This is a genomic window from Roseivivax sp. CAU 1761 (assembly GCF_054482755.1).
In genome coordinates this window covers 1-43383 of sequence record NZ_JBTLRM010000033.1, presented here as the reverse complement: position 1 = coordinate 43383, position 43383 = coordinate 1, and the positions used below count along the sequence as shown (strand labels likewise).

Below are 43383 nucleotides of genomic sequence, written 5' to 3'. Positions count from 1 at the left end.
GCGTGGCCGGCCCCGGCCAGCAACGGGCCGTGACCGGCCCCGGCCAGCAACGGGCCGAGGCGCGCCGCCCAGCGATGCAGGGCGCGGCGCCGCGCGGCGTCCGACGCCAGCGCCTGTACGAAGGCGCGGCGGTCGGGCTCGGGCAACAGGTCGAGAAGGTATTCCGCCGCCTCGATGTCGGCACCTGCCAGGACATCGTGGGAAGCGCCGGGTCGCGCGGCGATTGTCATGCTCCTGTCCCTCCCTGCCTGCGTTTGACAGAGAAACACGGAAAGCCTGCCGGAAGGTTTCACGCCGGCATTGACGGTCGGCAAGACTGTGCGGAGAAGGGCGAGCGACGGGACCGCCACAACCGTGAGGTTATCTCATTCCCGAGGACCTGTATGTACAGGTGGGCGTCAGGTAACCGGGCCAGGACCCGATCAGAGCCAACTCCCTCGGAATTGCTTAAGGCCACCGGAATGCAACCGTTTCACGGGAAGGGCAGTGCCCGTCTCGAACGGAGCTAAGACGCCGGGCGGGCGCTGACAAGGGGGCGGGCACGGAAATGCGCCACCGGCGCCGCGGCGGGGCCCGCCGATGCCGGCGCCGCCGTCACTCCGCCGCCGTCCGCAGGGCGTATTCGTCGAGCTCGCCGGGCAGCATCAGGTAGATCTCGTCGGGCGGCGTGGCCATGGCGTGGCGCGTCATGGCGGGATCGACGCCCATCTCGGCGAGGTAGACCATGACCTCGGCCTGGCCGCGCTGGATGTCCTCGATGGCGAAGCGGGCGGGCAGCAGGGTGCTCTCGCCGAAATAATGCTGATGGACGCCCACCGCGGCGGCGTCGGGCACCCTGCGCGCGGTTCCCGCGGCCAGCAGGTAGGGGCAGGCGGAATAGCAGAACTCCCCCGGCAGCATGCGCGTGACGAGCCCGAGGCGGCGGATCTCGCGCCCGAGCGTCAGGGCGTCGGTCACCGAGCCGCCGGGCGATTGCAGAACCAGGGTCTCCGGCAAGGGCTTCAGATCGCCGAGCCGGGCCGCGATGCGCTCGGCATCGCCTTCGCCGATGCCGCCCTCGAGCCGCCAGGTCTCCGCGTCGATGCGGCTCAGCACCAGCCGGTCGGGCAGGGCGCCGGGATCGCGGCCGGGCCGGGTGGCGGGGCGCGGCGCGGCGGGATCGAAGCGCCGGCGCTGGTCGCCGGGGCGCACCGGCTCGGTCAGGGCGGGCGGCCGCGGCGCCGCCCCCGGGAGCCGCAGCCCGCCGGTGGGGGTGGCCGTCATGTCGCCCCAGACCAGCGCCGCCCCGAGCGCGATCTGCAGGCCGAGCGCCGCCTTGAGCGCGCGCCGGACCGGCGTCCCAGTCACGGGCGCCGCCCAGTCAGCGGGGTGATGCCCGGCGCCGGCCCGGCCTGGTTGTCGCCCGCCTCGTGGACCGGCGCGTCCTCGGCCGCGGCCGGGCCGCCGCGCGCCGGCGCGGGGGATTCGGCGGGCGCTGCCGCGGGACCGCGGACTGCCTCGAGCCCGCCCTCCATCTCGCGCAGCGCCGCCAGCGCGCCGCGCAGTTCGGCCAGGGTCAGCGTGTCGGCCAGCTCGGCGCCGTCGCGGCCGCGCCGGATTGCCGCCTGGGTCACCGCGACGATGAAGACCAGCACCGCCGGCAGCAGGTCGATGGCGATGGCGCCGGCCCAGGAGGGCACGAAATTGCCGGCATAGAGGATCACCGCATCGGCCGAGGAGAGCGGCGTGTAGGTCACGTCCTGGGCCGGGCGCAGCGCCTGCACGGCCTGCGCGGCCTGGGCCAGCGTGGTGGCGCGCTGCGACAGCACGTCGAGCACCGAGGCGATGGTGGCCTGCTGCGATCCGCGCGTCTCCTCGGTGGCGCCGTCGAGCTCGGGCAGCACCACCGAGGCCGCGAGATCCTGCGCCGCGCGTTCCACCAGGGGCGCCACCGACAACTGGCGCAGCCGCGTCACCAGGCCCTGCAGCTCGACCGCGGCCTCGGAGAACTCCACCGAACGCGGCTCCACCGGGCCGGGCTCCACGGTCAGCGCGCGCATCCGCGACAGGATGGCGTTGCCCTGCGCGAAGGTCTGGTCGACCAGCGGCGTCTGGTCGGCGATCTGCGCCTCCAGCGCCGCCAGCTCGTCGGCCTTCTGGTTCAGCACCCGGAACACCGCGCCGCGCCCGGCAAAGCCCGACAGCGACCCCGCGGCCTCGCGCTCCGACAGGTCCTCGAAGCTCTGCCGGACCCGCGCCACGTCGCGCTCCAGCGCCTGCGCCGAAAGCGCCACCTCGTGCGCCCGCTCGAGGCTCGCCTGGTAATCCTGCACGGTCTTGGCCAGGTGCTGCTCGACCGCCGCCGAGCCGGCCAGGGCCGCGGCGTTGAGCCAGGAGGACATGGCGATGATGGCCAGCGATCCGAGCCCCATCGCCGCCAGCAGGCCGATCCGGGCGCCGGCGCTGCGCACCGCCGGGAAGAGCCGCATCAGGTAGGACCAGAAGACGAAGATGCCGACCGAGACCGCCACCGAATAGGCGATCGCGGCAAAGACCGACATGGCGCCGTCATCCTCGAGCAGCGAGGAGACGCCGAGATAGGTGTAGATGCCCGAGGCCGTGGCCAGCACCCCCAGCGCGGTGCCGGTGAAGGTGTCGAGCCAGGCCAGGTGGCCGCTCAGTTCGCGGGCATGGGCGATGCCGCGCGGTTCGGGACGGGAATCGGAAATGTCGGGCATGGCGGGTCCGGAATGACGGCGGGGCGGGCGGCACGGGCCGAGCCTAGGGCCTTGCCCGCCGGCCGGGAAGAGGCACGCGCAAACGTGAGGACGGAGCGGGGTTGCGGGTGTTCGGGCAATGTTCTTTACTTGGCCGCATGACCGACAAGACCCAGATCCTCGACCGGCCCGAGCGCACGCTGATGCCCGGTCAGCTTCTCGCCCGGGGCGTGGCCCGGCATCTCTCGGGCGCGCTGGGCTTCGCCACGGTGGAGGAATTCGTGCCCAAGCGCGGCCGCCGCGTCGACGTGCTGGGGCTCGGACCCAAGGGCGAGATCTGGGTCGTCGAATGCAAGTCGTGCCGCGCCGACTTCCTGTCGGACGACAAGTGGCAGGGCTATGTCGATTGGTGCGACCGCTATTTCTGGGCCGTCGACGAGGCGTTCCCGACCGAGCTCCTGCCCGAGGGGACCGGTCTGATCCTCGCCGATGCCTACGACGCCGAGATCGTGCGCATGGCCCCCGAGCACAAGCTCGCCGGGGCCCGGCGCAACGCCCTGATCCGGCGCATCGCCTTCCATGCCGCGCGCCGCCTGCACGGCCTGCGCGACCCGGAGGGTGTCAGCGTCTGGACTTCGGCTTGACGCCGCGCGCGGCCTCGGCGGCGGCGCGGATTTCCTCGGCGATCTCCAGCGCCTCGTGGGGCTCGAAATCCATCGGCACCTCCATGTCGCCGGCCGCCACGAAGATCCGCACCATGCCGTGATCGGTCGGGCCGATCTGAAGATTCGCCTCGATGTCGCGTTCGTCGTTGATTCCCATGGCCTCGGTCCTTGGATGGGCGGCGTCGCGGCGCCGCGGGGTCTGGCGCGGCAATAGGCGGGGCGGCGCGCGAAAGCAATCTTTGCCCGCGCGCATGGCGGGGCGCCAAACGGGGTTGCATCGCTCCCCCACCGGCGCTATTCCCCCGCTCACCGGGCCGCCTTAGCTCAGTTGGTTAGAGCGCTGGATTGTGGATCCAGAGGTCCCCCGTTCAAGCCGGGGAGGCGGTACCACCTTATTTCACATCGCTGACGTGGGCGCGCCGCGGGCCGCATGGCGGCCGCGCGCTATTGCCCGGGGGCGATTCGCAGGGTCTGGCGCAGCGCGCCGGTGAAGCCGTCGAAGATCAGGATCTCCTGCGCCTCGGTGACCACCGCCACCCAGCCTTCGCCCTGGGTATAGGCCGAGGCCCGCGCACCCTCCGGCAGGGCGAGGTCCTCGGGCAGAGTGAGCCCCGGATCGCGCAGGCGGATGACAAGCAGGATCACGATCAGTAGAACCCCGGCGATCATCGTGCCCGCCAGCACCGTCACCAGCCATTTGATGAAACGGATCTCCGGCGGGGGGGCCGGATCTTCGGGAGACTCGTCCATGAGCGCCACGCTCCTTTCGGTGACCATCGGCAGCGCACCGCCGGCGCGTCTTGATAAGGCGCTGGCCCGCGATGTGCCAGAGCAGGCGGCGCTGTCGCGGACCCGCCTCGCCCGGCTGATCGCCGGGGGCGCGGTGAGCCGCAATGGCGAGGTGCTCCTCGACGCCAAGGCCACGGTGGCCGAGGGCGACGTGATCGAGATCCGCGTCCCCGAAGCCGGCGAGGTGGCGACCCGGGCGCAGGCGATCCCGCTCGACATCCTGCACGAGGACGACGATCTCTGCGTCGTCAACAAGCCCGCGGGGCTGGTGGTGCACCCGGCGCCGGGCAGCCCGGACGGCACGCTGGTCAACGCGCTCCTGCACCATTTCGGCGACCGCCTCTCCGGGGTCGGCGGCGAAAGGCGGCCGGGCATCGTGCACCGCATCGACAAGGACACGTCGGGCCTTCTGGTGGTGGCCAAGACCGACCGCGCCCATCACGCCCTATCGGAGCAATTCGCCGCCCACAGCGCCGAGCGGGCCTATCTGGCGCTCTGCCACGGCGCCCCCGATGCCGGCGATCCGCGGCTCCGCGGCGTGCGCGGCGTGTCCTTCGAATCGAGCGGGGTGATGAAGATCACCACCGGGCTCGCCCGGCACCGCACCGACCGCCAGCGCCAGGCGGTCTATTTCGGCCAGGGGCGTCACGCCATCACCCGCGCGCGGCTGCTCGAGAGTTTCGGCCGGCCGGCGGCGCTGGCGCTGGTGGAATGCCGGCTCGAAACCGGGCGCACGCACCAGATCCGGGTGCATATGGCGCATGCCGGCCACGGGCTGGTGGGGGATCCGGTCTATGGCGGCAACCGCAAGCCGTCGCCCAAGGCGCTGCCGGCCAATGCCATCGAGGCGGTGCGCGGCTTCCCCCGCCAGGCGCTGCACGCGGCCGAGCTGGGCTTCGAGCATCCCGCCGGCGGGCGGCTGCATTTCCGCGCGCCGCTGCCCGCCGACATGGCGGCGCTGATCGACCTGCTGGGGGGCGGGGCCGGGACTGAAACACACAGCACTAGTGCTTGAACGCACGGAGTTCTCGGATCCGTCCCCGCCCTTAACCCGTTATACAGACAAGGACGCTAACGCCACGTTGGCGATTGAAACCCGTGGGGCGGCATCCCAGATGGTATGTTAAGCCCATAAACATTGGAGGGATGGGAATGAGCAACTACGGCAATCTTCCCGCTCCGTCGCCGGAAGCCGGGCTGAGCCGGTATCTTCAGGAGATCCGGAAGTTCCCGCTTCTGGAACCGGAAGAGGAATTCATGCTGGCCAAGCGCTGGGTCGAGGATCAGGACACCGAGGCGGCGCACAAGCTGGTGACCAGCCACCTACGGCTCGCCGCCAAGATCGCCATGGGCTATCGCGGCTACGGCCTGCCGCAGGCCGAGGTCATCTCGGAGGCCAATGTCGGCCTGATGCAGGCGGTCAAGCGCTTCGACCCGGACAAGGGCTTCCGCCTCGCAACCTACGCGATGTGGTGGATCCGGGCGGCGATCCAGGAATACATCCTGCGCTCCTGGAGCCTGGTGAAGCTCGGCACGACCTCGGCGCAGAAGAAGCTGTTCTTCAACCTGCGCAAGGCCAAGAGCCGCATCGGCGCGCTTGAGGACGGCGACCTGCGGCCCGAACACGTGGAGAAGATCGCCACCGATCTCGGCGTGACCGAGGACGAGGTGATCTCGATGAACCGCCGCATGGCGGGCTCCGACGCGTCGCTGAACGCCACGGTGGGGCAGGACGACGACAGCTCCATGCAGTGGCAGGACTGGCTCGAGGACGAGGGCGCGGACCAGGCTGGCGATTACGAGGCTCGCGACGAGCTTGAGGCGCGGCGCGCCATGCTGGAAAGCGCCATGGACGTGCTCAACGACCGCGAGCGCGACATCCTGGTCAAGCGCCGGCTGGCCGACCAGCCGCTGACGCTGGAGGATCTGAGCGGCGAATACGACGTCAGCCGCGAACGCATCCGCCAGATCGAGGTCCGGGCCTTCGAGAAGCTGCAGAAGCGGATGCAGGATCTGGCCCGGGAGCGGGGCATGCTGCCGGCGGCGTGAGCCCCTGCAGTTCGCGACGAAGGCATGCCGGTCCCGGACGCGGGGCCGGCATTCTTTTATCAACATAGGGTGCTCAGAGGGCGAGCAGAAGCAGGGAATACCCGGCGGTGCCCTTGAGGAAGGGCAGGAAGCTGCTCTCGCGCTCTTCCGGGAGTTCCTCCTTCAGCACGTTGAGCACCATGCCGCCGGCGAGGAAGGCGAAAAGGACCGCCACGCCCGATTCTGGCACCTCGATGGCTGTTCCGAGCGCCCAGCCCCCCAGCACGGCGCCGGCGAGGATCCAGCGCGCCACCGAATCGTAACGGTGCCGGTGGTCGTGGCGCAGGCCAAAATCGGCGGTGACGAAGTGCAGCGACATGACCGCACCGAAGATCAGCAGCGATCCCAGCCCGGTCTCCTCGCGGTGCAGCAGCAGGTAGCCGACGATCAGGTTGTAGACCGCGAAGGAGCCGAGATGCAGCCAGAACGCGCCCTCGGTCTCGCTGTCGGGGTCCTCGGCGCGCCGCCGCCAATGCGCGGCAAGCTTGCTGAGCCCGTAGAACGCCACGAGACCGGCCAGCGCCACCAGGAACACCATCGGCTCGGCGAGGAATCCCGGCAGCGCCTCGGTTTCGGCCAGGACCTCGCGGTGCTCCGCCAGTTCCGGCAGGATGTGCAGGAAGACATAGGCCACCGCGACGCCCCCGGCGGCCGAGAGCCAGCGGCTGCGCGGGGTGCGGTCGAGGAGGTGAAGCCGGCCGATGAAGATGTGGACGAGCGCGAAGAGCAGGGCGAACGCGAGGGCGATCCAGGTCATTGCGAGCCAACGCCCGGTGCCGGTCCGGGTTCCGGACGCCGGTCCCCGGGGCTGTCACCCGCGAGCTGATTGCGCTAACAGGGTGGGATGGCGCGGATCTGGCGGAAAGGGACCGGAAGATGAGCGACGACCTGCGTTGGGGCATTCTCGGGGCCTCTCATTTCGCCCTGACCCGCATGGGGCCGGCTTTGCATGCGGCGCGGCGCAGCCGGGTCGCGGCGCTGGCGACCTCGCATCCCGAAAAGGCCGCGCCCTTCGCGGCCCGGTTCGGCGCGCTCCGGGTGCATCACGACTACGACGCGCTGCTGGCCGATCCGGAGATCGACGCGGTCTACATCCCGCTGCCCAACCACCTGCACGTCGCCTATACCCGGCGCGCGCTCGAGGCCGGCAAACACGTCCTCTGCGAGAAGCCGGTGGCGATGTCGGCGCCCGAGATCGACGACCTGATCGCGGCGCGCGACCACAGCAGGCTGGTCGCCGCCGAGGCCTTCATGATCGTGCACCATCCGCAATGGCAGCGCGCCCGCGCACTCTTGCAGGACGGCGCGGTGGGCGAGCTTATCGCGGTCAACGCGGCGTTTTCCTACAACAATCCCGACCCGGCCAACATTCGCAACCGCGTCGATGCCGGCGGCGGCGGGCTCGCCGATATCGGCGTCTACACCCACGGCGCGGTGCGCTTCGCCACCGGGGCGGAGCCCGAGACGGTGCTGGCGGTGGACATTGCCCGCGAGAACGGCGTCGATGTCCGCGCCCACGCCACTGTGCGCTTTCCGTCCTTCCTCTATACCGGCTACGTCGCCACCCGCATGGCGCCCTACCAGGAGATGGTGTTCCACGGCAGCGACGGCGTGCTGCGCCTGACCGCGCCGTTCAACGCGCAGGTTTACGGGCAGGCCGAGATACGGCTGCACGAGGCCGGCAATCGGGTGGTGGTGGAACGCTTCCCCGCCGACAACCACTACGTGCTGCAGGTGGAAGCCTTCGTGGCCGCGGCGCTGGACGGTGCCGCATATCCGTGCCCGCTGGAATTCTCCCGCGGCACGCAGGCCATGACCGACATGCTGCTGGCGGCGGAGGCGGCCGGCTGAGGCGGGGCGGGGGCCCGGGCGCGCGACGTCCGGGTCAGCGCACCACGGAGAGGTTCTTGGTCGATCCGTTGGCGCCGTGCGCCGGCTCCGGCGCATGCGAATTCTGGTCGATGAAGTCGAGCACCAGCGGCCGGATGTTGTTGCGCCAGCTGCGGCCCGCGAAGATGCCGTAATGGCCGGCATTGGGCTCCACGTGGCTGGCCTTCTTGTGCTCGGGCACGCCGGTCAAGAGGTCGAGCGCGGCGACGCACTGGCCCGGGGCCGAGATGTCGTCATTGGCGCCTTCCACGGTCTTCACCGCCACCGTGGTGATCTTGCCGATATCGACCGGCTTGCCCTTCACGGTGAACGCGTTCCGGGCGATCTCGCGGTGCTTGAAGACCCGCTCCACCGTGGAGAGGTAGAACTCCGCCGGCATGTCCATGACCGCCAGGTATTCGTCGTAGAAGCGGTTGTGCGGGTCGTGGTCGGAGGCCTCGCCGCGCGCCACCCGCAGGATCTGCTCGTTGAAGGCGGAGGCGTGGCGGTCCATGTTCATCGACATGAAGGAGGTCAGCTGCAGCAGGCCCGGATAGACCTTGCGGCCGACGCCGGCATACTTGAAGCCGACGCGCTGGATCATCGTCTCCTCGAGCTGGTTCATGTGCACGCGGGAGCCGAAATCGGTGACGTCGGTCGGGGTGGCGTCGGGGTCGATCGGGCCGCCGATCAGGGTCATCGAGCGCGGCTGCGCGGCGGGATCGGCCTCGGCCAGGTAGGCCGTCGCGGCGAGCGTCAGGGGCGCCGGCTGGCAGACCGCGATGACATGGGTGTCGGGGCCCAGTTCGCGCATGAAATCGACCAGATAGAGGGTGTAATCCTCGACGTCGAACTTGCCGGCGGAGACCGGAATGTCTCTCGCATTGTGCCAATCGGTGACATAGACTTCACAATTGACGATAAGAGATTTCACGGTCGAGCGAAGGAGCGTGGCATAATGCCCCGACATCGGCGCCACGAGAAGGATCTTGCGGGGTTGTTCCTCGCGGCCCGTGACCTCGAAATGCAGCAGATCGCCGAACGGCCGGCTCACCGCGGTGCGGACATTGACGAGATGGTCGCGCCCGTCGTCGCAGGTCACGCTGTCGATGCCCCAGTCGGGCTTGGCGACCATGCGTTCGAAGCTGCGTTCGGTCACCTCGCCCCAGGCCGCCATCCACTGGATCGCCGGGATCGGCAGGGCCGCGAGGTGCGGGTAGGAGGCCATGGTCCGCGCCGAGGCGCCCAGCCACTGGAACGTGTTCCGGGCCGTCTCCATCATGTCGTAGGTCGCCATGTAGCGCATGCTGTCTCCTCTCACCGAAGCGGGGCGCTGGACAACCTGGCCCTGCATCGCGCATTGCGTTGTATGTGCGCGAACCTATTTCTGCACAGCAGCGAATCTAGGGGGGAAACAGTTTCATGACAACTGAGACCAAGAGCGCAGAGCCCAACGTCACCCGACTGAACGAAAATTTGCGTAAGGTCGAGGAGTTGTCGCAACGCCTTTTGGCAGCGATGGCCCAGAAGAAGGTCACGAACCCTGCCCTGACGGGGCCCGGCCAGGAACTCTACGCCAAGGCCGTCGCGGGTTACCTGCAGACCTGGGTTCAGAACCCGACTCGGGTGCTCGAGCACCAGGTGGAATACTGGTCGAAATCGGTCTCGCACTTCGTCGAGGCGCAGCAGGCGCTGGCCAAGGGCAAGCTGCAGGCGCCGGCCGATCCCGGGCCCCGCGACAAGCGCTTCCAGAATCCCCTCTGGGACACGCATCCGTATTTCAATTTCATCAAGCAGCAATACCTGATCAACGCCGAGGCGATCGAATCCGCGGTCTCGGCCATCGATGACATGAGCCCGACCGAAAAGCGTCGGCTGAAGTATTTCGCGCGTCAGATCATCGACATGCTGGCACCGACCAATTTCCTGCAGACCAATCCCGACGCCCTGCAGAAGGCCATCGAGACCGACGGCGAGAGCCTGGTGAAGGGGCTGGAGAACCTGATCGCCGATCTCGAGGCCAATGACGGCGAACTGGTGGTGCGACTGGTCGACGAGAAGGCCTTCAAGCTGGGCGAGAACATCGCCACCGCCAAGGGCGACGTGGTGTTCCGCAACCGGATGATGGAGGTGATCCAGTACGCCCCCACCACCGACGAGGTCCATGCCACGCCGATCGTGCTGTTCCCGCCCTGGATCAACAAGTTCTACATCCTCGACCTGAAGGAGCAGAACAGCTTCATCCGCTGGGTCGTCGACCAGGGCTACACGCTGTTCGTGGTGAGCTGGGTCAACCCCGATGACAGCTACGCCGATGTCGGGCTCGACACCTATATCGAGGAGGGCTTCCTCGAGGCCATCGCCCACGTCAAGCAGATCACCGGCGAGGAGCAGGTCAACGCCATCGGCTACTGCATCGCCGGCACCACGCTGGCGCTCACCCTGTCGTTGCTCAAGCAGCGCGGCGACACTTCGGTGAAATCCGCCACCTTCTTCACCACGCTCACCGATTTCAGCGACCAGGGCGAGTTCACGCCGTTCCTGCAAAACGACTTCATCGACGGCATCGAGAGCGAGGTGGAACGCACCGGCCTGCTGCGCTCCTTCATCATGGCGCGCACCTTCTCGTTCCTGCGCTCCAACGACCTGGTCTACGGCCCGGCGATCAAATCCTACATGATGGGCGAGACGCCGCCGGCCTTCGACCTGCTCTACTGGAACGGCGACGGCTCGAACCTGCCGGGCAAGATGGCGGTGCAGTACCTGCGGCGGCTCTGCCAGGACAACGCCTTCGCCGAGGACGGGGTGGAGTTCTGCGCCGAACGGCTGCATCTCGGCGATGTCGAGATGCCGCTTTGCGCCGTGTCCTGCGAGACCGACCACATCGCCGCCTGGAAGGATTGCTACCGCGGCATGTCCAAGACCGGAGCGCGGGACCGCGTCTTCATCCTGTCGGAATCGGGCCATATCGCCGGCATCGTCAATCCGCCTTCGAAGAAGAAGTACGGCCATTACGTCAACGACGACCTGACCGGGGAGGCCGAGGACTGGTTCTCCGGCGCCTCCTATCACGAAGGTTCGTGGTGGCCGCGCTGGGAGCAGTGGCTGCGCGCGCATGCCGGCGACATGGTGCCAGCCCGCGACGTGGGTGATTCGGAGCATCCGCCGATCGAGCCGGCGCCGGGGAGCTACGTGAAGGTGAAGGCACGCGGCGGAGAGCATTGACCTAGCGGAAATTTCTGCGCCGCAGCAAAAAATCCTTGAAATGCTGCGGCGCAGCGAGCATATTTCGATCAACAGCCGAGAACCGGGCAGGGTGGTCCTGCCGCAGTCAGAGCAAGAGGTGATCGAATGGCTTACAAGCAGCAAGATTTCGCCGCGATGATGAAGGACATGATGGGCGCGTTCCCGGTCGACACGACCGCGATGAACGACGCGTTCAAGACCACTGCGACGCTCAACGAGAAGCTCTCCGGCGTGGCCATCGAGGCGGCCGAGAAGTCGACCGAACTGTCGGCCAAGTGGACCAAGGAAACCCTGTCCAAGCTCTCGGAAATCTCGCGCGCCAAGACCGAGCCCGCCGATTACGCCAAGGCGATGACCGAATTTGCCTCGGCCCAGGCCGAGATGACCGCCGAGCACATGTCGGCCTTCGCCGAGATCGCCAAGAAGGTCCAGATGGACACGGTCGAGCTGATGATGGCGGCCGGCAAGGACTTTTCCGAGGACGCGACCGCGGCCATGAAAAAGGCCGGCGCGGACGCCGCGGCGGGCGCCAAGAAGACCGCCAGCGCCGGTGCTGCAGCCGCGAAATAAAGATCACGGCCTGCGCCGAGACCCTCCTCCCAAAGACGGCGCAGATGGCTGGGCGGGCTCGTTTCGAGCCCGCCTTTTTTCGTGTCCTGACAATGGGTCGCGACAAGATGACTTGTGCCCGGCCCGGGCTCCGGCCTAGCATGCTGCACGTGCTTAATGGCCAGGAGGGCGCCCGGGGTGTCGCAGACGGAAAAACCGCTTCTCATCAAGCGTTACGCCAGCCGCCGGCTCTACAACACCGAGACCAGCGATTACGTGACGCTGGAGGATATTGCCGGTTTCATCCGCGACGGCCGCGACGTGAAGATCATCGACCTGAAGTCGGGCGACGACCTGACCCGGCAATACCTGCTGCAGATCGTCGCCGAGCACGAGGCGCGCGGTGAAAGCGTGCTGCCGATCAATGTGCTGACCGACTTGGTGCGCTCCTACACCACGCAGGCCACCTCGATGGTGCCGCAATTCCTCGCCGCCTCGTTCGAGATGTTCCGCGACAGCCAGTCGAAATGGGTGGAGAACATGAGTTCGATGAACCCGATGGCGAAGATGCCCGGGTTCGAGGCGATGCAGGCGCAGCAGGAAGCCTTCATGAAGGCGATGACCGGCGGCGGCACGCCGTGGTCGACCGGGCCCCGCCCCGAGGATGCCGAGGGCGGCGAGGACCTGGACGACATCAAGAAGCAGCTCGCCGAGCTGCAGAACAAGCTTGCCCGCATGAACAAGTGAGCCCCCGGGGCCGGCCCTGAGGGCCGGTACCGGTCAGGTGCCGTAGGCGCGGCGCGGGGCGGCGGCATCGAGCGCCGAGAGCAGCGCCTCGGCCACGGCGATGCAGGTCTCGGGTGCCAGGTGCGCCGGCAGCCGCAGGTCGCAGGCCTGCATCAGCATCGCGCGGGTCTGCGGCAGATCCGGCATCTCGGGCAGGAACTGCCAGTTCCAGAAGGCACGGGCATTGTCCGGGCTGTCGCCGAAGATCTGCACCGCGACGCCGCGTTCCGCCGCCGCTGCGACAAAGGCCGCGCGTTCGGCCGGGCTGAACTCCGGCAGGTTGAATTGCACCGAATCCGGCGCCCGGGCCTCGGGCTCCAGCGGCTCCGGCACCGTTACCCAGGGCGATGCGGCGAGCCGTGCCGCGACGAGGTCGTGATTGCGTCGGCCGTTGGCCACGCGCGCGGGCAGGGCGGCGAGCTGCGGCCGGATCACTGCAGCCGAGAGGTTCGACAGCCGGGTGTTGTAGAGGGGCAGGCGGTTCTGCCAGCGCGCCACCGCGGCGCCGAGGCCGGGATGCTGCCGCCAGTTGTGCTCGTAGGCGCCCGACATGATCACCGCCCGCGCCGCCAGGTCGGGCTCGTCAGTGACGAGGATGCCGCCCTCGCCGGCATTGAGCAGCTTGTAGCTCTGGAAGCTGAAGCAGCCGATGGCGCCCAGCGTGCCGATCGGCCGGCCGTGCCAGGTGGTGCCCAGCGAATGCGCGGCGTCCTCGACCACCGGCACGCCCTGCGCCGCGGCCAGCGCCCGGATCCGGTCCATGTCCGAGGTATGTCCGCGCATGTGCGACACCAGCACCGCTGCGACTCCGTCGAGCGCGGCCGCGAAGGAGTCGAGGTCGATCCGGTAATCGCGGCCGACCTCGCAGAAGACCGGGTGGCAACCGGCATGCAGCACCGCCGAGGGCACCGCCGCGAAGGTGAAGCCGGGCACCAGCACGCGCGCGCCTGCCGGCAGGTCGAGCGCCTTGAGCGCCAGGAACAGCGCGGCCGAGCAGCTCGACACGGCGAGCGCGAAGCGGCTGCCCAGCAGGTCGGCGAATTCCGCCTCCAGCAGGGCCACCGGGCTGGGCGCGTCCGAGCCGTAGCGGAACAGCGCGCCCGAGCGCAGCAGCGCCGCGACCTCCTCATGCGCGGCCTCGGGGATCGGTGCGGCCGCGGTCAGGTCGGGGATCAGGCTCATCGAGGCTCCTCGCTCGGCTCTCTTACCTGATCCCTTGGTAAGACGGGCCGCCCGGTGCGCCAAGGACTATCGGGCGGGGCCGGCTCAGAGCCCCATGCGGTCCCGCATGGCGTACCAGCTCATCGCCAGGGCCAGGAGCGGCGTGCGCAGCCGGCGGCCGCCCGGGAAGGAGGGCGTGGGCACCGCCGCCATGGCGTCGAACCCGGCGGCCTGGCCGCGCACCGCCTCGGCCATCAGGCGGCCGGCATGGATCGCCGTGCCGACGCCGTGGCCGCTATAGCCCGAGGCGGTCAGGACGTTCGGCGTCAGCCGCGCCAGATGCGGCATCCGGCTCATGGTGATCGCCAGCGTGCCGCCCCAGGCATGGTCGAGCCGGACGTCGCGGAGCGACGGGAAGACCTTCAGCATCGGCTTCTTCACCACCCGGCGGATGTCGGAGGGGAAGCGGTAGCCGTAGCTTTCGCCGCCGCCGAACAAGAGCCGGCCGTCATGGCTGAGGCGGAAATAGTTCACCACGAAGCGGTCGTCGGCCACCGCGATGTCGCGGCGCAGCACCTCGGCCCGGCGCTCGCCCAGCGGTTCGGTGGCGACGATGAAATTGTTGATCGGCATCACCCGGTGCGCCACCGCCGGGGCGAGGCCGCCGAGATAGCCGTTGGCGGCAAGGATGACGTGGTCGGCGGTGACGCTGCCGCCCGCGGTCACGACGCGGGCCGGGCTGCCGCGGACCACCTCCCGGACATGCGTGCCCTCGTGGAGCCGCACGCCGGCGCCACGCGCCGCCCGGGCAAGCCCGAAGGCCAGCTCCAGCGGGTGCAGATGCGCGGCGTCTTTGTCGAGCACGCCGCCGACATAATCCGGCGACGGGCAGACGGCGCGCCAATCGTCGCCGCGCAGGACCTCCAGGTGCCGGTAGCCGTAATCGTCCTCGAGATGGCGGGCATGGACGGTGAGGTCGTGAAAGCCCCGCCGCGACGAGGCGGCCTCGGCCACGCCGGGCTTCAGGTGGCAGGCGATGTCGTGGCGCGCCACCAGGTCCTTGACCAGCGCCTTAGCCTCCTCGGCCAGGTCCCACAGCTGCCGCGCGGCGTCGCGCCCGACCGCCCGCTCGAGCCCCTTCTGGCCCATCCGCTGGCCCGAGCCGAGCTGGCCGCCATTGCGCCCCGACGCGCCGAACCCCACGCGATGCGCCTCGAGCAGCACGACGTCGAGCCCGGCCTCCGCGAGGTGCAGCGCCGCCGAGAGGCCGGTATAGCCGCCGCCGACGATGCAGACATCGGCCCGGGTCGCGCCGTCGAGCCGGGGGGCGGGGGTCAGCGGACGCGCCGTGGCGGCGTACCAGCTGCGCGGGTACTCGCCGGGGCGGTCGTTGGAAAACAGCAGGTTCATGGGCAGTCTCAGACGTTCAGCAGCAGGTGCTCGCGCTCCCAGGGGGAGATGACCTGCAGGAACTCCTCGTATTCGGTGCGCTTGACGATGGAATAGACCCGGGCGAATTCCGCTCCCAGCACCTCGTGCAGGTCCTTGGCGCCGTCGAACAGGTCGAGCGCCTGGCCGAGGACCCGCGGGATGTCGCCCTCGCCTTCATAGGCATCGCCCTTGTACTGCTTGGACGGCCAGCATTCCTGAGTCAGGCCGAGATAGCCGCAGGCCAGCGAGGCGGCGATGCCGAGATAGGGATTGCAATCCATGCCGGCCAGCCGGTTCTCGACGCGCCGGCTCTCCGGCCCGGAGAGCGGGATGCGGATTCCGGTGGTGCGGTTGTCGCGGCCCCATTCGAGGTTGATCGGCGCGGCATGGTCGCGGACGTAGCGGCGGTAGGAATTGACGTAGGGCGCCAGCACCGCGATGGCGTTGGGCAGGTGGCGCTGCAGCCCGCCGATGAAGTGGAAGAAGGCGTCGGTCTCGCCGCCCTGCGGACCCGAAAAGATCGACTTGCCGGTGTGGATGTCGTTGATCGAGTGATGGATGTGCATCGCCGAGCCGGGTTCCTCGGCGATCGGCTTGGCCATGAAGGTGGCGAAGCAGTCATGGCGCAGGGCCGCCTCGCGGATCAGCCGCTTGAAGTAGAACACCTCATCGGCCAGCCGCACCGGGTCGCCGTGGCGCAGGTTGATCTCAAGCTGGCCGGCGCCGCCTTCCTGGGTGATGCCGTCGATCTCGAAGCCCTGGGCCTCGGCGAAGTCGTAGATGTCGTCGATGACGGGGCCGAACTCGTCCACCGCGGTCATCGAATAGGCCTGCCGCGCCGCTGCCGGGCGGCCCGAGCGGCCCATCATCGGCTCGATGTCCTTGGCCGGGTCGATGTTGCGGGCGACGAGGTAGAACTCCATCTCGGGGGCCACGACCGGCTGCCAGCCCTTCTGGTGATAGAGCTCGACCACGCGCTTCAGCACGTTGCGCGGCGCCATCGGGATCGGCCGCCCGCGGCGGTCATAGGCGTCGTGGATGACCTGCAGCGTCCAGTCGCCGGTCCAGGGGGCGGCCGAGGCGGTGCCCATGTCCGGGTGCAGGATCATGTCGCGCTCGATGAAGCCTTCCTCGCTGTCGGCGGCCTCGCCCCAATCGCCGGTGATGGTCTGGAAGAAGATTGAATCCGGCAGGTGAAAGTATTTCTGGCGGGCGAATTTCGACGCCGGCACCGCCTTGCCGCGGGCGATCCCGGGCAGGTCGGAGATGATGCATTCGACCTCGTCGAGGCGGCGGTTCTCGAGATAGAGCTGCGCCGCTTCGGGCAGGCCCTCGGTCCAGTCGGTGTCGCTCATGAGATGCGTCCCTCGCGGAAGAAACGGGCGAACTGCGCACCGATCCGGGCGCTGTCGAGCGGCGTGCCGAGCCGCGCCCGCGCGTCGTCGAGCTGGGCGTCGGGCACCACGCCGCGGCCCCGCTCGTCGATCAGGCCGCGGGTGTAGGCGTCGTCGAATTCCGGATGCGCCTGCACAGTGTAGATGCGGTCGCCGTAAAGCAACGCGGCGTTCTCGCAGAAGGGCGAATGCGCCACCACCTCGGCCCGGTCGGGGCGCCTCGTCACCTGGTCCTGGTGCCAGGCGTTGATGGTCAGCGGGCCCTCGGGAAAGGTGTAGGCCTGGGCGCCGATCGACCAGCCGCCGGGGAACTTCTCGACCCGCCCGCCGAGCGCCTGGGCGATGATCTGGTGGCCGAAGCAGACCCCCACCAGCGGCCGGCCGGCGGCATCGATGGCACGGATCAGATCCTCCAGCGGCGGGATCCAGGCGTGGTCCTCGTAGGCGCCGTGGCGCGAGCCGGTGATCAGCCAGCCGTCGGCATCCCCGGGGCCGTCGGGAAACACGCCGTGATCGACCGCCCAGCGGGCGAAGTCGAAGCCGTGCCCGGCCAGCAGGCGCTCGAACATGTCGGGATACTCGCCGAAGCGCGCGGCGAGGCTGTCGGGCACGTGGCCGGTCTGGAGAATGCCGATCTTCATGGATCACCGATTGTCAATGCGGGCCCGGTTTCCCGGGCCGGAACGAAGAGCCGCGCTCCGCCGGTCAGACCGTGTCGAGGTAGATGGTCACCTGCTCCTGCGGGCTCAGCTCGTTCATGTAGTACACCTCCTGCTTCTTTGTCAGCAGCAGGTTGCGGATCAGTTCGGGGGCGAAGATGCGCGGGATCACGTCGCTGTCCTCGAAGGCCGCGATGGCCGAGGACCAGTCCGCCGGCATCTGTTCGAGGTCGAGCGCGTAGGCGTTGCCCGAGATCGGCTCGGGCGGCTCGGCGCCGTCCTCGATGCCGTTCAGCGCCGCGCCGAGGATCGCCGCCAGAAGCAGGTAGGGGTTCACGTCGCCGCCGGCGACGCGGTGCTCGATGCGCCGCGCCTTGGGGTTGCCCGAGGGCACGCGGATCGCCGCGGTGCGGTTCTCGTAGGCCCAGCAGATGCCGGTGGGGGCGTGGCTGTCGGGCACCAGCCGGTCGTAGGAATTGAGATGCGGCGCGAAGATCAGCGCCGAATCGTGCATCGCGTTGAGGCAGCCGGCGATGGCGTGGCGCAGCGTGGCGTTGCCGCGCGGGCCGCCATCGTCGAAGATGTTGGTGCCGTCCCGGTCGAGCACCGAGAAATGCGTGTGCAGCCCCGATCCCGGGTAATCCTCGTAGGGCTTGGCCATGAACGAGGCGGCGAAGCCGTGGCGCCGCGCCATGCCCTTGACCAGCAGCTTGAACAGCCAGGCATCGTCGGCGGCGCGCAGCGCGTCGTCGCTGTGCATCATGTTGATCTCGAACTGCCCCAGCCCGGCCTCCGAGATCGCCGTGTCGGCGGGAATGTCCATCGCTTCGCAGGCGTCGTAGAGGTCGGTGAAGAACTGGTCGAACTGGTCGAGGGCGCGGATCGACAGGGTCTCGGCCGCCTTGCGCCGCTTGCCCGAGCGCGGGCTGATCGGCACTTCGAGGTTGCGGCCCGAATCGTCGATCAGGAAGAATTCCAGCTCGCAGGCCACCACCGGGCGCAGGCCCTTCTCGGAATAGCGGTCGAGCACCGCGCGCAGCGCGTGGCGCGGGTCGCCGTCATAGGGCCGGCCGTCCTCGCGAAACATCCAGATCGGCAGGAGCGCGGTGGCGCCCTCGAGCCAGGGCATCGGCAGGAAGCCGCGTTCGGTGGGCCACAGGATGCCGTCGCGGTCGCCGCTCTCGAAGACCAGCGGGCTGTCGTCGATGTCCTCGCCCCAGATGTCGAGGTTGAGCGCGGAGAGCGGGAAGCGGGTGCCGTCCTCCAGCACCTTGTCGGCAAAGCGCGACGGGATGCGCTTGCCGCGCGGCTGCGCGTTCAGGTCGGCCGCGGCGACGCGGATGGTGCGGATCTGCGGGTTCTTGCGCAGGAAGTTCTTCATGTATCCGGGGGCGGCCATCGATCGCTCTCGCTGCTCGCAGTAAATTTGATCAAATTATGGATACAGTGCCGGTGCGGGGTCTGGCAAGCCTTGCCGTCGGCGAAGCCGGCCGACGCGGTCCGGCAGCCCCGGCCCGGCGGCCCCGGGGGGTCAGCGGATCAGCACCGGGCGGAACCGGAGGCGCGGCCGCGCGGGCTGCGGCAGGTGCCGGTTCAGGCGGGCGTTGACGGCGCCGAAGATCGCGATGATCGCCAGCGTCAGCAGGATGAAGTAGCCGGCCAGGATCGGGTAGGGCACGAACGGGTTGAAAGTCTTGTCGGCGAAGTAATTGGCGTAATAGAGCGCGTCGCCCTTCTGCTGGCGCGCCGGAAAGCCCGAGAAGAAGACCAGCGCGGTGGCGTGGAAGAGGAAGATCGCCTCGTTGGTGTAGGCCGGCCAGGCCAGCCGCAGCATGGTCGGCCAGGTGATGCGCCGGAAGCGCCGCCAGCCGGTCAGCCCGTAGGCATCGGCCGCCTCCATGTCGCCCTTCGGGACCGACAGCAGCGCGCCGTAGAAGATCTCGCCCGAATAGGCGGCGGTGTTGAGAAACAGCACGATCGTCGCGCCGAGCCAGGCCGCGGTGAAGGGGTCGAAGACCGGGTAGACCGATTTCAGGCTCAGGAAAGCGAAATAGGCGAAGAAGAACTGGATGAAGAGCGGCGAGCCGCGGAACAGGAAGATGAACCATTCCGAGGGTTTGCGCAGCCAGCGGCTCTGCGCGGCCTTGCCGAGCGCCACCGCGGTGGCGAGCGCGAAGCCCGAGAGCAGCGCAATGGTGCCGAAATAGATGTTCCACAGCATGCCCGAGCCGATCAGCACCACCTGCTGGCACAGCGTGAAATCCGAGCGCGGCAGCAGCCGTTCGCCGAAGCCGAGGCTGCGGAAGGCGTAATCGGCGATGGTCTCCCAGCAAGACATCAGCAGGCTCCGGTCGGGATGCGGTGAGCGCGGCCGGCCCCGTGACGGCGCCGCGCAGCGGGTGCAGCGCCCGGCCGCAAGCCGGGCCGCGTTGCGGGCCGGCGATCCCCGAGGTCAAGCCGCGCGCCCGTATGGAAAGTGCTGCGGCGCGCAAGGTCGCGGGGGCCGCCGGCTCCGTCCGAATGCCCCGCCCGGCCGCAGGCCGGGCAGGCCCCGACCGCCCCCCCGGGCGGGGGGTTTACCCCCGCCCCCGGCCGGGAACTGCCCTCTGTGCTTAGGGCCATGAAGACCGCCCGGGCCCGCCTGACATATGCGGCCGGTTTCGGCGTCGAAGCCTCGTCCTGCCCGGCCGCAGGCCGCGCAACCCCCGACCGCCCCGCCGGGCGGGGGCGTCGGCCCCAGCCGCATCCGGGGGAGGCACTCGGCACGTCGTCGAAGGCCTGGGTCGCGCCCGGACCGACCGGCCGGAAGGCCCGCACGCCCATAGTGATCGCGTCACCCGTCATGCCCCGGCCTTCCGCTGCGCCTCGCCGCCGGCGGTGGCCTGGCCGTAGGTCAGCCGCGCCATGATCCGGTCGAGCACGATCTCCGAAACCCGGGTGAAGCACAGGTAGAACACCAGCAGCGCGAGGAAGTACCACATGCGCCAGTCGCCGTGCGGGTAATCGGTGAATTGCGGCGTCTTGGTGCCGCCGAGATCGCGCGCCCAGTAGACGATGTCCTCGACGCCGAGCAGGAAGAGCAGCGGCGTCGCCTTGATCAGCACCATCCAGAGGTTGGAGAGGCCGGGCAGGGCGTAGACCCACATCTGCGGCACCAGAATGCGACGGAAGGTCTGGCGCGGGGTCATGCCGTAGGCCTCGGCGGTCTCGATCTGGGCCCGCGGCACCGCCCGCATGGCGCCGTAGAGCACGTTGGCCGCGAAGGCGCCGAAGACGATGGCGAAGGTGACCACGGCGAGGCCGAAGCCGTAGCTTTCGTGCAGCCATTGCGGCGCCGAGGAAAGCGGCATCTTGGCCTCGGCGCAGACCACGAAATCCGAGCCCTGGCGCACCGGCATGTCCCAGTCCGGGCACTTGGCCTTGTGGCGCAACCACTCGATGGCCTGGTCGAGGGCGATCACGAAGAACAGGAAGAAGGCGATGTCGGGCACGCCGCGGACCACCGCGATGTAGCCCTTGCCCAGAAGCCGGACCGGCGCCAGCCGGGCCCGTGCGGCGACGGCGCCGAGGAAGCCCATGCCAAGCGCCAGCGGCGCGGTGATCGCGAGCAGCAGCAGCACGGTCCCGAAGGCCGCATAGAAGGCCAGATGCTTGCCGGTGGTCAGGTAGCAGGCCAGCCAGGCGAGGCCGTCGAGCGCGGCGGGATCGGCGCAGAATGCGAACATCCGGGAAGTCTCCGCGGGACGGGGTGCCGAAGCCCCCGTCCCGGATCGTCGTCAGGGGATCAGTAGGTGCCGATCTCTTCGCCGAACCACTTCACCAGCATCTCGTTCAGCGTGCCGTCTTCCTTCATCGAGGTGATCGCGGCGTCGAAGGTCTCGCGCAGTTCGGCGTCGCTCTCGCGCAGGCCCATGCCGATGCCCTTGCCGAGCGGCACCGGATCGCCGACGAAAACCAGTTCGCCGCCCGAGCTCTCGACCAGCGGCTTGAGGTAGTCGTAATCGGCGAAGACCGCGTCGGCCTCGCCGTTGCGCACCGCCGCCACGGTCTCCTCAGGGGTGGCGAACTCGATCAGCGCGGCATCGCCCTCGGCGACATGCGCGGCCTGGATGGTGGTGGCCTGCGCCGCGACCACGCCGGTCTGCCAGTCGGCCTCCTCGGAGGCGGCGACATAGGCGCTCTCGGTCGGCGGGTAGTAATCCTGGGTGAAGTCGATGACCTCGTCACGCTCGTCGGTGATCGACATGCCGGCCATGATCGTGTCGTAGTTGCCGGAGACGAGGTTCGGGATGATCGAATCCCATTCGTTGGTGACCCATTCGCAGGTCAGCTCGGCGCGGGTGCAGAGCTCGTTGCCGAGCTCGATCTCGAAGCCGTCAACGGCGCCGGAATCGTTGATGAAGTTGTACGGGGGGTAGGCGCCTTCGGTGCCCAGGCGGACGGTGTCCTGCGCGAAGGCGGCGGAGGCGGTGAGCGCCAGCGTGGCGGCGCCAAGAAGGATCGGTTTCATATCGTCATGTCTCCCTGATTGACGATGGGCGATGGGGCGGACCGTTTTCGGCCTCACCCGGCTTGGGTAGAACTCAGGAACCCGCGCAGGCGCTCGGAGCGCGGGGCGTCGAACAGCGCCGCGGGCGCGCCTTCCTCCTCGATCCGGCCCTGGTGCAGGAACACCACGTGGTCGGAGATGTCGCGCGCCATGCGCATGTCGTGGGTGACGAGGATCATGGTGCGGCCCTCCTCGGCCAGCGCCTGGATGACCCGGACGACCTCCTGCTCGAGTTCGGGGTCGAGCGCCGAGGTCGGTTCGTCGAAAAGGATCGCCTCGGGCTCCATGGCGAGCGCCCGGGCGATCGCCGCGCGCTGCTGCTGGCCGCCGGAGAGCTGCGCCGGATAGGCATCGGCCTTGTCGGCGATGCCCACCTTGTCGAGATAGCCGCGGGCGCGCGCCTCGACCTCGGCGCGGTCGTGGCCCAGCACCGTGACCGGCGCCTCGCTGACGTTTTCGAGGATGGTCAGGTGCGACCACAGGTTGAACTGCTGGAACACCATCGAGAGCCGCGTGCGGATGCGGATGACCTGCCGGGCATCGGCCGGGCGGCGCTCCATCCCGGCGCCGCGCCAGGCCACCGGCTCGCCCTTGAAGACGATGTCGCCCTGCTGGCTGTCCTCGAGCAGGTTGGCACAGCGCAGCAACGTCGACTTGCCCGATCCCGAGGAGCCGATCAGCGACACCACGTCGCCGCGTCGGGCGGTGACGTCGACGCCCTTGAGGACTTCGAGCGATCCGTAGCTCTTGTGCAGGTCGCGGATGGCGATGACGGGGGCGTCGGAGGCGGTCACGGGCGGCAGGCGGCCTTCGTCCAGGGACAGGTGCGAGGTTCGGGCGAGAATGTCGCAGATGAAGCGGTGTTTGCAACGGCCAAAACGGATCAATGGCCGCCGAAACCGCCAAGGTGACGGCGCGTCATTCCGTTTCGGAGGCGCCCGCCCGCCCGGTCCGGCCGGTCCCGCCGCAGGGCCGGGACAGGCCCCGGTCAGTCCCGGCTGGCCACCCGCTGCCGGGCCAGCGCGCTGTCGCGGTCGGTGATGCCGAGGAGGTTGGAGACCAGGCGCAGGAGCGAATCCTCCTCCGGGTCGCGCACCCCGTCGGCAAGCACCACCGACCACAGCGCCTCGATCACGCCCATGCGCTCCTCGTACGGCACGGCGTCCTTGATGGCGCGGGTGAAACGCACCGTGTCGGGGGCCTGGCCCTCGAGCAGTTCGGCCTCCGCCCGGAGCTCCGCGGCGGCGTCCGGGCCCAACCGGTAGCGCGTCGCGACGATACGGTCGATGCGGTCGCGTTCGGCCGGATCGAAGGTCCCGTCCGAGCAGGCGACCCGCACCAGCAGTGCGGTCAGCGCGAGGCGCGCGTCGTCCTCGGAGAGGGGGTCGGTTTCGGGGGCGCTGAGACGCCTGAGGAAATCTGCGAACATGGCGCGAATATATCCCGTCCGCGGGCCGCGGCCAGTGCTCCCTGCCGGCAATCGCCTCGCGCCGGCCGGGCGCCGCCGGCGCGCGGCGCGGGGGCGGCGTTCAGCGCCCCGCGAAGAGGCCGCGCAGCCGTGCCGCTTCCTCGGCCAGTCCCCAGGGCGGGTTCACCACGAAGAGCCCGGAGCCCACCATGCCGTGCCCCTCGCGGGCCGGCGGGAAGCGCACCTCGGACGACAGCGCTTCGGGGAAGGCCCGGGCCAGCGCATCGGTCATGTCGCGGTGCCGGGCATCGGCGAGGATCGGATACCAGAGCGCCAGGATGCCGACATTCCAGGCCCGGTTCAGGCTCTCAAAGATCCGCGGCAGCCGGGCATAGTCGGATTTCACCTCCCAGGACGGATCGCAGAGCAGCAGGCCCCGCCGTGGATCGGGCGGCACCAGGCTCTGGGCAAGTTCGAACCCGTCCTGGCGGTAAATGCGGAGCCCGGGGCCGTCGGGACGTTCGCGCAGGCCGTCGCGCAGCGCGGCGTTCTCGGCGGGATGCAGTTCGGCGAGGTGCAGCCGGTCGCCGGGCCGCAGCAGGCTCTCGGCGATCAGCGGCGATCCGGGATAGGCGGCGGGCCCGTGCGCCGCGCGGGCGGCGGCCAGCGCCCGGGGATAGGGGTGGTCAACCGCAAAGCGCGCGCCCAGCCGCAGAACGCCCTGCGCGGCCTCGCCGGTGCGCCGCGCCGCCGCGCCCTCGAGGTCGTAGAGGCCCCGCCCGGCATGGGTCTCGATATAGCTCAGCGGCTTCGGCTTGCGGGTCAGATAGGCGAGCATCCACGCCAGAAGCGCGTGCTTGTGGACGTCCGCGAGATTCCCGGCGTGATAGGCGTGCTGGTAGGAGAGCATGGCCGGCTTAGAGCGCGGCGCGGGGTTTTTGGCAAGCCCGGCTCAGGGCCGCGGCCGAGCATTCGCGGCGATCCAGTCGAGATAGCCCGGGCTGCCGCGCTCGATCCGGTAGGCCCAGAGCGCCGGCTCGTCGTAGGGATGCGCGGACAGGATCAGCGTGGCGAGCGCGTCGTAGGCGGCCTCGGTGGTCTTGAAGAGCAGCCGGATCTCGCGGTCGGTCTGGACCGCGCCCTGCCAGGTGTAGATGGAGTCGATCTCCTCGCGCTGGACGCAGGCGGCCAGGCCGTCGCTGACCGCGCGGCGGGCCAGCTCGGCGGCGGCCTCGGCATCGTCGAGCGTGGTGAATACGGCGAGCGGGGCTGTCATCGGCGACCTCCGGGATCCGGGCATGCTGCGGGCCGAGTGCACGGCATCGCGGCGCGCGAGTCCAGCCCCGGCACCCATGACGCGGCCGGCGCGGCGCCCGCGCGTCCGGGTGAGACGAACGTCGCGATAGGCAGGTCGGCCGCGGTCTCCATACTGGCCGCGATTGCGAAGACGGCAGGAGGGCCCGCAGACGGCCCCGGACACGCCGACCACTGGGAGGACCAAGATTTGCTGACACGTCTCGCCGCCGCGGCGCTCGCCGCGCTGATGGCCGCTCCGGCCGCCGCCGCCCCGCTCTGCGACGAGTTCGGCTTTGCCGGGCTGCTGGCCAAGTGCAACCGCGGCGAACCGGTCGCGCTGACGCTGTCCTCGGGCAAGCCGCTGCACGAGGGCGACGGCCCGGTGATGCTGCAATCGGGGGCGTATTACGTGCTCGAGATCACCGCCGACGGCACCGCGGAGCTGGCCGTGTCGGGGCCCGACTTCTTCCGCGCGATCTGGATCAACGAGATCGTCATCAACGATATCGAGATCCGCCCGATGGCGGTGGACAGCCTGGAATTCGACGCCGCGGGCAGCGCCAGCATCTCCTTCATCGCGATCAAGCCCGGCGCCCACACGCTGTCGATCCCCGGATCCAGCGGCGAGGCGCAGAGCGTCACGTTCCAGATCCAGTAGCAGCAGACACGAAAGGGAGGTTCCGATGCTTCGGACAACGTTCTACGCCGCGCTCATCGCGGTGCCGCAGCTTGCCCTGGCCGATGGCCACGGCGCGATGGAGGGCGAGGTCTCGGCCGAGGTCGAGGAGCGGATCATGACCATGCTCGCCGACATGCAGTGCGAGGTCGAGCCGGAGAACATCGAGGTCGAGGAGGACGGCTACGAGCTTGACGACGTGTTCTGCGCCGACGGTCAGTACGACATCGAGCTCGACGCCGAACTGAACGAGACCGGCCGCCGCAAGGAATGAGCCCGCCGCCCGGCCCGCGCGCGCGGGCCGGGCATCAGCGGTCCGGCGGGATCAGCCCGAGGCCGCGCAGGTAGACCCCGATCCCGGTCTCGAGCAGATCCTCGGGCGGAAACGGCGACCGGTTGCCCGGCGAGTTCCGCGCGAACAGCTCCACCACGCCGTGGCACATGGCCCAGATATGCGCCGAGAACATCGAACCCGGCGGCCGCCGGTCGGGCGGGATGTGGCGCGACAGATCCTCCGCCGCGCGCTCCAGCACCCCCCAGGCGCGGTGCGCCACCGCCGCGAGGTCGGGCGAGCGGTTGACCGAGATGCCGCTTTCGAACATCGAGATGTAATGCCCGGGATGGGCCCGTGCGAAGGCCAGATAGGCCCGGCCGGTCGCCTCGAAGGCCGCCAGCGCCGAGGGTTGTCCCGACCGGTAGGCGCGCTCCATGTCGTCGCAGAAGATCTCGTAGCCCTGCCGCGCGGCCTCGGCGATCAGGTCGTCGCGGCCCTCGAAATGGCGGTAGACCGCGGCCGGCGTGACCCCGGCGCGCTTGGCCGCCTCCGACAGGGTGAAGCCGGTCGGGCCCTTCTCCTCGATCAGCGCCAGCGCCGCCTCGACCAGGGCCTGACGCAGGTTGCCGTGATGGTAGCCGCGCTTAGCCATGCCAGAGATCCGGGCCGCCGCAGATCGCCGGGTCGGGCGTGCCGAGCGCCGCGGCATCCTTGCCGTCGTAATCGAGCGCGCAGAGCACCCGCCGGATCGCCGCCAGCCGGGCCCGCCGCTTGTCGTCGGAGCGCACCACCGTCCAGGGCGCGTAATCGGTGTGGCTGCGCCTGAGCGTCTCGGCGATGGCGGCGGAATAGGCGTCCCAGCGCTTCAGCCCCTCGACGTCGATCCAGGACAGCTTCCACTGCTTCAGGGGATCGCGCTCGCGGGCGAGGAAACGCCGCAACTGCTCGGCGTGGCCGACATTGAGCCACAGCTTGAACAGGTGGATGCCGTCCTCCACCAGCATGTGCTCGAATTCCGGCGCCTGGGCAAAGAAGCGTTCGCGCGCCGGCGCGTCGGTGAAGCCGAAGACGTGTTCGACGACGCCGCGATTGTACCAGGAGCGGTCGAAGAGCACGATCTCGCCCGCCGCCGGCAGTTCGGCGGCGTAGCGCTGGAAATACCATTGCCCGGCCTCGGTCTCCGAGGGCTTCGACAGCGCCACGACGCGGGCGCCGCGCGGGTTGAGGTTCTCGCGGAAGCGCTTGATCGTGCCGCCCTTGCCGGCGGCGTCGCGGCCCTCGAACAGCACCACGACCCGGGCGCCGGTCTCCTTGACCCAGGATTGCAGCTTCACCAGCTCGATCTGCAGGGCCTCGAGCGCGCGCGCGTAGTCCTTGCGGTCCAAGCGCTCGGCATAGGGGTAGCTCGGCGTGATGAGGTCGTTCTTGCCGGCGCCCCGGATCGCCGCGCGGAGCTCTTCGGGCGCCTGCGACTCGTGAAAGGCGCTGATCGCGCCGTCGAAGGGCAGGGTCACCGGAATCCTCCTCGCTTGCGGGTGCACCGCACTATGGAATGCGGGGCCGGGCGGCGCAAATCTCAGCGCAGCCCGGCGCGCCGCGCGGCCCGGTCGATGGCCGCGATCACCGCCCCGGGGGCTGCGTGGTGCGGCATGTGGCCGATCCCGTCCAGCAGCGTCAGGCGGGCATTGGGCAGAAGCCCGACGAGCCGGCGGGAATGCACCTCGGGCGGGACGATCGTGTCGGCGGTGCCGTGCAGCAGTTCGACCGGCAGCGTCAGACCCGGATAGCGCTCCGCCATCGCTACGACATGCGGGCGGAGCGTGTTGACCTGACGGGCATTGGCGCGCAGCGACCCCGGCCGCAGGGTCAGGTCCGGCCCGAGATGCGCGAGGTAGCCCGGCGGCACCGGCTGCGGCGCGAAGATCGACTCGGTGGCGCCTTCCACGGTGCCGCGCCCGGCCGTGGCCGAGACCACCGGCGCCAGCAGCCCGCCGCCGACCGACGAGCCGAGCAGGGTGTATTGCAGCCCCAGATCGCCGGGCCAGGGCATCGTCGCGCCGGCGAGGATGACGAGCCCCGATGCCGGCCGGTCGAGCCCCCAGGCCATGGCCACCGCGCCGCCATAGGAATGGCCCAGCACCAGCGGCCGCTCGGCGCCGAGCTTGGCGGCGGCGCGCGACAACAGCGCCGCCCGCACAGCCGGGCTTTCGCCGGCGGCGTTGAAGGTGCCCTCGTAGGCCGGGCTCGCGCGGTCGGTATAGCCCATGCCGGGCCGGTCGAAGGCGATCACCCGGTAGCGGTCGTCGAGCCGCCGGGCGAGGTCGAAGGTGAAGTCGCGCAGGTTGCCCGACGCGCCGTGGACGAGCACCAGGTCCGGTCCGCTGCCGGAGACCCAGGCATGCACCCTGCGGCCATCGACCTCGACGAAGCGGCCCAGAGGCGGGGTCGTGGCCTCGGCGGCGTCGCTCTGGCTCTCCGCCCGGCGGTCCACCGCCACCGCGCAGGCCGTCAGCAGCACGAAAACGAGGGCAAGCGCGGCTTTCAGGACCATGCGCACAGGATCATCGCGGCATCACTTTCTCAGATCGGTGCGGTCGGCCCCGATGCGGGTGAAATCGTAGGGAGTCGTCAGGTAGATCTCGGAAATCCAGTTGCCATAGAGAAGGTGGGCATGGCTGCGCCAGCGGTTCTGCGGCATCCGGCTGGGATCGTCGTCGGGGTAGTAATTGCCCGGCACGTTGATCGGCTGGCCGGCGGCCACGTCGCGATCGTATTCTTCCTTCAGGGTGCCGGAATCGTATTCCAGGTGGTTGAAGATGTAGAGCGCGTTGCGGCCCGGATCTTCGACCAGGCAGGGCCCGGTCTCGTCGCTGTCGATGAGGATCGGCAGGCCCGCGCGTTCGACATCGGCGCGGCGGATCTCGGTCCAGCGCGACACCGGGATCACCATGTCGTCGGAGAACCCGCGCAGGTAGGGCGAGGCCGGCTGGCGGTTGACGTGGCGCACGCAACCGAAGGCCTTGGCCGCCAGCGAATGCTTGGGCACGCCGTGGAAGTGGTTGATCATCGCCATGGCGCCCCAGCACACCGCGAAGGTCGAATGGACGTGGCTCTGGGTCCAGTCGAAGACCTGGGTAAGCTCGTCCCAGTAGGTCACCTCGTCATAGGGCAGATGCTCGATCGGGGCGCCGGTGATGATCAGCCCGTCGAATTTCTGGCCCGAGGCCGCGACCTCCTCGAAGGGCCGGTAGAAGCTCTCCATGTGCTCGGCGGCGGTGTTCTTGGTCTCGTGGCTGGTCATCCGGATCAGCGACAGCTCGATCTGCAGCGGCGTGGCGCCGATCAGCCGGGCGAACTGGTTCTCGGTCTGGATCTTCTTCGGCATCAGGTTCAGCAGCCCGATATGCAGCGGCCGGATGTCCTGCTTCTCGGCGAGTTCCTCGGAAATCACCATGACGCCTTCGCGGTTCAGAACATCGAAGGCCGGCAGGTCGGCGGGCAGGCGGATCGGCATGGGCGGCTTTCCTGGACAGTCGAAATGCCGAGATAGGCGGTTCCGCTCATGGGCTCAAGCCGGCGCGGCGGGCGATTGACCGACCGTTGCACGAGGCGCAGCATGGGAAGGCGCGCCGGCCCCGGGCCGGGCGTCTTTTGATTCAGGAGATTTCAGCATGCGCGTTTCGTTCCCCGCCGCGATTGCGGCGCTTCTGGCGGGCGCCGGGATGGCCGGCGCCCAGATGTCCGACGACGAATTGCAGCGCTGCGTCTGGCGCTGCCTCGCCGGGTTCGGCCCGGCCGAGAACCCCGCCTATCACCAATGCGTGGAACGCCAGTGCAGCCCCGGCACCCGGCCCGCCGCGCCGGCGCAGAGCCGCCCGGCCCCGGCCGACCCGACCGCCGCCTGGCAGGCCGGGCGGTCCTCGGACGGCACCGGCTTTGCCGGGATCGACGGCGCCGCCGGGCGGACCGGGCTCTACTATCTCTGCCGCGGCGGCCGCGGCACCCTGCGTCTCGTCGGGTTGCCGGCGGCCGGCGGCGCCGTTGTCGAGGTCGACGGCCGGGCCCACCGCCCTGGCTTCCGCGCCGCCGGCGGGCATGCCGAGGCGGCGCTGGCGCCGGGCGCGGCGCTGCTCGCGGCGCTGCGCAGCGGGCGCCGGGTGCGGGTCACGGGGGATGACGGCCGGACGCTGCTCGACCTGCCGCTCGCCGGCTCGGGCCGGGCGCTGGGGCAGGTGATCGCCGGCTGCTGAGGCCGGTTCAGCCCGGCAGGGCGGCGGCGATGACGTCCTCGAAATCCGCGGGGCTCTTCACCGCCGCCATCGCCTCGGCCGGGACGGTGACGCCCCAGCGCCGGGCCATCGCCTCGTAGATCGGCTGGCGGTGCGCCAGCGCCTGGGCGTAGGTCCAGCGGATGAAGGCGTCGGGGTCGACCTTGTCCTCGGCCACGCCCATCTGCGCCAGGTAATCGTGCCAGACCCGGACGAGGAAATCGGGTCGGTAGGCCATCGGCTTGGGATCGCGGTCGAAGCGCCGGATCAGCTCCTCGGTATGGGCGGCGCTGCCCTCGATCCAGACCATCAGGCAATGGCGCGACAATTCCCGCAGGATCGGATCCTCGGGGTTCTCGGGATCGACCCATTCGCAGATCGACCCGCCGGTGTCGCAGACGAAATGCGGGTAGCCGTAGATCGCCTCCGCCCGGTCGATGAAATAGCCGGTATCGAGCAGCGCCTGGGTCTCGGCCCGGGCGAACTGGTCCTGGCGGCGCTGGTAATCGGCGATCGGCAGGCCGCCGCGCTCGCGGTCGCCCGGCTTGCCGAGATAGGCCGAGACCGGCGACAGGTTCTCGAAGGTGATGTTGGAGCCGATATAGATCGAATCGGACATCAGCAGGTCGCGCAGGAACGGCACCTTCATCGCCTCGCGCTTGGCGTTGTCGGCGATGTATTCGCCCATGTAGCGGGTGCCGATGCGGTAATCGATGGAATAATGGAACCACTCGCCGGACTGCCGCAGCAGCGACGAGACATGAGTCTTGCCCAGCCCCGACATGGCGAACAGCACCACGCGTTTCTTCGGCGCCGCGCGCCACTCCCCGGCGGTCTGGTAGATCATTGCGGCGGCCCGTTCCTTCTGTGCTGCCGGCGATGCCTAGCCAGAGCCGGGCGGCGCGTCAAACCCTCCGGCGGGCCCGCGGCCTGACCAGCCGCAGCAGGCGGCCGTCGAGGATCGCCAATCCCGCGGCCAGCATCGCGAAGCCCCACCAGGCCGACGGGCCGAGCGCCTCGTCGCGCACCAGCGCGCCCAGCGTGATCGCCACCGGCGGGATCAGCAGGGTGACCAGCAGCAGGTTGCCGCTGCCCGCCATGGCGAGGATGCGGTAATAGAGGAGATAGGCCCCGGCGGTGCCGATCAGCGCGTAATAGCCCACCGCAACCACGGTGGGCGCGGCCAGGTTCAGGCTGGGCGGGCCCTCGACGAGCCAGGCCAGCGGCAGCGCCAGCGCGGTCGCCCCGGTGAGCATGCCGGCCGCCGCCACCTCGGGCGCCAGACCGCCCAGCCGGGCCCGCGCCCAGGCGCCGGCCAGTGCGTAGGACAGCGTGCCGCCGATCACCGCGAGCTGCGCCAGCGCGGTGATGTCGAGCTCGGCCAGCGCGCCCCAGCCGATGGCGGTGGCGACGCCGGCGAAGCCCAGCCCGACGCCGGCGGCCCGGCGCAGGGTCAGCCGTTCGTCGGCAAACACCAGCGCCGCCACCAGCACGCCCCAGAGCGCCGTGGCGGCGTTCAGGATCGAGGTCAGCCCGGTGGTGATGTGCAGCTGCCCCCAGGCCATCAGGGTGAACGGGATGACGTTGTTGAGCGCGCCCATCACCAGCAGCGCGGCCCAGAGCCGGGGCGCGCGCGGCAGCGCCCGGCCGCGCCAGAGCGCCCAGGCCCAGAGCGCCAGCGCCGCCGGCGCCACCCGCCAGGCGACCACGGTCAGCGGCCCGATCTCGTCGAGCGCGGTGCGGATGGCAAGGAAGGAGGCGCCCCAGATCAGGGCGAGGAGGGCGAGTTCCGCCCAGGCGCGGTCGGGGAGCGAGGTCTGCGGTGTCATGGCGGTGATCTTGGCGCGGGGCGGCGGGCCGGGCGACCCGGAACCTGCGGCTTCGGAGAGCCCGAACGCGGACGGGGCGCCCCGTGGGACGCCCCGCCGCATGTCCCTCCGAGGGGGAGATCAGAAGGACATTTCGGCCCGGAAGCCCACGCCCCAGACGTGGTTGTCCTCGAAGCTCGCCACCTGGGTGTTGGCGACGCCGATATCGGCATCGCCGAGCCAGGAATAGTTCACCCCGCCCGAGAAGGTGACGGGGCCGTGATTGTACTGGCTGCCCAGGGTCACGCCGAACAGCCCGTCGGTCGGCGCCAGCGGTGACACCAGCCCGTCGTCGTTCGAGGGCTCGTAGATGAAGGTCACCGATCCGGCGAGATCCTCGCTGAAGCGGCGGCCCAGACCCAGCGAGTAGCGGTGCCCGTCCTCGAGGTTGACGAGGTCGCTGTTCAGCACGGTGGGGATCACGTCGACGGCGGAGAAATCGGTCCAGCGGTAGGAGGCCAGCAGCAGCGTGTCGGCGGCGATCCCGGTCTGGAAGTCGAGGTTGAACGAGGCCGGGGTGACGTACTCGATGTCGCTGTCGAAGGTGCCGCCGAAGAGGCGCTCGCGGATCTCGCCGTCGTGCTCGATCTCGAAGCTGTAGGCGCCCGAGACGCGCAGCGCGATGTCGGGGATCTCGTAGGCCGCGCCCAGCACGTAGCCCGGCTTGGTGTCGCGCTTCATGTCGAACTGGTAGCCGTCGCCGGCCGCGAAGGCCGCGGATTGCGCGCCGACCTGGGCGCCCAGCGCGCCGACCGTGGCGGGGCCGCCCAGCGCCGCCACGGCGGCCGGATCGCCGCGCAGCGCGGCGCCGAGCGTGCCGGCATCGACGCCCGCGCCGCGCGCCACGGCGGCGGTGGAGATGGCGCCCTGGTAGGCCAGGCCGTTGAGGTTCACCCGCGCCGAGACGCGCTCCGCCTTGATGCCGGCGAAGACGCTGAAGCGGTCGCTGATCTTGTAGCGTCCGAGCACCGTCGCCGCCTCGGCATCGAGCGCCGCGCCGGTGCCGCCCAGCAGGCTGGTGGCCGGGTCGGCGTCGTAGCTCACATCGACGCCGTAGGGCTGGTCGAAGATCACCGAGTAGTTGAATCTCGGGCCCACCGCGTTGGTGTAGCTCATCGTCGTGACGGTGTAGTTCTCGCCGACATCGTAATCGGTGCCGCCATTGTCCTCGCCGGTGACGCTGGGCATCACCAGGCCCATGGCGACGCTGCCGGAATCGTCGGGCGCAAAGATCGGCAGGATGCTCTGGTAGGAGCGGTCGATGCCCGCGGCCTGTCCAGCGGTGGCCGCGAGCGACAGCGCCACCGCTGCCCCCCCGATACGCAGGTGGTTCATGAATATTCCCTCATTCCGAAGCGGAAGTCTCCTCAAGGTAGATTGCTAGAAAGAGGGAATGGAACGGTCAATTTTGACGGGACGTCACGACTGGGGCGGCGCCGCAACGTCACTTTTTTGTAACGCGCGCCGCGGGTCCCCGGGTCTCGCGCCAGATGTTGTAGTAATTGGCGCCGAAGATCACCGCGGCGCCGGCAAAGACCCACGGGTCGAGCGGTTCGGCATAGACCAGCATGCCCACCACCGCGATCACCGGCAGGCGGCTGAAATCCATCGGCATGACGACCGCCGCGGGGGCCAGCGACAGCGCCGTGGTCAGGCAGTAATGCGCCACCAGACCGGCGCAGGCGATCAGCGCGATCCACGGCCAGGAGGAGGCGCCGGGCCAGGCGATGTCGCCGTCGATGCCGGCGCAGACCAGCCCGAAGACCGATTGCATCACCGTGAGCCAGAACAGGATCGACACCACGCTCTCGCTGCGCGCCAGGCGCCGGGTGAAGACCGCCGAGCCCGCGAAGCCGATCGCCGCCAGCGCCGCCGCCAGCAGGCCGGGCTCGAAACTGTCGGGCGAGGGCCGGGCGACGATCAGGATGCCGGCGAAGCCCACCGCGGCGGCGATCGCCCGGCTGCGGGTCAGGCGCTCGCCGAGGATCAGGGGCGACAGCGCCACGACCCAGAGCGGCGAGGTGAATTCGAGCGCGAAGACCTGCGCCAGCGGCGCCGCGGTGATGGCGTAGAACCACAGGTTCTGGCCGGCGAAATGGCTCAGGTTGCGCAGCGTGTGCAGCCCCATCCGGCGGGCGCGGATCTCGGCCAGGCGGCCGGCGGCGCGCGCCGCCAGGGTCACGATGGCGATGCCCAGAAGGCTGCGGAACAGCATGATCTCGAAGGTGTCGAGCTCGAGGCTGACGGCGCGGCCGGCCACCGCCATCGAGCTGAAGGAGACGATGGCGCCGATCATCCAGAGGCTCGCGCGGAGCGTGGCGCGGGCCGGCATGGCGGGCTGGGCGGCGGCGGTCATCGGCTCTCCGAAGATCAGGGGCGGGCGGTCATTCCCATTCGATGGTGCCCGGCGGCTTCGAGGTCACGTCGTAGGTGACGCGGTTGATGCCGCGCACCTCGTTGATGATCCGCGTCGCGGTCTCGCCGAGGAAATCGTGGGAGAACGGGTAGTAATCCGCGGTCATGCCGTCGACCGAGGTGACGGCGCGCAGCGCGCAGGCGAAATCGTAGGTCCGCCCGTCGCCCATCACGCCGACGGTGCGCACCGGCAGGATCGCCACGAAGGCCTGCCAGATCTCGTCGTAGAGACCGTGGCGGCGGATCTGGTCGATGAAGATCGCATCGGCCTTGCGCAGGATGTCGAGCTTCTCGCGGGTGATCTCGCCCGGGCAGCGGATGGCGAGGCCGGGCCCGGGGAAGGGATGACGGCCGATGAAGCTGTCGGGCAGGCCGAGCTCGCGCCCGAGCGCACGCACCTCGTCCTTGAACAGCTCGCGCAGCGGCTCGACCAGCTTCAGGCCCATCTTCTCGGGCAGGCCGCCGACATTGTGGTGGCTCTTGATGGTGACCGAGGGGCCGCCGGAGAACGACACGCTCTCGATCACGTCCGGATAGAGCGTGCCCTGGGCCAGGAAGGCCGCGCCCTCGATGCGGTCGGCGTGCTTCTGGAAGACGTCGATGAACAGCCGGCCGATGGTCTTGCGCTTAATCTCGGGGTCGGAGACGCCCTCGAGCTCGCCGAGGAACAGGTCGGCCTCCTCGGCATGGATCAGCGGAATGTTGTAATGGTCGCGGAACATCGACACGACCTCGTCGGCCTCGCCCTGGCGCAGCAGGCCGTGATCGACGAAGACGCAGGTCAGCTGGTCGCCGATCGCCTCGTGGATCAGCACCGCGGCGACCGAGCTGTCGACGCCGCCGGAGAGGCCGCAGATCACCTTGGCGTCGCCGACCTGTTCGCGGATCTTGCGGATCGCCTCCTCGCGGTAGGCCCCCATGGTCCAGTCGCCGGTGAAGCCGGCATCGCGGATGAAGTTCTCGTAGAGCGTCCGGCCGTTCGGGGTGTGGTGCACCTCCGGGTGGAACTGCACGGCGTAGAAGCGCCGCTCCAGATCGGCGGTCACCGCGAAGGGCGCGCCCGGCGAGGTGCCGTAGACCGCGAAGCCCGGGGCCAGCTTGGAGACGTGGTCGCCATGGCTCATCCAGACCTGTTCGCGGCCCGAGCCGTCCATGAACCAGCCGGTCAGCAGGTCGATCCGCTCCTCCTTGGGCGTGACCCAGGCGCGGCCGAATTCCGCGGTGCCGTCGCCGGCCTCCACGGTGCCGCCGAGATCGGCCATCATCGCCTGCTGGCCGTAGCAAATGCCGAGGATCGGCACGCCGAGCCGGTAGACCGAGGCCGGCGGCCGGGGCGAGCCCTCGCGGGTGACGCTGTCCGGCCCGCCCGAGAAGATCACCGCCTTCGGCGCGAACTCCGAGAGGAAGGCGTCGGTGACGTTCTGGTAGGGGTGGATTTCGCAATAGACGTTCAGTTCGCGCAGGCGACGCGCGATGAGCTGCGTCACCTGGGAGCCGAAATCGATGATGAGCAGGCGGTCATGCTGGGTCATGGCACAGCGCATTAGGCGCAAGCCGCGCCCGGCGCAAGGCGCCAGCGTTCCGGCTCCGGCCGGGGCGCGCCCGGGGGGCCACCCGGCGGGTCCGGCCCCGGCCCGGCACGTGGCCGGGGCGGCGCCGGCCGTCACCAGGGGGCGGCGGCGGCGGCCCAGGCGCGGCGGGCCAGGACCGCGACATGGCGGGCCGGGGGGTAGCCGGCGCGGGCGCCGCGGCGCGCCTGATCGAGATCGGCCTCGATCTCGATCAGGCGGTCGAGGGCGGCCTCGAGCCCGGCGGGCAGCGATCCCAGGAGCCGCGGCAGGTCGGTGTCGCGGCGGTAGCCCTCGGCGCCCATGCGGGCCGCCCGCACCAGCAGGCGCGGCCGGCGCAGGGTCTCCGAGATGTGGGCGATATTGTGCATGACGGCGCTCCTCTGCGACACGGATCACGCGAGCCTGTCACAGTCCGGACCGGCGTTGCCGCGGCGCCCCGCGCAGCGAACGCAGCCATTTCATAAGTTTATGGATTTGAGACAAAACTGCCCGGCAGCGAGCCCGTTAAGGTTCGTTCAATAATTGCAACCAACGGTTGTTGCGACGGGGGAACGGGTTTGGGGACAGAACCGGGGAAAACCATGGGGACAAACGGAGTGCTGGAGAGCCGACGCAAGGGTCCGTCCGCAGGATTGCCGGGCTGGGTGCCCGACGATGCTCGCCGCTACATCGCGCATGTCGAGGGCGGCGCCTCGTTGCGGGCGCTGGCGCGGGCCACGGGCTGCCATCCCTCGACCGTGCTGCGCCAGGTGCGAAAGCTGGAGATTCGCCGCGACGATCCGCTGGTCGATGCGGCGCTGCGGCGGCTCGGCGGGATCAGGCGGGGCGCACGCCCCAGGCAGAACGGAAGGGAGCGCGCGATGACCGGACGCAATCTGAACGCTGCAGAGGCCCCCGACGAGGCCACGCTGGCGCGCGAGGGCGGGGCGGTGCTGCGCCGCCTCTGCGAGGCCGGCGCCGCTCTGGCGGTGGCCCAGGACATGGAGAAGGCGGTGGTGGTGCGGGAACTGGCCTGCGGCGAGACCGCCCGCACCGCGGTGGTCGACGCGGCGCTGGCGCAGGCGCTGGCGCTGCAATCCTGGATCGCCTGCGACGCCCCGGGCCGGGTGTCGCGCTACCGCATCACCGCCAAGGGGCGCGCCGCGCTCGACCGGCTGCGCCGCGACGCCCCGGCGCCGGGCATGGCCGAGGCGGCGGCGATGTTCCGGCCCGCCGCCGCCGAACCCGAGGGGCCCGAGGCGCTGCGCCCGCGGCCGCCGCATGGCGAGACGCCGCTGCAGACGCTGGCGCGGCGCCGCGAGAAGTCCGGCAAGCCGTTCCTGACCCGGGCGCTGGTGGTGGCCGGCGAGCGGCTGTGCGATGATTACGACCTGTCGCGGCTCGATGACGCGGCGCCGCCGGACTGGTCGGCGGTGCTGCGCGGCGACGCGCCGATGCCGGAGCTCGCCGTGGCGGCCGGGTTCGGCCCCGAGGCCGCCAAGGTCCGGCTGGCGCGCGCCCTCACCGATCTCGGCCCCGGCCTGGGCGACATGGCGCTGCGCTGCTGCTGCCTGCACGAGGGGCTCGAGGCCACCGAGAAGCGGCTGGGCTGGTCGGCGCGCTCCGGCAAGATCGTTCTGCGCATCGCGCTGCAGCGGCTGCGCCGCCATTACGAGCAGCAGGGTCCCGAGGGCCGCGGCATGATCGGCTGAGACGCCGCGCGGCGGCCCGGCCGGCCACGCCGAGCGGTGCAGGAGGCCGACCGCAGCCGGGTGCCGCGCAGCCTGCATGGCAGCCATGCAGGACGTTGCGGGGCTGGCGGAGCCTCCTGCGATTCCCTATTCTGCGCCGAATGGCTTAAGATATTGGGGGCAACCGCCATGCGCGATCTCAAGATCCCGGACCAGCGGCACCCGGAGAAGGCCCGCCGGCCCGACAGCGCGCAGCCGAAGAAACCGTCCTGGATCCGCGTGCGGGCCCCGGGCGGGCAGGGCTATGCCGATACCCGCAAGATCATGCGCGAGCACAAGCTCACCACGGTCTGCGAGGAGGCCGGCTGCCCCAATGTCGGCGAATGCTGGAGCCAGGGTCACGCCACCATGATGATCATGGGCGAGATCTGCACCCGCGGCTGCACCTTCTGCAACGTCGCCACCGGCCGGCCCGACGCACTCGACGCCTTCGAGCCGGGCCGGGTCGCCGATGCGGTGCAGAAGCTCGGGCTGAACCACGTCGTGATCACCTCGGTCGACCGCGACGATCTCGACGATGGCGGGGCGGAGCATTTCGCGCAGACCATCCGCGCCGTGCGCCACCGCGCGCCGGGCACCACGATCGAGATCCTGACGCCCGATTTCCTGAAATGCGCGCCCGAGGCGCTCGAGGTGGTGGTGGCGGCGCGGCCGGACGTCTTCAACCACAACCTCGAGACGGTGCCTGGCCTCTATCCCGAGGTGCGGCCCGGGGCGCGCTACTTCTATTCGCTGCGGCTGCTGCAGCGGGTCAAGGAGCTCGACCCGTCGATCTTCACCAAGTCGGGCATCATGGTCGGCCTGGGCGAAACCCGGCCGCAGGTGCTGCAGGTGATGGACGACCTGCGCTCGGCCGATGTCGATTTCATGACCATCGGCCAGTATCTCCAGCCCACCTCCAAGCATCACCGGATCGACCGCTTCGTGACGCCGGAGGAATTCGCGGGCTACGAGACCGCGGCGCGCGGCAAGGGCTTCCTGATGGTGTCCTCGACGCCGCTGACCCGCTCCTCCTACCATGCCGGCGACGATTTCGCCCGCCTGCGCGCGGCGCGCGAGGCACGGCTGGCGGCGGCAGCACGGACCTGAGGCCGGGGCGGCTCAGGTCTCGGGCAGCGCCTTGAGATAGGCCGCCACCGCCTGCCGGTCCTCGGCGCTGAGCTGTTTGAAGTTCTCGATCACCGCCACCATGTGGCCGCCGGCGCTGTCGAAGTCCGGGGTGAAGCCGGTCTCGAGGTAATAGGCGATGTCGGTCGCAGACCAGTCCAGCGCCTCGGGACGCAGCGTCGGGATGCGGCCCTCGCCCGAGGGGTTCGGCGCGCCGGCGAGCCAGGCCTCGCGGTCGAGCGCGCCGAGCCGCCCGCGCGGGGTGTGGCATTCGCCGCAATGCGCGAGCGCCTCGACCAGTTCGCGGCCGCGCGCCAGTTCCGGGTCGAGATCGCCGGTCATCACCCAGGCGTCGTCGAGGTAGAGCGCCTTCCAGAGGCCCAGCCCGCGGCGGATGTTGAACGGAAAGCCGACCTCGTGCGGCTGGCTCGGCGTGGCATCGGCGGGCAGGGTCTGGAGATAGGCCCAGAGATCGGCGACCTGCTCGGGCGTCATGCGGCTGTAGGCGGTGTAGGGAAAGGCCGGGTAGTAGTGCCGCCCCTCGGGCGAGACGCCGCGCCTGAGCGCCCCGGCGAGGTCGCTCAGCGTCCAGGCGCCGATGCCGGCCTCGGGATCGGTCGAGATGTTGGGCGCGACGAAGGTGCCGAAGGGCGAGGGGAAGCGCTGTCCCCCCGCCAGGACCAGCCGGTCCGCGCCCTCGGCCTCGGGCGCATGGTGACAGGAGGCGCAGCCGGCGGCGAGAAACAGCGTCTCGCCGCGCCCGGCATCGCCCTCGAGCCCGTCATAGACGGATTCCGAGGCCGGCACGGCCCGGGTCAGCCAGAGCCCGGCCGCCACCGCAAGGACAGCCAGTGCACCGAGCGGTGGCAGCAGCTTGCGCATCCCGGGCCTATTGCGGCTGGCGGTAAGTGTCGTGGCAGTTCTTGCAGGCATTGCCCAACTGGCCCATGGCCGGCCCGAGCGCCTCCTGACCGGTGGCCGCGACCTGCTGCATCGCCTCCGCCTGTTCACCCAGTGCCGCAAACTTGGACTGGAAGTCACTGAAATCGTCCCAGATTTCCGGCAGTGCCCGGGTCCCCTCGCGGTCGAGATTGCTGCTGCCCTCGGGCCAGAGAATGGGCTGGTGAATGCCGGTCACCGCGGCGATGGAATCGGCGGCGGATTGCGCCGTCTCCGAATCGTAGTCGATCTCGCCCTTGGCCATGCCGCCGAGGATGCCGAGGTTCAGCGCGAGGATGCGGAACTGGCCCTGGCGCGCCTTGAGCTGGGCGGAGAAATCCTCCTGCGCGGTGGCCGGAACGGCCAGTGCGAGGGCGGCGACGACGAGGGTGGAACGCAACATTCTAATCTCCCGCGAAAAGGATATATGCAACGTTCCGCATCCTAAGGAGATTTGGCCTTCCGGCAATCCTCGTCTCGGCCCCGTGCGCCGGTGCGGCCCGGCCCGGGGCCGCGCCGGGCCCGCCGGGGAAACGTCCCGTATCCGAGAGACTTGCCCGCCGCGATTGACGCAGAACGCGAAAGCCCTCCCGCATCGGGAGGGCTTCCTTCACCGCAACGTGAGCGATGGCGCCAGGCTCAGCCGTGCCCGCGTGCCACCAGCCGCGGCAGCATGGCGGAGAAGTCGCGGCCCCGGCCGTCCTCCTCCTCGACGAAGGCGCGGTAGATCTCGGTCGCGGCGCGGCCCAGCGGCGTGTCGGCATCGGCCTGGGCGGCCGCTTCCATGGCGAGCCGCAGATCCTTCAGCATCAGGTCGGCCGCGAAGCCCGGCTTGTAATCGTTGTCCGCCGGCGTCTTGGGCCCGACGCCCGGCGCCGGGCAATAGGTGTTCATCGACCAGGACGACCCCGAGGAGGTCGAGACCACGTCGAACATCGCCTGGCGGTCGAGACCGAGCTTGTCGGCCAGGGCGAAGGCCTCGCAGGTGACGATCATCGTCGCGCCGAGGATCATGTTGTTGCAGATCTTCGCCGCCTGACCGTTGCCCGAGGGGCCGCAATGCACCGCCTTCTGACCCATGATGTCGAAAAGCGGCCTGGCCGTTTCGAAGCCCGCCGAGTCGCCGCCGACCATGAAGGTCAGGGTGCCGCCCTGGGCGCCGCCGATGCCGCCCGAGACCGGCGCGTCGAGCGCCGAGAGACCGGCCGCCTGGGCCTGTTCGGCCACCGCGCGGGCCGAGGCCACGTCGACGGTCGAGCAATCGAGGAAGACCGCCCCCTTGGGCAGCGCCGGGATGATCTCGTCGGCGACGCGGCGCAGGATGTCGCCGTTGGGCAGCATGGTGATCGCGACCTCGGCGTCCCGCGCGGCGGCAGCGGCGCTGTCGGCGGCGGTCACGCCCTCGACGGTGACGCCGGCGGCGTCATAGCCGGTGACCTCGTGGCCCGCCTTGGCGAGGTTGGCGGCCATCGGGCCGCCCATGTTGCCGAGGCCGATGAATGCGATCTTCATGCCGTTTCCTTTCGGTCGTGGAAGTCGAGCCGCACCTCGGGCACCGGCTGCAGCATCCGGGCCACGTCGGCCAGCGGCAGCGCGTCGGGGGCGTGGCGCCAGGACGGGGTGCGGTCCTTGTCGATGATCTGGGCGCGCACGCCCTCGATCAGGTCGCCATGCTCGAGGCTGCGATGGGTGAAGCGGTATTCGTGGTCGAGCGCCCGGCGGATGTCCGCCCCCCTGGCGCGCAGCCGGTGCACCAGGTCCAGCGTGACGCCCATGGAGAGCGGCGAGGACGCCTCCATCTTGGCCAGTGTCTTGGCGGCGAACTCGCCCTCGGCGGCGCGCAGCGCGTTCAGCACGTCGCGCAGGGTCTCGCCGCCCATCAGCGCGTCGATCTCGGCCTGGCGCGCGGCGAGCGGGCTGTCCGGGGCGGGCTGCCCCTCGATCCGCGCCGCGTCGCCGGTCTCGCAAAGCGCGGCCTTCAGCGCCTCCCACCGGGCCTCGGGCACGAAGACATCGGCAAAGCCCGCATGCAGCGCGTCGCCGGGGCCCATCCGCGCCCCGGTCAGGCCGAGATACTCGCCGAGCCGCCCCGGCGCCCGCGCCAGCAGCAGCGAACCGCCGACATCCGGCACCAGCCCGATGCCGCATTCCGGCATGGCGATCTGGGTGCTTTCGCCGGCCACGCGGTGCGCGCAATGCCCGCCAAGCCCGACGCCGCCGCCCATGACAAAGCCGTGCAGGAAGCTGACGATCGGCTTGGGATATTCCGCGATCAGGGCGTTCATGCGGTATTCGTCGCGCCAGAAGGCCTGCGCGGTGCCGTAATCGCCGGCCTTGCCGGCGTGATACATCGCCGCGATGTCGCCGCCGGCGCAGAACGCCTTGTCGCCCTCGGCGTCGATCAACACCAGCGCCACCGCGTCGTCGTCGGCCCAGTCGAGCAGCGCGCGCTCGATGTCCAGGCACATCTGGTGAGTCAGCGCATTGAGCGCCTTGGGCCGGGTCAGGGTGATGCGGCCGGCGCGGCCCTCGGTCCGGATCGAGACGTCGCTCATGCCCGCTCCTCCAGCATCTTGCGCGCCACGATCAGGCGCATGACTTCGTTGGTGCCTTCGAGGATCTGGTGCACGCGAAGGTCGCGGACGATCTTCTCGACGCCGTAATCGGCGAGGTAGCCGTAGCCGCCATGCAGTTGCAGGCACTGGTCGGCGATGCGCGAGCCGGCCTCGGTGGCGAACTTCTTGGCCATGGCGCAGCGCTTGGTGGCGTCGGGGCGCTTTTCGTCCAGCGCCCAGGCGGCCTGGCGCAGGAAGGTGCGCGCGGCCTCGAGCTCGATCTCCATGTCGGCGAGGCGGAATTGCAGGGCCTGGAACTGGTCGAGGCTCTGTCCGAAGGCGCGGCGCTCGCCCATATAGGCCAGCGTCGCGTCGAGCGCCGCCTGCGCGGCGCCGATCGAGCAGGCGCCGATGTTGAGCCGGCCGCCGTCGAGGCCGATCATGGCGTAGCGGAAGCCCGCGCCTTCCTCGCCCAGGAGGTTGTCGGCGGGGATCGGGCAATCGTCGAACTGCACCTGCCGCGTCGGCTGCGCGCGCCAGCCCATCTTGTCCTCGAGGCCGCCGAAGCTGAGCCCCTCGGCGCCGTCCTCGACGATATAGGCCGAGACGCCCCTGGGGCCGTCGCCGCCCGAGCGCGCCATCACCACATAGGCGTCGGAATAGCCGCCGCCCGAGATGAAGGCCTTGGTCCCGGTGAGGCGCCAGCCCTCGTTGGTGCGCTCGGCGCGGGTCTTCAGCGCGGCGGCGTCCGAGCCCGAGCCCGGCTCGGTCAGGCAGTAGGAGAGGATGGTCTCCATCGCCACCGAGCCGGGCAGGAGCCGCGCCTTGAGGTCGTCGCTGCCGAAGCGGTCGATCATCGCGGCGCACATGTTGTGGATCGACAGGAAGGCCGCCACCGAAGGGCAGGCCATCGACAGCGCCTCGAAGACCAGCGTGCCGTCGAGCCGACCGAGCCCGGCGCCGCCTTCCTCCTCGGAGACGAAGAGACCGCCGAAGCCCAGCTCGGCCAGCCTGGGCCAGAGATCGCGGGGAATCGTGCCCTCGGCCTCCCAGGCGCGGGCCTGCGGGGCGATGTGCTCGGCGCCGAAGGCACGGGCCATGTCGAAGATCGCCGTCTGTTCCTCGTTCAGCGCGAAATCCATGAAACCTCCTCCCAAAGGTCCGCGGCCGGGGATGGCCGCGGGCAGTGTTCCAGTCTGCGCCAGCGGGCGCAATGCGGAGCGGCGCCGGGTGCCGTCGGGTGCGGCGGCGTGCTGCCCTCGTCATCCGGCGCGCCCGGCGGTCCCGCCGCTCCGCCGGTCGCCCGAAGCGCGGGCCGTACCTGCGACTCTTCCCGACCGGAGCAGCGCGGTGCCCTTGTCATCCGGTGCGCCCGGCGGCAGGCCGGGCAGCCC

The 43383-nt window shown here is 70.0% G+C and carries 46 protein-coding genes, 1 tRNA gene and 1 other RNA gene; 13 read left to right on the top strand and 35 right to left on the bottom strand.

Annotation, left to right across the window (positions count from 1 at the left end; translation table 11 throughout):
- The 4 genes from ACXYMW_RS16480 to ACXYMW_RS16465 form a co-directional block, all read right to left on the bottom strand.
- Positions 1 to 230: hypothetical protein (locus tag ACXYMW_RS16480; RefSeq protein WP_459036425.1), on the bottom strand; the 230-nt coding region annotated here is incomplete at its 3' end.
- 106 nt (positions 231 to 336) lie between these two features.
- Positions 337 to 493, bottom strand: a non-coding RNA gene (ssrS, locus tag ACXYMW_RS16475) — 6S RNA.
- 101 nt (positions 494 to 594) lie between these two features.
- Positions 595 to 1347: a COG3904 family protein gene (locus tag ACXYMW_RS16470; RefSeq protein ID WP_459036424.1), complete on the bottom strand. Its 753-nt coding sequence runs from the start codon at positions 1345 to 1347 to the stop codon at positions 595 to 597.
- Positions 1344 to 2717, bottom strand: coding sequence for a hypothetical protein (locus tag ACXYMW_RS16465; RefSeq protein ID WP_459036423.1), 1374 nt, complete (start codon positions 2715 to 2717; stop codon positions 1344 to 1346). Before ACXYMW_RS16465 ends, ACXYMW_RS16470 begins: the two co-directional genes overlap by 4 nt.
- A 137-nt stretch (positions 2718 to 2854) precedes the next feature.
- Between ACXYMW_RS16465 and ACXYMW_RS16460 the strand changes: the two genes are divergently transcribed.
- Positions 2855 to 3340 carry an MmcB family DNA repair protein gene (locus ACXYMW_RS16460; protein WP_459036422.1) on the top strand — a complete coding sequence of 162 codons (486 nt, stop codon included), beginning with the start codon at positions 2855 to 2857 and terminating at the stop codon, positions 3338 to 3340.
- On the opposite strand, the gene ACXYMW_RS16455 is transcribed toward ACXYMW_RS16460, so the two are convergent.
- Positions 3318 to 3518, bottom strand: a complete 201-nt coding sequence (locus tag ACXYMW_RS16455) for a DUF6324 family protein (protein ID WP_459036421.1) — start codon at positions 3516 to 3518, stop codon at positions 3318 to 3320. The two genes, ACXYMW_RS16460 and ACXYMW_RS16455, sit on opposite strands and share 23 nt — an antisense overlap.
- 156 nt (positions 3519 to 3674) lie before the next feature.
- On the opposite strand from ACXYMW_RS16455, the gene ACXYMW_RS16450 reads away from it, so the two are divergent.
- Positions 3675 to 3751 (top strand) — tRNA-His (locus ACXYMW_RS16450).
- Between the two features lie 54 nt (positions 3752 to 3805).
- On the opposite strand, the gene ACXYMW_RS16445 is transcribed toward ACXYMW_RS16450, so the two are convergent.
- Complete coding sequence (locus tag ACXYMW_RS16445; RefSeq protein ID WP_459036420.1) at positions 3806 to 4111, bottom strand: DUF6476 family protein; 306 nt, start codon at positions 4109 to 4111, stop codon at positions 3806 to 3808.
- On the opposite strand from ACXYMW_RS16445, the gene ACXYMW_RS16440 reads away from it, so the two are divergent.
- Positions 4110 to 5165 carry an RluA family pseudouridine synthase gene (locus ACXYMW_RS16440; RefSeq protein ID WP_459036419.1) on the top strand — a complete coding sequence of 352 codons (1056 nt, stop codon included), beginning with the start codon at positions 4110 to 4112 and terminating at the stop codon, positions 5163 to 5165. The genes ACXYMW_RS16445 and ACXYMW_RS16440 overlap by 2 nt on opposite strands.
- Positions 5166 to 5302: 137 nt before the next feature.
- The gene (gene rpoH / locus ACXYMW_RS16435) at positions 5303 to 6199 is read left to right on the top strand and encodes an RNA polymerase sigma factor RpoH (protein WP_459036418.1); all 897 of its coding nucleotides are present in this window, start codon (positions 5303 to 5305) and stop codon (positions 6197 to 6199) included.
- Positions 6200 to 6272: 73 nt separating this feature from the next.
- On the opposite strand, the gene ACXYMW_RS16430 is transcribed toward rpoH, so the two are convergent.
- The gene (locus ACXYMW_RS16430; protein ID WP_459036417.1) at positions 6273 to 6995 is read right to left on the bottom strand and encodes a ZIP family metal transporter; all 723 of its coding nucleotides are present in this window, start codon (positions 6993 to 6995) and stop codon (positions 6273 to 6275) included.
- Positions 6996 to 7114: 119 nt separating this feature from the next.
- Between ACXYMW_RS16430 and ACXYMW_RS16425 the strand changes: the two genes are divergently transcribed.
- Complete coding sequence (locus ACXYMW_RS16425; RefSeq protein WP_459036416.1) at positions 7115 to 8089, top strand: Gfo/Idh/MocA family protein; 975 nt, start codon at positions 7115 to 7117, stop codon at positions 8087 to 8089.
- A 34-nt stretch (positions 8090 to 8123) separates the two neighbouring features.
- Here the strand turns inward: ACXYMW_RS16425 and phaZ are convergent, their stop codons facing one another.
- Positions 8124 to 9413 carry a polyhydroxyalkanoate depolymerase gene (gene phaZ, locus ACXYMW_RS16420; RefSeq protein ID WP_459036415.1) on the bottom strand — a complete coding sequence of 430 codons (1290 nt, stop codon included), beginning with the start codon at positions 9411 to 9413 and terminating at the stop codon, positions 8124 to 8126.
- A gap of 116 nt (positions 9414 to 9529) precedes the next feature.
- Here phaZ and phaC point away from each other — a divergent pair, with 116 nt between their 5' ends.
- From phaC to phaR, 3 genes are all read left to right on the top strand, one after another.
- Entirely contained in the window at positions 9530 to 11332 is a 1803-nt protein-coding gene (phaC, locus tag ACXYMW_RS16415; RefSeq protein WP_459036414.1) for a class I poly(R)-hydroxyalkanoic acid synthase, read from the top strand.
- A 126-nt stretch (positions 11333 to 11458) separates the two neighbouring features.
- The gene (locus tag ACXYMW_RS16410; RefSeq protein ID WP_459036413.1) at positions 11459 to 11923 is read left to right on the top strand and encodes a phasin family protein; all 465 of its coding nucleotides are present in this window, start codon (positions 11459 to 11461) and stop codon (positions 11921 to 11923) included.
- 177 nt (positions 11924 to 12100) lie between these two features.
- Positions 12101 to 12649, top strand: a complete 549-nt coding sequence (gene phaR, locus ACXYMW_RS16405) for a polyhydroxyalkanoate synthesis repressor PhaR (protein WP_459036412.1) — start codon at positions 12101 to 12103, stop codon at positions 12647 to 12649.
- Between the two features lie 33 nt (positions 12650 to 12682).
- Here phaR and ACXYMW_RS16400 read toward each other — a convergent pair whose 3' ends face one another.
- The 12 genes from ACXYMW_RS16400 to cutA all read right to left on the bottom strand — a co-directional run bounded on the left by ACXYMW_RS16400 (position 12683) and on the right by cutA (position 24566).
- Complete coding sequence (locus ACXYMW_RS16400; protein WP_459036411.1) at positions 12683 to 13870, bottom strand: DegT/DnrJ/EryC1/StrS family aminotransferase; 1188 nt, start codon at positions 13868 to 13870, stop codon at positions 12683 to 12685.
- Positions 13871 to 13954: 84 nt separating this feature from the next.
- Positions 13955 to 15259, bottom strand: coding sequence for an NAD(P)/FAD-dependent oxidoreductase (locus tag ACXYMW_RS16395; protein ID WP_459036410.1), 1305 nt, complete (start codon positions 15257 to 15259; stop codon positions 13955 to 13957).
- Positions 15260 to 15267: 8 nt separating this feature from the next.
- Entirely contained in the window at positions 15268 to 16635 is a 1368-nt protein-coding gene (locus ACXYMW_RS16390) for a glutamine synthetase family protein (protein WP_459036409.1), read from the bottom strand.
- The gene (locus tag ACXYMW_RS16385; protein ID WP_459036408.1) at positions 16632 to 17315 is read right to left on the bottom strand and encodes a type 1 glutamine amidotransferase; all 684 of its coding nucleotides are present in this window, start codon (positions 17313 to 17315) and stop codon (positions 16632 to 16634) included. The genes ACXYMW_RS16390 and ACXYMW_RS16385 overlap by 4 nt, the downstream gene beginning before the upstream one ends.
- A 64-nt stretch (positions 17316 to 17379) precedes the next feature.
- Positions 17380 to 18714: a glutamine synthetase family protein gene (locus tag ACXYMW_RS16380; protein ID WP_459036426.1), complete on the bottom strand. Its 1335-nt coding sequence runs from the start codon at positions 18712 to 18714 to the stop codon at positions 17380 to 17382.
- Between the two features lie 150 nt (positions 18715 to 18864).
- A complete protein-coding gene (locus ACXYMW_RS16375; RefSeq protein ID WP_459036407.1) occupies positions 18865 to 19671 on the bottom strand; it encodes an ABC transporter permease in 807 nt (268 codons plus the stop codon).
- Between the two features lie 502 nt (positions 19672 to 20173).
- Positions 20174 to 21058 (bottom strand): ABC transporter permease, encoded by an 885-nt coding sequence (locus tag ACXYMW_RS16370; RefSeq protein ID WP_459036406.1) that lies wholly within the window; start codon positions 21056 to 21058, stop codon positions 20174 to 20176.
- Between the two features lie 59 nt (positions 21059 to 21117).
- Positions 21118 to 21843 (bottom strand): transporter substrate-binding domain-containing protein, encoded by a 726-nt coding sequence (locus ACXYMW_RS16365; RefSeq protein WP_459036405.1) that lies wholly within the window; start codon positions 21841 to 21843, stop codon positions 21118 to 21120.
- A 53-nt stretch (positions 21844 to 21896) separates the two neighbouring features.
- The gene (locus ACXYMW_RS16360) at positions 21897 to 22676 is read right to left on the bottom strand and encodes an ABC transporter ATP-binding protein (RefSeq protein WP_459036404.1); all 780 of its coding nucleotides are present in this window, start codon (positions 22674 to 22676) and stop codon (positions 21897 to 21899) included.
- A 194-nt stretch (positions 22677 to 22870) separates the two neighbouring features.
- The gene (locus ACXYMW_RS16355; protein WP_459036403.1) at positions 22871 to 23311 is read right to left on the bottom strand and encodes a tellurite resistance TerB family protein; all 441 of its coding nucleotides are present in this window, start codon (positions 23309 to 23311) and stop codon (positions 22871 to 22873) included.
- Between the two features lie 100 nt (positions 23312 to 23411).
- A complete protein-coding gene (gene rlmJ, locus ACXYMW_RS16350; RefSeq protein WP_459036402.1) occupies positions 23412 to 24200 on the bottom strand; it encodes a 23S rRNA (adenine(2030)-N(6))-methyltransferase RlmJ in 789 nt (262 codons plus the stop codon).
- Between the two features lie 42 nt (positions 24201 to 24242).
- Positions 24243 to 24566, bottom strand: a complete 324-nt coding sequence (cutA, locus tag ACXYMW_RS16345; RefSeq protein ID WP_459036401.1) for a divalent-cation tolerance protein CutA — start codon at positions 24564 to 24566, stop codon at positions 24243 to 24245.
- Positions 24567 to 24794: 228 nt separating this feature from the next.
- Between cutA and ACXYMW_RS16340 the strand changes: the two genes are divergently transcribed.
- Positions 24795 to 25244: a hypothetical protein gene (locus ACXYMW_RS16340; RefSeq protein WP_459036400.1), complete on the top strand. Its 450-nt coding sequence runs from the start codon at positions 24795 to 24797 to the stop codon at positions 25242 to 25244.
- A gap of 25 nt (positions 25245 to 25269) precedes the next feature.
- A complete protein-coding gene (locus tag ACXYMW_RS16335; protein WP_459036399.1) occupies positions 25270 to 25536 on the top strand; it encodes a PepSY domain-containing protein in 267 nt (88 codons plus the stop codon).
- Positions 25537 to 25570: 34 nt separating this feature from the next.
- Here ACXYMW_RS16335 and ACXYMW_RS16330 read toward each other — a convergent pair whose 3' ends face one another.
- From ACXYMW_RS16330 to ACXYMW_RS16315, 4 genes are all read right to left on the bottom strand, one after another.
- Entirely contained in the window at positions 25571 to 26188 is a 618-nt protein-coding gene (locus ACXYMW_RS16330) for a TetR/AcrR family transcriptional regulator (protein WP_459036398.1), read from the bottom strand.
- Positions 26181 to 27050, bottom strand: coding sequence for a polyphosphate kinase 2 (gene ppk2 / locus ACXYMW_RS16325; protein WP_459036397.1), 870 nt, complete (start codon positions 27048 to 27050; stop codon positions 26181 to 26183). The genes ACXYMW_RS16330 and ppk2 overlap by 8 nt, the downstream gene beginning before the upstream one ends.
- Positions 27051 to 27112: 62 nt before the next feature.
- Positions 27113 to 28087, bottom strand: a complete 975-nt coding sequence (locus ACXYMW_RS16320; protein WP_459036396.1) for an alpha/beta fold hydrolase — start codon at positions 28085 to 28087, stop codon at positions 27113 to 27115.
- Positions 28088 to 28108: 21 nt separating this feature from the next.
- Positions 28109 to 29050, bottom strand: coding sequence for a homoserine O-succinyltransferase (locus ACXYMW_RS16315; RefSeq protein WP_459036395.1), 942 nt, complete (start codon positions 29048 to 29050; stop codon positions 28109 to 28111).
- Positions 29051 to 29207: 157 nt separating this feature from the next.
- Here ACXYMW_RS16315 and ACXYMW_RS16310 point away from each other — a divergent pair, with 157 nt between their 5' ends.
- Positions 29208 to 29786: a hypothetical protein gene (locus ACXYMW_RS16310; protein ID WP_459036394.1), complete on the top strand. Its 579-nt coding sequence runs from the start codon at positions 29208 to 29210 to the stop codon at positions 29784 to 29786.
- A gap of 7 nt (positions 29787 to 29793) precedes the next feature.
- On the opposite strand, the gene ACXYMW_RS16305 is transcribed toward ACXYMW_RS16310, so the two are convergent.
- From ACXYMW_RS16305 to ACXYMW_RS16280, 6 genes are all read right to left on the bottom strand, one after another.
- Positions 29794 to 30651 (bottom strand): ATPase, encoded by an 858-nt coding sequence (locus ACXYMW_RS16305; RefSeq protein WP_459036393.1) that lies wholly within the window; start codon positions 30649 to 30651, stop codon positions 29794 to 29796.
- Positions 30652 to 30709: 58 nt separating this feature from the next.
- Positions 30710 to 31633: a DMT family transporter gene (locus ACXYMW_RS16300; RefSeq protein ID WP_459036392.1), complete on the bottom strand. Its 924-nt coding sequence runs from the start codon at positions 31631 to 31633 to the stop codon at positions 30710 to 30712.
- Between the two features lie 120 nt (positions 31634 to 31753).
- Positions 31754 to 33007: an outer membrane protein transport protein gene (locus ACXYMW_RS16295; protein WP_459036391.1), complete on the bottom strand. Its 1254-nt coding sequence runs from the start codon at positions 33005 to 33007 to the stop codon at positions 31754 to 31756.
- A gap of 109 nt (positions 33008 to 33116) precedes the next feature.
- On the bottom strand, positions 33117 to 34028 hold the full coding sequence (locus tag ACXYMW_RS16290; RefSeq protein ID WP_459036390.1) for a DMT family transporter: 912 nt from the start codon (positions 34026 to 34028) through the stop codon (positions 33117 to 33119).
- Positions 34029 to 34056: 28 nt separating this feature from the next.
- The gene (gene guaA, locus ACXYMW_RS16285) at positions 34057 to 35619 is read right to left on the bottom strand and encodes a glutamine-hydrolyzing GMP synthase (protein WP_459036389.1); all 1563 of its coding nucleotides are present in this window, start codon (positions 35617 to 35619) and stop codon (positions 34057 to 34059) included.
- A 131-nt stretch (positions 35620 to 35750) separates the two neighbouring features.
- Positions 35751 to 36026: a DUF6477 family protein gene (locus tag ACXYMW_RS16280; RefSeq protein WP_459036388.1), complete on the bottom strand. Its 276-nt coding sequence runs from the start codon at positions 36024 to 36026 to the stop codon at positions 35751 to 35753.
- A gap of 276 nt (positions 36027 to 36302) precedes the next feature.
- On the opposite strand from ACXYMW_RS16280, the gene ACXYMW_RS16275 reads away from it, so the two are divergent.
- Together ACXYMW_RS16275 and lipA are read left to right on the top strand one after the other, a co-directional pair.
- Positions 36303 to 37349 carry a DUF6456 domain-containing protein gene (locus ACXYMW_RS16275; protein WP_459036387.1) on the top strand — a complete coding sequence of 349 codons (1047 nt, stop codon included), beginning with the start codon at positions 36303 to 36305 and terminating at the stop codon, positions 37347 to 37349.
- A gap of 168 nt (positions 37350 to 37517) precedes the next feature.
- Positions 37518 to 38477 (top strand): lipoyl synthase, encoded by a 960-nt coding sequence (lipA, locus tag ACXYMW_RS16270; protein WP_459036386.1) that lies wholly within the window; start codon positions 37518 to 37520, stop codon positions 38475 to 38477.
- Between the two features lie 12 nt (positions 38478 to 38489).
- Here lipA and ACXYMW_RS16265 read toward each other — a convergent pair whose 3' ends face one another.
- The 5 genes from ACXYMW_RS16265 to ACXYMW_RS16245 form a co-directional block, all read right to left on the bottom strand.
- The gene (locus ACXYMW_RS16265) at positions 38490 to 39377 is read right to left on the bottom strand and encodes a cytochrome c (protein ID WP_459036385.1); all 888 of its coding nucleotides are present in this window, start codon (positions 39375 to 39377) and stop codon (positions 38490 to 38492) included.
- Between the two features lie 7 nt (positions 39378 to 39384).
- Entirely contained in the window at positions 39385 to 39837 is a 453-nt protein-coding gene (locus ACXYMW_RS16260) for a c-type cytochrome (protein ID WP_459036384.1), read from the bottom strand.
- A 236-nt stretch (positions 39838 to 40073) separates the two neighbouring features.
- Positions 40074 to 40946, bottom strand: coding sequence for a 3-hydroxyisobutyrate dehydrogenase (gene mmsB / locus ACXYMW_RS16255; RefSeq protein ID WP_459036383.1), 873 nt, complete (start codon positions 40944 to 40946; stop codon positions 40074 to 40076).
- Positions 40943 to 41989 carry an enoyl-CoA hydratase/isomerase family protein gene (locus ACXYMW_RS16250; protein ID WP_459036382.1) on the bottom strand — a complete coding sequence of 349 codons (1047 nt, stop codon included), beginning with the start codon at positions 41987 to 41989 and terminating at the stop codon, positions 40943 to 40945. The genes mmsB and ACXYMW_RS16250 overlap by 4 nt, the downstream gene beginning before the upstream one ends.
- Positions 41986 to 43131, bottom strand: coding sequence for an acyl-CoA dehydrogenase family protein (locus ACXYMW_RS16245; RefSeq protein WP_459036381.1), 1146 nt, complete (start codon positions 43129 to 43131; stop codon positions 41986 to 41988). Before ACXYMW_RS16245 ends, ACXYMW_RS16250 begins: the two co-directional genes overlap by 4 nt.
- Positions 43132 to 43383 lie beyond the last annotated feature (252 nt).

What these genes read in the sequence shown, in the direction of transcription:
- rlmJ (WP_459036402.1), bottom strand. Translation starts at nt 24,200, where the DNA reads ATGCTCTCCTACCAGCACGCCTATCACGCCGGGAATCTCGCGGACGTC.
- ACXYMW_RS16260 (WP_459036384.1), bottom strand. Translation starts at nt 39,837, where the DNA reads ATGTTGCGTTCCACCCTCGTCGTCGCCGCCCTCGCACTGGCCGTTCCG.
- ACXYMW_RS16300 (WP_459036392.1), bottom strand. Translation starts at nt 31,633, where the DNA reads ATGACACCGCAGACCTCGCTCCCCGACCGCGCCTGGGCGGAACTCGCC.
- ACXYMW_RS16390 (WP_459036409.1), bottom strand. Translation starts at nt 16,635, where the DNA reads ATGAGCGACACCGACTGGACCGAGGGCCTGCCCGAAGCGGCGCAGCTC.
- ACXYMW_RS16385 (WP_459036408.1), bottom strand. Translation starts at nt 17,315, where the DNA reads ATGAAGATCGGCATTCTCCAGACCGGCCACGTGCCCGACAGCCTCGCC.
- ACXYMW_RS16425 (WP_459036416.1), top strand. Translation starts at nt 7,115, where the DNA reads ATGAGCGACGACCTGCGTTGGGGCATTCTCGGGGCCTCTCATTTCGCC.
- ACXYMW_RS16460 (WP_459036422.1), top strand. Translation starts at nt 2,855, where the DNA reads ATGACCGACAAGACCCAGATCCTCGACCGGCCCGAGCGCACGCTGATG.
- rpoH (WP_459036418.1), top strand. Translation starts at nt 5,303, where the DNA reads ATGAGCAACTACGGCAATCTTCCCGCTCCGTCGCCGGAAGCCGGGCTG.
- ACXYMW_RS16290 (WP_459036390.1), bottom strand. Translation starts at nt 34,028, where the DNA reads ATGACCGCCGCCGCCCAGCCCGCCATGCCGGCCCGCGCCACGCTCCGC.
- phaC (WP_459036414.1), top strand. Translation starts at nt 9,530, where the DNA reads ATGACAACTGAGACCAAGAGCGCAGAGCCCAACGTCACCCGACTGAAC.
- ACXYMW_RS16380 (WP_459036426.1), bottom strand. Translation starts at nt 18,714, where the DNA reads ATGAAGAACTTCCTGCGCAAGAACCCGCAGATCCGCACCATCCGCGTC.
- ACXYMW_RS16310 (WP_459036394.1), top strand. Translation starts at nt 29,208, where the DNA reads ATGCGCGTTTCGTTCCCCGCCGCGATTGCGGCGCTTCTGGCGGGCGCC.
- mmsB (WP_459036383.1), bottom strand. Translation starts at nt 40,946, where the DNA reads ATGAAGATCGCATTCATCGGCCTCGGCAACATGGGCGGCCCGATGGCC.
- cutA (WP_459036401.1), bottom strand. Translation starts at nt 24,566, where the DNA reads ATGACAGCCCCGCTCGCCGTATTCACCACGCTCGACGATGCCGAGGCC.
- ACXYMW_RS16400 (WP_459036411.1), bottom strand. Translation starts at nt 13,870, where the DNA reads ATGAGCCTGATCCCCGACCTGACCGCGGCCGCACCGATCCCCGAGGCC.
- ACXYMW_RS16365 (WP_459036405.1), bottom strand. Translation starts at nt 21,843, where the DNA reads ATGAAACCGATCCTTCTTGGCGCCGCCACGCTGGCGCTCACCGCCTCC.
- ACXYMW_RS16410 (WP_459036413.1), top strand. Translation starts at nt 11,459, where the DNA reads ATGGCTTACAAGCAGCAAGATTTCGCCGCGATGATGAAGGACATGATG.
- ACXYMW_RS16245 (WP_459036381.1), bottom strand. Translation starts at nt 43,131, where the DNA reads ATGGATTTCGCGCTGAACGAGGAACAGACGGCGATCTTCGACATGGCC.
- ACXYMW_RS16440 (WP_459036419.1), top strand. Translation starts at nt 4,110, where the DNA reads ATGAGCGCCACGCTCCTTTCGGTGACCATCGGCAGCGCACCGCCGGCG.
- ACXYMW_RS16320 (WP_459036396.1), bottom strand. Translation starts at nt 28,087, where the DNA reads ATGGTCCTGAAAGCCGCGCTTGCCCTCGTTTTCGTGCTGCTGACGGCC.
- guaA (WP_459036389.1), bottom strand. Translation starts at nt 35,619, where the DNA reads ATGACCCAGCATGACCGCCTGCTCATCATCGATTTCGGCTCCCAGGTG.
- ACXYMW_RS16430 (WP_459036417.1), bottom strand. Translation starts at nt 6,995, where the DNA reads ATGACCTGGATCGCCCTCGCGTTCGCCCTGCTCTTCGCGCTCGTCCAC.
- ACXYMW_RS16305 (WP_459036393.1), bottom strand. Translation starts at nt 30,651, where the DNA reads ATGATCTACCAGACCGCCGGGGAGTGGCGCGCGGCGCCGAAGAAACGC.
- phaZ (WP_459036415.1), bottom strand. Translation starts at nt 9,413, where the DNA reads ATGCGCTACATGGCGACCTACGACATGATGGAGACGGCCCGGAACACG.
- ACXYMW_RS16330 (WP_459036398.1), bottom strand. Translation starts at nt 26,188, where the DNA reads ATGGCTAAGCGCGGCTACCATCACGGCAACCTGCGTCAGGCCCTGGTC.
- ACXYMW_RS16445 (WP_459036420.1), bottom strand. Translation starts at nt 4,111, where the DNA reads ATGGACGAGTCTCCCGAAGATCCGGCCCCCCCGCCGGAGATCCGTTTC.
- lipA (WP_459036386.1), top strand. Translation starts at nt 37,518, where the DNA reads ATGCGCGATCTCAAGATCCCGGACCAGCGGCACCCGGAGAAGGCCCGC.
- ACXYMW_RS16375 (WP_459036407.1), bottom strand. Translation starts at nt 19,671, where the DNA reads ATGTCTTGCTGGGAGACCATCGCCGATTACGCCTTCCGCAGCCTCGGC.
- ACXYMW_RS16265 (WP_459036385.1), bottom strand. Translation starts at nt 39,377, where the DNA reads ATGCGCAAGCTGCTGCCACCGCTCGGTGCACTGGCTGTCCTTGCGGTG.
- ACXYMW_RS16395 (WP_459036410.1), bottom strand. Translation starts at nt 15,259, where the DNA reads ATGAACCTGCTGTTTTCCAACGACCGCCCCGGCGAGTACCCGCGCAGC.
- ACXYMW_RS16280 (WP_459036388.1), bottom strand. Translation starts at nt 36,026, where the DNA reads ATGCACAATATCGCCCACATCTCGGAGACCCTGCGCCGGCCGCGCCTG.
- ACXYMW_RS16370 (WP_459036406.1), bottom strand. Translation starts at nt 21,058, where the DNA reads ATGTTCGCATTCTGCGCCGATCCCGCCGCGCTCGACGGCCTCGCCTGG.
- ACXYMW_RS16315 (WP_459036395.1), bottom strand. Translation starts at nt 29,050, where the DNA reads ATGCCGATCCGCCTGCCCGCCGACCTGCCGGCCTTCGATGTTCTGAAC.
- ACXYMW_RS16335 (WP_459036399.1), top strand. Translation starts at nt 25,270, where the DNA reads ATGCTTCGGACAACGTTCTACGCCGCGCTCATCGCGGTGCCGCAGCTT.
- ACXYMW_RS16465 (WP_459036423.1), bottom strand. Translation starts at nt 2,717, where the DNA reads ATGCCCGACATTTCCGATTCCCGTCCCGAACCGCGCGGCATCGCCCAT.
- ACXYMW_RS16295 (WP_459036391.1), bottom strand. Translation starts at nt 33,007, where the DNA reads ATGAACCACCTGCGTATCGGGGGGGCAGCGGTGGCGCTGTCGCTCGCG.
- ACXYMW_RS16250 (WP_459036382.1), bottom strand. Translation starts at nt 41,989, where the DNA reads ATGAGCGACGTCTCGATCCGGACCGAGGGCCGCGCCGGCCGCATCACC.
- ACXYMW_RS16455 (WP_459036421.1), bottom strand. Translation starts at nt 3,518, where the DNA reads ATGGGAATCAACGACGAACGCGACATCGAGGCGAATCTTCAGATCGGC.
- ACXYMW_RS16355 (WP_459036403.1), bottom strand. Translation starts at nt 23,311, where the DNA reads ATGTTCGCAGATTTCCTCAGGCGTCTCAGCGCCCCCGAAACCGACCCC.